At 42.5% G+C, this 57,671-nt stretch carries 51 protein-coding genes, 3 tRNA genes and 1 pseudogene (1 of these 55 running past the window's edge); 37 read left to right on the top strand and 18 right to left on the bottom strand.

Features of this window, described 5'->3' with window-relative positions:
- Positions 1–536, top strand: the 3' portion of a protein-coding gene (murI, locus tag P0108_RS00275; protein ID WP_102155360.1) for a glutamate racemase. The gene continues 238 nt to the left of window position 1, outside the view; 536 of the gene's 774 nt are visible here — the last part of the coding sequence; its start codon lies off the left edge, out of view; its stop codon occupies positions 534–536.
- A 26-nt stretch (positions 537–562) separates the two neighbouring features.
- Here the strand turns inward: murI and P0108_RS00270 are convergent, their stop codons facing one another.
- Positions 563–1,213, bottom strand: coding sequence for a vitamin K epoxide reductase family protein (locus P0108_RS00270; protein WP_012913942.1), 651 nt, complete (start codon positions 1,211–1,213; stop codon positions 563–565).
- Between the two features lie 175 nt (positions 1,214–1,388).
- On the opposite strand from P0108_RS00270, the gene P0108_RS00265 reads away from it, so the two are divergent.
- Entirely contained in the window at positions 1,389–2,246 is an 858-nt protein-coding gene (locus tag P0108_RS00265; protein ID WP_076003140.1) for a PHP domain-containing protein, read from the top strand.
- A 73-nt stretch (positions 2,247–2,319) separates the two neighbouring features.
- Here P0108_RS00265 and P0108_RS00260 read toward each other — a convergent pair whose 3' ends face one another.
- Both P0108_RS00260 and P0108_RS00255 read right to left on the bottom strand, forming a co-directional pair.
- Positions 2,320–2,538 (bottom strand): DUF3107 domain-containing protein, encoded by a 219-nt coding sequence (locus tag P0108_RS00260; RefSeq protein WP_004105154.1) that lies wholly within the window; start codon positions 2,536–2,538, stop codon positions 2,320–2,322.
- 63 nt (positions 2,539–2,601) lie between these two features.
- Positions 2,602–4,332: a phosphotransferase gene (locus P0108_RS00255; RefSeq protein WP_041160557.1), complete on the bottom strand. Its 1,731-nt coding sequence runs from the start codon at positions 4,330–4,332 to the stop codon at positions 2,602–2,604.
- Between the two features lie 155 nt (positions 4,333–4,487).
- On the opposite strand from P0108_RS00255, the gene P0108_RS00250 reads away from it, so the two are divergent.
- Positions 4,488–6,035 carry an ATP-dependent helicase gene (locus tag P0108_RS00250; protein ID WP_076002687.1) on the top strand — a complete coding sequence of 516 codons (1,548 nt, stop codon included), beginning with the start codon at positions 4,488–4,490 and terminating at the stop codon, positions 6,033–6,035.
- 154 nt (positions 6,036–6,189) lie between these two features.
- On the opposite strand, the gene P0108_RS00245 is transcribed toward P0108_RS00250, so the two are convergent.
- Positions 6,190–7,953 (bottom strand): zinc-dependent metalloprotease, encoded by a 1,764-nt coding sequence (locus P0108_RS00245; RefSeq protein WP_076002688.1) that lies wholly within the window; start codon positions 7,951–7,953, stop codon positions 6,190–6,192.
- A 260-nt stretch (positions 7,954–8,213) separates the two neighbouring features.
- Between P0108_RS00245 and P0108_RS00240 the strand changes: the two genes are divergently transcribed.
- A complete protein-coding gene (locus P0108_RS00240; protein WP_004110543.1) occupies positions 8,214–9,101 on the top strand; it encodes a YlbL family protein in 888 nt (295 codons plus the stop codon).
- A 44-nt stretch (positions 9,102–9,145) separates the two neighbouring features.
- Here P0108_RS00240 and P0108_RS00235 read toward each other — a convergent pair.
- Positions 9,146–9,219: transfer RNA gene (locus P0108_RS00235), tRNA-Val, on the bottom strand.
- Between the two features lie 118 nt (positions 9,220–9,337).
- Here P0108_RS00235 and P0108_RS00230 point away from each other — a divergent pair.
- From P0108_RS00230 to P0108_RS00220, 3 genes are read left to right on the top strand one after another with little or no spacing between them, the layout of a single operon-like run.
- Entirely contained in the window at positions 9,338–10,849 is a 1,512-nt protein-coding gene (locus tag P0108_RS00230; RefSeq protein WP_473730664.1) for a DivIVA domain-containing protein, read from the top strand.
- A gap of 30 nt (positions 10,850–10,879) precedes the next feature.
- The gene (gene recO, locus P0108_RS00225; protein WP_004110538.1) at positions 10,880–11,626 is read left to right on the top strand and encodes a DNA repair protein RecO; all 747 of its coding nucleotides are present in this window, start codon (positions 10,880–10,882) and stop codon (positions 11,624–11,626) included.
- A gap of 2 nt (positions 11,627–11,628) precedes the next feature.
- The gene (locus P0108_RS00220; protein ID WP_004110536.1) at positions 11,629–12,423 is read left to right on the top strand and encodes an isoprenyl transferase; all 795 of its coding nucleotides are present in this window, start codon (positions 11,629–11,631) and stop codon (positions 12,421–12,423) included.
- 17 nt (positions 12,424–12,440) lie between these two features.
- On the opposite strand, the gene P0108_RS00215 is transcribed toward P0108_RS00220, so the two are convergent.
- Together P0108_RS00215 and P0108_RS00210 are read right to left on the bottom strand one after the other, a co-directional pair.
- Positions 12,441–13,673 carry a M20 family metallopeptidase gene (locus P0108_RS00215; protein ID WP_033888600.1) on the bottom strand — a complete coding sequence of 411 codons (1,233 nt, stop codon included), beginning with the start codon at positions 13,671–13,673 and terminating at the stop codon, positions 12,441–12,443.
- 64 nt (positions 13,674–13,737) lie between these two features.
- Positions 13,738–14,103, bottom strand: coding sequence for an MTH1187 family thiamine-binding protein (locus P0108_RS00210; RefSeq protein WP_033888601.1), 366 nt, complete (start codon positions 14,101–14,103; stop codon positions 13,738–13,740).
- Positions 14,104–14,282: 179 nt separating this feature from the next.
- On the opposite strand from P0108_RS00210, the gene P0108_RS00205 reads away from it, so the two are divergent.
- The 8 genes from P0108_RS00205 (at position 14,283) to P0108_RS00170 (ending at position 21,413) form a co-directional block, all read left to right on the top strand.
- The gene (locus tag P0108_RS00205) at positions 14,283–15,803 is read left to right on the top strand and encodes a glycine--tRNA ligase (protein ID WP_473730663.1); all 1,521 of its coding nucleotides are present in this window, start codon (positions 14,283–14,285) and stop codon (positions 15,801–15,803) included.
- A 69-nt stretch (positions 15,804–15,872) separates the two neighbouring features.
- Positions 15,873–17,027 (top strand): tRNA dihydrouridine synthase DusB, encoded by a 1,155-nt coding sequence (gene dusB, locus P0108_RS00200; RefSeq protein ID WP_064621738.1) that lies wholly within the window; start codon positions 15,873–15,875, stop codon positions 17,025–17,027.
- A 202-nt stretch (positions 17,028–17,229) separates the two neighbouring features.
- Positions 17,230–18,441, top strand: coding sequence for a cell division protein FtsZ (gene ftsZ, locus P0108_RS00195; protein WP_116440542.1), 1,212 nt, complete (start codon positions 17,230–17,232; stop codon positions 18,439–18,441).
- 24 nt (positions 18,442–18,465) lie between these two features.
- The gene (locus tag P0108_RS00190; RefSeq protein ID WP_004105139.1) at positions 18,466–18,924 is read left to right on the top strand and encodes a cell division protein SepF; all 459 of its coding nucleotides are present in this window, start codon (positions 18,466–18,468) and stop codon (positions 18,922–18,924) included.
- Between the two features lie 159 nt (positions 18,925–19,083).
- The gene (gene trmB, locus P0108_RS00185; protein ID WP_415707455.1) at positions 19,084–19,896 is read left to right on the top strand and encodes a tRNA (guanosine(46)-N7)-methyltransferase TrmB; all 813 of its coding nucleotides are present in this window, start codon (positions 19,084–19,086) and stop codon (positions 19,894–19,896) included.
- Between the two features lie 107 nt (positions 19,897–20,003).
- Positions 20,004–20,075 (top strand) — tRNA-Glu (locus P0108_RS00180).
- A 296-nt stretch (positions 20,076–20,371) separates the two neighbouring features.
- The gene (locus tag P0108_RS00175; protein WP_174182620.1) at positions 20,372–21,052 is read left to right on the top strand and encodes an ECF transporter S component; all 681 of its coding nucleotides are present in this window, start codon (positions 20,372–20,374) and stop codon (positions 21,050–21,052) included.
- A 287-nt stretch (positions 21,053–21,339) separates the two neighbouring features.
- Positions 21,340–21,413: transfer RNA gene (locus tag P0108_RS00170), tRNA-Ile, on the top strand.
- Positions 21,414–21,493: 80 nt separating this feature from the next.
- On the opposite strand, the gene P0108_RS00165 is transcribed toward P0108_RS00170, so the two are convergent.
- Together P0108_RS00165 and P0108_RS00160 are read right to left on the bottom strand one after the other, a co-directional pair.
- Positions 21,494–22,396, bottom strand: coding sequence for a carbohydrate kinase family protein (locus P0108_RS00165; RefSeq protein ID WP_004110445.1), 903 nt, complete (start codon positions 22,394–22,396; stop codon positions 21,494–21,496).
- Between the two features lie 285 nt (positions 22,397–22,681).
- On the bottom strand, positions 22,682–24,277 hold the full coding sequence (locus tag P0108_RS00160) for an aminopeptidase P family protein (RefSeq protein ID WP_102703414.1): 1,596 nt from the start codon (positions 24,275–24,277) through the stop codon (positions 22,682–22,684).
- 282 nt (positions 24,278–24,559) lie between these two features.
- Between P0108_RS00160 and P0108_RS00155 the strand changes: the two genes are divergently transcribed.
- Positions 24,560–26,017, top strand: a complete 1,458-nt coding sequence (locus P0108_RS00155; RefSeq protein ID WP_064621380.1) for a bifunctional folylpolyglutamate synthase/dihydrofolate synthase — start codon at positions 24,560–24,562, stop codon at positions 26,015–26,017.
- A 17-nt stretch (positions 26,018–26,034) separates the two neighbouring features.
- Here the strand turns inward: P0108_RS00155 and P0108_RS00150 are convergent, their stop codons facing one another.
- From P0108_RS00150 to P0108_RS00135, 4 genes are all read right to left on the bottom strand, one after another.
- Entirely contained in the window at positions 26,035–26,763 is a 729-nt protein-coding gene (locus P0108_RS00150; protein ID WP_064621381.1) for an aspartate/glutamate racemase family protein, read from the bottom strand.
- Between the two features lie 35 nt (positions 26,764–26,798).
- Positions 26,799–28,040: a carboxylate--amine ligase gene (locus P0108_RS00145; protein ID WP_064621382.1), complete on the bottom strand. Its 1,242-nt coding sequence runs from the start codon at positions 28,038–28,040 to the stop codon at positions 26,799–26,801.
- Positions 28,041–28,146: 106 nt separating this feature from the next.
- The gene (locus tag P0108_RS00140) at positions 28,147–29,952 is read right to left on the bottom strand and encodes a UDP-N-acetylmuramoyl-L-alanyl-D-glutamate--2,6-diaminopimelate ligase (protein WP_064621383.1); all 1,806 of its coding nucleotides are present in this window, start codon (positions 29,950–29,952) and stop codon (positions 28,147–28,149) included.
- Between the two features lie 25 nt (positions 29,953–29,977).
- Positions 29,978–30,757, bottom strand: a complete 780-nt coding sequence (locus P0108_RS00135) for an exonuclease domain-containing protein (RefSeq protein ID WP_064621398.1) — start codon at positions 30,755–30,757, stop codon at positions 29,978–29,980.
- A 278-nt stretch (positions 30,758–31,035) separates the two neighbouring features.
- On the opposite strand from P0108_RS00135, the gene P0108_RS00130 reads away from it, so the two are divergent.
- A complete protein-coding gene (locus tag P0108_RS00130; protein WP_410311029.1) occupies positions 31,036–31,584 on the top strand; it encodes a sigma-70 family RNA polymerase sigma factor in 549 nt (182 codons plus the stop codon).
- 68 nt (positions 31,585–31,652) lie between these two features.
- Here the strand turns inward: P0108_RS00130 and P0108_RS00125 are convergent, their stop codons facing one another.
- From P0108_RS00125 to P0108_RS00110, 4 genes are all read right to left on the bottom strand, one after another.
- Positions 31,653–31,727, bottom strand: a complete 75-nt coding sequence (locus P0108_RS00125) for a 50S ribosomal protein bL37 (protein WP_369803150.1) — start codon at positions 31,725–31,727, stop codon at positions 31,653–31,655.
- Positions 31,728–31,864: 137 nt separating this feature from the next.
- Positions 31,865–32,365 (bottom strand): Cys-tRNA(Pro) deacylase, encoded by a 501-nt coding sequence (ybaK, locus tag P0108_RS00120; protein WP_473730662.1) that lies wholly within the window; start codon positions 32,363–32,365, stop codon positions 31,865–31,867.
- A 178-nt stretch (positions 32,366–32,543) separates the two neighbouring features.
- On the bottom strand, positions 32,544–33,599 hold the full coding sequence (gene gap, locus P0108_RS00115; protein ID WP_004573912.1) for a type I glyceraldehyde-3-phosphate dehydrogenase: 1,056 nt from the start codon (positions 33,597–33,599) through the stop codon (positions 32,544–32,546).
- Positions 33,600–33,969: 370 nt separating this feature from the next.
- Positions 33,970–34,767 carry a thiamine diphosphokinase gene (locus P0108_RS00110; protein ID WP_064621400.1) on the bottom strand — a complete coding sequence of 266 codons (798 nt, stop codon included), beginning with the start codon at positions 34,765–34,767 and terminating at the stop codon, positions 33,970–33,972.
- A gap of 299 nt (positions 34,768–35,066) precedes the next feature.
- On the opposite strand from P0108_RS00110, the gene asnB reads away from it, so the two are divergent.
- From asnB to P0108_RS00060, 10 genes are all read left to right on the top strand, one after another.
- Positions 35,067–36,953 carry an asparagine synthase (glutamine-hydrolyzing) gene (gene asnB, locus P0108_RS00105; RefSeq protein WP_064621386.1) on the top strand — a complete coding sequence of 629 codons (1,887 nt, stop codon included), beginning with the start codon at positions 35,067–35,069 and terminating at the stop codon, positions 36,951–36,953.
- 229 nt (positions 36,954–37,182) lie between these two features.
- The gene (gene infC, locus P0108_RS00100; protein WP_012913964.1) at positions 37,183–37,944 is read left to right on the top strand and encodes a translation initiation factor IF-3; all 762 of its coding nucleotides are present in this window, start codon (positions 37,183–37,185) and stop codon (positions 37,942–37,944) included.
- Complete coding sequence (rpmI, locus tag P0108_RS00095) at positions 37,925–38,119, top strand: 50S ribosomal protein L35 (protein ID WP_004128670.1); 195 nt, start codon at positions 37,925–37,927, stop codon at positions 38,117–38,119. The genes infC and rpmI overlap by 20 nt, the downstream gene beginning before the upstream one ends.
- Positions 38,120–38,187: 68 nt before the next feature.
- The gene (rplT, locus tag P0108_RS00090) at positions 38,188–38,571 is read left to right on the top strand and encodes a 50S ribosomal protein L20 (RefSeq protein ID WP_004105106.1); all 384 of its coding nucleotides are present in this window, start codon (positions 38,188–38,190) and stop codon (positions 38,569–38,571) included.
- A gap of 94 nt (positions 38,572–38,665) precedes the next feature.
- The gene (gene xerD, locus P0108_RS00085) at positions 38,666–39,625 is read left to right on the top strand and encodes a site-specific tyrosine recombinase XerD (protein WP_064621402.1); all 960 of its coding nucleotides are present in this window, start codon (positions 38,666–38,668) and stop codon (positions 39,623–39,625) included.
- 48 nt (positions 39,626–39,673) lie between these two features.
- Entirely contained in the window at positions 39,674–40,513 is an 840-nt protein-coding gene (locus tag P0108_RS00080; RefSeq protein ID WP_004110398.1) for a ParA family protein, read from the top strand.
- A gap of 191 nt (positions 40,514–40,704) precedes the next feature.
- On the top strand, positions 40,705–42,630 hold the full coding sequence (gene typA, locus P0108_RS00075; protein ID WP_064621387.1) for a translational GTPase TypA: 1,926 nt from the start codon (positions 40,705–40,707) through the stop codon (positions 42,628–42,630).
- A 43-nt stretch (positions 42,631–42,673) separates the two neighbouring features.
- The gene (locus P0108_RS00070; RefSeq protein ID WP_064621388.1) at positions 42,674–43,081 is read left to right on the top strand and encodes a hypothetical protein; all 408 of its coding nucleotides are present in this window, start codon (positions 42,674–42,676) and stop codon (positions 43,079–43,081) included.
- A gap of 137 nt (positions 43,082–43,218) precedes the next feature.
- The gene (locus P0108_RS00065) at positions 43,219–44,214 is read left to right on the top strand and encodes a prephenate dehydratase (protein ID WP_064621389.1); all 996 of its coding nucleotides are present in this window, start codon (positions 43,219–43,221) and stop codon (positions 44,212–44,214) included.
- On the top strand, positions 44,208–45,293 hold the full coding sequence (locus P0108_RS00060) for a prephenate dehydrogenase (RefSeq protein ID WP_064621390.1): 1,086 nt from the start codon (positions 44,208–44,210) through the stop codon (positions 45,291–45,293). The genes P0108_RS00065 and P0108_RS00060 overlap by 7 nt, the downstream gene beginning before the upstream one ends.
- Before the next feature lie 23 nt (positions 45,294–45,316).
- On the opposite strand, the gene P0108_RS00055 is transcribed toward P0108_RS00060, so the two are convergent.
- Positions 45,317–45,610, bottom strand: coding sequence for a DUF6725 family protein (locus P0108_RS00055; RefSeq protein WP_064621391.1), 294 nt, complete (start codon positions 45,608–45,610; stop codon positions 45,317–45,319).
- A 78-nt stretch (positions 45,611–45,688) separates the two neighbouring features.
- On the opposite strand from P0108_RS00055, the gene P0108_RS00050 reads away from it, so the two are divergent.
- The 10 genes and pseudogenes from P0108_RS00050 to P0108_RS00005 all read left to right on the top strand — a co-directional run.
- Positions 45,689–46,657, top strand: coding sequence for a tyrosine recombinase XerC (locus P0108_RS00050; RefSeq protein WP_064621392.1), 969 nt, complete (start codon positions 45,689–45,691; stop codon positions 46,655–46,657).
- 385 nt (positions 46,658–47,042) lie between these two features.
- The gene (locus P0108_RS00045; protein WP_064621765.1) at positions 47,043–48,671 is read left to right on the top strand and encodes a peptide ABC transporter substrate-binding protein; all 1,629 of its coding nucleotides are present in this window, start codon (positions 47,043–47,045) and stop codon (positions 48,669–48,671) included.
- Positions 48,672–48,872: 201 nt separating this feature from the next.
- Positions 48,873–49,799 (top strand): ABC transporter permease, encoded by a 927-nt coding sequence (locus P0108_RS00040; RefSeq protein WP_004105077.1) that lies wholly within the window; start codon positions 48,873–48,875, stop codon positions 49,797–49,799.
- 12 nt (positions 49,800–49,811) lie between these two features.
- Entirely contained in the window at positions 49,812–50,804 is a 993-nt protein-coding gene (locus P0108_RS00035) for an ABC transporter permease (RefSeq protein ID WP_064621766.1), read from the top strand.
- 24 nt (positions 50,805–50,828) lie between these two features.
- Entirely contained in the window at positions 50,829–52,853 is a 2,025-nt protein-coding gene (locus P0108_RS00030; RefSeq protein WP_004105069.1) for a dipeptide ABC transporter ATP-binding protein, read from the top strand.
- Between the two features lie 179 nt (positions 52,854–53,032).
- Positions 53,033–53,899: an exodeoxyribonuclease III gene (locus tag P0108_RS00025; RefSeq protein ID WP_064621767.1), complete on the top strand. Its 867-nt coding sequence runs from the start codon at positions 53,033–53,035 to the stop codon at positions 53,897–53,899.
- Positions 53,900–54,078: 179 nt separating this feature from the next.
- Positions 54,079–54,843: a DUF3710 domain-containing protein gene (locus tag P0108_RS00020; RefSeq protein WP_004105066.1), complete on the top strand. Its 765-nt coding sequence runs from the start codon at positions 54,079–54,081 to the stop codon at positions 54,841–54,843.
- A gap of 24 nt (positions 54,844–54,867) precedes the next feature.
- Positions 54,868–55,716, top strand: a complete 849-nt coding sequence (locus tag P0108_RS00015; protein WP_231875306.1) for a DUF3159 domain-containing protein — start codon at positions 54,868–54,870, stop codon at positions 55,714–55,716.
- 67 nt (positions 55,717–55,783) lie between these two features.
- Positions 55,784–57,202 carry a class I SAM-dependent RNA methyltransferase gene (locus tag P0108_RS00010; RefSeq protein WP_473730661.1) on the top strand — a complete coding sequence of 473 codons (1,419 nt, stop codon included), beginning with the start codon at positions 55,784–55,786 and terminating at the stop codon, positions 57,200–57,202.
- A 278-nt stretch (positions 57,203–57,480) separates the two neighbouring features.
- Positions 57,481–57,671 (top strand): annotated as a pseudogene (locus P0108_RS00005) (recombinase family protein); the annotation flags it as partial.

Here is a 57,671-nt window from a genome sequence, read left to right as displayed (position 1 = left end):
CAGCTGTGAACGATTTGCGCGCGCATTACAATATACCTATCGTAGGTATGGAGCCGGCGCTTAAATTAGCTTGTGATTTAGGTAAAGGTGAGCCTCAGCGCGTAATTGTGGCCGCAACTGAGCTTACTTTGCGCGAGCATAAGTTTGCGGATTTGCTGCAACGTTTTTCGCAAAATAACACGATTTTTTCGCAGCCTTGTCCTGATTTAGTGCGTATTGTTGAGCGTGGGGAGCTTAATAATCGTGATGTAGTTTTTGCTGCTTTTCACAAGTATTTCGACGAGTATGATTTAGACAGTATTGATTCGGTTGTGCTGGGCTGCACTCATTTTGTGTTTTATAGGGATTATTTCCGCGAGTTTTTGCCTGCGCGCACGAATATTGTTGACGGCAACGAAGGAACTATTAATCATTTGCGCAAAATATTGGAACTTAATAATGAGCTTGCAAGCGATTCTCAAGAAGGCAGCATAACTCTTACTAATTCGGATACAAGCTTGCGCATGCAGCAACTTGCGAAGAGCTTGTGCTGTTAAAATCTTGCGTTAAAAATCGCTCTTATTTAGCCAAAAAATACTTTAGAATATTGGCACAAAATCAAAGTAAGCAATGCCGCAATCCAAAGCACGTCTATGAGCAAGTCGTATCGCAAACGGTAGTAGCTTTCCAGCAAGCTAAAACGCTTAACAAGCAACTTTTGCGAACTTACGCTTGCGTGAGTCAATGATATAAATTGCATTGTTGTGGAGAACATAAGCACAATGCACCACGGGCACAACGCGTGAATTACGAACATAGATTGCGAAAACAGCCAGTAAGCGTAGGCAAGCGCGCATAATCCACCAAGCCAAGTGCAAATTGCGAACCATCGCGGCACGCGTACGCGAATCATTCCAATAACTGCGAGCGTTACGAATACGCTTTCTGCAGCAATTCCAAAGAATGCGTTTGGGAAGCTTAATTCGCCAAATTTCACAATTTCTGCCTGCCAAGTTTGCGCAACTCTAGAGCAGGATACTACGCTGTTGAAGTCGCAACTGAGCAGCTTATTAGGTTCGCGCGCTAAAGCAAGGGTTTCAGCAGAAAGTATAAGCGAAGTTATGAGTGCTACCGCAGAGAAAAATAGCATAATGCCATACGTCCATACTGCAGAGTGCCTCCATCCGCTAAGTGTTGTTTCATAGTCTTCTTTAGCGGCGTTAGTTTGCTTCATTGCTGCTCCTAAAAGTTACTAATTGCGAATGATGTGAATAATAATAAATAATAGCAAATAATTATGTGTGCATATTCATTTCTCGTTACATGGCACAGTTTACGATGATTATATGACCGCAATAAGCAACAACCAACGTGACGCATCAAATCATGCTAGCGATAGCAACTCCAGCATGATGAATTTTGCGCGCGAACGCTGGGATTTGCACTGTCATACTGTTTATTCAGACGGCACTGCAACTCCAGAAGATTTAATTACGCAAGCTAAAATCGTTGGTTTGCAAGGTGTTGCTATTACTGACCACGACACAACTGCAGGATGGCATGATTTTCAAGAGGCTGCTAAAGCTTCGAATGTGCCAGTATTATTTGGTTCGGAGATTACTGCGCAAGACTCAGGCGTGTTTGTGCACATGCTCGCATACCAGTACAATCCGAAAAATAGCATGATTGTGAGCATGTTTGAGCTTACTAGGAAGCGTCGTTTTGATCGCACAAAGCGTATGGTTGAATGTATGTCGCGCGATTTTCCAATTACTTGGGATGACGTTTTGGCTCAAGCGAAGCTCGGCGACTTAACTACAATCGGGCGGCCGCATATCGCTGATGCTTTAGTAAAAGCTGGCGTGTATAAAACGCGTTCTGAAGCTTTTGCTGGGCCTATTTCTCCGTGCAGCCCGTACTATATACCAACTCCTTCTCCAAATGTTCGTGAAGTTATTGAGGCTGTTAAAGATGCTGGAGGGGTTGTTGTTATTGCGCATCCTGCCGACCCTACGCGTAACCGCGTGCTTCTTTCGGATAATCAAATTATATCGTTTGCTAAAGCTGGTCTTGACGGTTTAGAAGTGTATCATCGCGGAAATTCTAAAGCACAGCGTGAAAGACTGCTTTCTTTAGCGAGTAAGTGCGATTTGCTTGTGACGGGCGGCTCGGATTGGCATGGCTACGGTAAGCCAAATCGTTTGGGCGAAGAAACAACAAGCCGCGAAGTAGTATCGGAAATACTCTTGCGCGGCTATAAGCTCTAAAACTATTTATTTATTTATTTATTTATTTATGTTGCTGTAAAGTTTCTGCCGCTCTTAGCGGAATTTCGTTATTTTAGTTGAGTGCTCCGAAGCCTACTGAATGCTTTGGCGTATCGCCGATGAGTGCGTAAGACAGCGACGAAGCTGAGACCATAATAGTGCGCCCATTTACGTCCGTAAACTCAAGCATATCCTTGGAATCGTTAATCACTTTGCGCACTTCTTCTGCGCTTTGGTTGGTTTCAAAATCGATGGAATCAGAAACGTTTTTTACTCCTAAAACAACTCGCATACATACTCCTTTTGCTTTTTACGCTATTTATCGTTTTAATTAGTATTTAGTATTTTATTTATCTTAGTCTAAGTCTGCTTGTGCGTCGCGCATTGCTCGTTCTTCACGCTCTAGCAGAGGGATGATTACGGTTTCTGGTTTATCGTCATTTTTTTGCGTATTTCTTTCTGTATCTTCAGAAAGTTTTGAGTCCGAAGAAGTCTCGTTTGCGCTATCAACCTTACTGTCACGCTCAACTATAACTTCATCCTTAACCTCAGAATCATTGTTGTTCTTGGCGTCCTTAGCTTCCTCATTGCTACCAGCGTTACTAACGTTTTCATGCTCAGCACTAGCATTGCTATCGGCAGATTTACTCATTGCAGTTTGCACAATAGTTTCTGCGGTTTCGTGTACTGTTTGAGTTTTTACATGAGTAATTACTTGAGTTGCTGTGTCGTCAGCGAGTTGTGCTGCTTTTTCAGCCTCCTCAGCGTTAGCTGCGTGTGTGCCAGCATATTGAACTTTGCGCTCATGAGTATCGTCGCTTATAGTTTTGTTGCTATCGTAAGTCTCGTCTTGAGTGTTATTTAATTCAGTATTTCTTTCTGAAGTAATGTCTCGCTCATGAGTTTCGTCGCTATTTCCAGTGTTTAGTTGGTTTTCAGTAGAATTATTCTTAGAAATTTGGCGACTTTGCGTATTGTCATTTTCAAGAAGCGTTCCAACTGTAATAGTCGAGACGGGATTTCCTGCAGCACGACCAGTTTTAGCAGTTTGTGCATTGCTAATACGACTAAGCTCGTGCGCTAAACGCTCAACTTGAGCCTTAAAACGCATAATACTAGTGTTATCTGCACGTTGCAAAGCTTGAACAAAATCGCCAACTTGTTCCATTTGCAGCCACAAGTTTGCGCGAAGCATAATCAAACTATCTAAACGAGAACCCATAATTCTACCGTATGCAGAAAGCACTGCGTTTCGGCGCTGCTCGTTAAGTTTTGCAAAAATCCAAGCCAAATCGCGCGCAGGATCGTTAATTTGCATTCTTTGCCAATTTGTCACAGCAGTAATTGTTGAGCCAGCAAACAAAATGTCGCCATCCATAAAACCGCCGTGTACTGGGCAAGTTTCAAATGACCACAATCCTTCAGTTTCCAACACTCTTGACCAACTGTCAGTAATTTCGGTTGGAATATGACCGGCTTGACGAAGTCTTTTAATCCAACCGGTTAACTGTGCGCGAATTTGACCAGTAGTAAAAGCAGAGTATTTTCCGCGCGTTACGAAAGTAGGGCGCAGGCGATGAATAGCGCCGATTGCAGTTCCAACATTTGCGCAATCGTCAGTAGTAAGAAGACGCAAGTCGCGAGCGCTACCTTCAAGATGTTCGCAAATAAGCACAGTGTCTTCATCGTTGTTGTTGGCAATAATGCTTGACATTCGTATAGATTGCTGTTGTGTAGATTGCTGTTGTACGTATTGCTGAGTGCCAGCAACTGTAGAATTTTCATCGGTTACATTATTTGCAACATTTCCAGCGTTATTATTAGCATCTTCGCGTTTTCCTGGCATAAACGTGAGCATAGTGTCGTAAGCGAATCCCAAAGCTGCCAAATCTTTACTGTGCTCAAGAGTCCATGCTGCACGAGCCCGGTCATGCAAACGCTTGCGACCTTTACTATCCGCACTGATAAAAACGTCGTAAAGCTTACCGGAAATATCTTGCACAACGGCGTGAGAAATTCCAGCCGCGGTATCAGTGGCATTAACTTGCTCACTTTGGCGTGTTCCTGCAAACTGTACTTCGGGCATGGCTGCAGATGCCAGTGCTGCCAACTTGAATCTACTGAGTTGTGTCACACTCCCACAGTAATACAAAGCACCGAAATTTTGCCAATTTTTTGTAAGTTATACACATATTTTTATTCTTGTTGCGTAAGCGTTGTTATTGCTGCAACAATAGAATTATGAATTCTTCACCAGAACCTTCGCAAGTGACTTCTAAAACTTCTCAAGTGACTTCTCCAGAAGCACTTTTAGACGGGTTGGATAATTCGCAACGCGAAGCTGCTACCGCACTAGAAGGGCCAGTGCGCATTATAGCTTGTGCAGGAGCTGGTAAAACGCGCACTATTACGCGCAGAATTGCGTATGCTTGCGCTACTGGTAAGTGGGATCCTGAAAGAGTTTTGGCAGTTACTTTTTCTGTAAAAGCAGCTGCGGAAATGAGATCGCGTATTGAGGCTCTTGGTGTAAGTAATGTTGGATGCGTCTCAACATTTCATTCTGCGGCTTTGCAACACATTCGCAGCGTGTGGAACGACGTCTGTTCAGCACAATTTCCATCAATTATGAATGATTCTCAGCAAATCATAGCTTCTGCGCTTAAGCGTTATCCGGATTTTGCGGATATGACTTTGTTGCAAACTCGCGATATTTTGGCAGAAATTAATTGGGCGAAAGTTTCGCTTATTGCGCCTGACGATTACTTGCGTGTGTGCGCTTCTACGCACCGTTTGCCTCCTGCAGGTTTAGAGCCGCAGCAATTTGTCGATATATATGAAGCTTACGAAACCGAAAAAAATGCGCATAATTGCATCGATTTTAACGATATTCTTCTACTTTGCTGCCATATTTTACGAAATTTTCCGGAAGCTGCAAACCGTATTAAGCAATCAATCGGATGGATCACAGTTGACGAATATCAGGATGTGTCTCCTTTACAGCACGAATTGTTGCGATTATGGATGGGGCAGAACCGCGATATTTGCGTAGTGGGCGATCCTGCGCAAACAATCTACTCGTTTGCAGGTGCGAATAGTTACTATTTGCTTTCATTTCCGCAAGAATTTGCTCCTCTTGGAGCAGATATTAGTTTGAATACCGACTACCGCTCCACAGAACGCATAGTAGGTCTTGCTAATAGAGTGCTTGTGGCTTCTGCGCATAAAAAGGATTACGTAAAAGTTAAGGCGGCAACAAAAGGCGGCGTTCGTGTTAGCCAGCAAGTTTTTGCAACCGATGTTGAAGAAGCTTTGGGCGTAGTTGAGCAAATTGCAAAACTTGTAAAAAGCGGCGTTGCACATCTTGGGGAGTGCGCAATACTAACGAGAACCAATGCTCAACAGCAAGTAGTTTGTAAAGCGTTAAAAGCAGCAAAACTTCCGTATCGCGTGAGAAAAGACGTGGGGTGGCAGCGAAATGTTTTAGAGGATGCGCAAAGCTACGGTTCTCAAGGTATTTCTGACGTTTTTGCATCTTCTAATATTTCAACTGTTACTGTTTCAACTATTCATGCTGTTAAAGGTTTAGAGTTTGCGCATGTTTACGTAATTGGCTGCTCTGAAGGGCTTATTCCTTTTGGCTCTACGGCTGATGACAGTGCTTTGGAAGAAGAGCGCAGACTTATGTACGTTGCAATAACTCGCGCAGAAAAGACTTTGCATCTTTCTTACGCTTCTAGAAAAGACAGTGGAACTGGCATGAATCGCGTGCCTAGTCGCTTTCTGGCTTAATCTCGCGGCATAAATTTTACGCTCGTGTAAAGTTTTGGTCGTTTTTGGTTGAGACCGACCTTTTCTTTACACAGTTGCACAGTTTATGCCGTTTTGAGCGTTGATGTCGATTATTCAGCTGGATTGTTATTGAATCAGGAGTTTTACAAGAGTTTTATTCGCCGTCAGCATCAGTTTCGTCGGAATTGCCGGATTCGTTGCCAGCTTCGTTACCGGATTCGTCGCCGGATTCGTCGTCAGTTTCGTTACCGGTTTCGCTGTTTTGCTTCTTTTGGCGTGCATCCTCTTCCAAAAGCTTGCTAAGTTCGGCATCCCAATCATTTGTGCCTAAATCGTCTTCTGTTAATTTTTCAAACGATTTTTCGATAGGCGCATTTTCGATAGCGTGAGCAATATTTTTGTTACTTTCGTAACTATCTGTACTTTCGTGACTTTCGCTAGTTTTTTCAGTTGCTTCATTAGTTTGATTAGACTGAGTTTCTGTTGCATTTTTTGCAGCAGTTTCCGTTGCATCCTCAGCATCGATTTCCTTCGTAACTACGTTACCTGCGTCACCAGCGTCGTTACCAGCTTTACTTTCATTACCAGCATCCTTCGTAACTTCGCTAGCTTCCGGCAAAGTTGGCAACAAATCTGGATGACTCCACAAGCTATCTCGCTCTTCAATACCGCGCTCGCGAGTCAACTTTTCCCACAATTGCGATGCCTCGCGCATACGGCGAGGGCGCAAATGCAAACCAAGTAACGATTCAAACGTCACTTCTGCAGGTCCTCCTGCAGCTCGTTCGCGACGCATCATCTCTCGCAACTGCTCAATGTGCACAATATGAGCCATTCCAGACTGCCATGTAACACAATCAACCCAACCTTCAACAAGTGCAAGCAAAGTTTCCAAACTGTGCAAAGCTTGACGCTGCTCCTCAGAATCATTGCTGCCAATATTTTGCAAATTAACAGCTCCTGAAATTGCTTCCGGATTCATTGTTTCCACGTCGCGAAGCTGTTCTTCCATAGCCTCTAAATCAATGCTTATTCCGTTTGCGTACTTAATAATCAGCGCTTCAAATCGTGGCATAAGCCATGGCACGGATGCAAATAATCTTGCGTGTGCAGCTTCTCGCAAAGCCAAATAATTCATGACTTCTGTAATATCCAACTCCCACACTTTTGCATACTCAATGCAGTTGTATGGAATTAATCCGCCTGCAGGATTTTGCAACAGCGCAAGACCTTGATCAAAACTACCGTGTACTTCGTGTGAAAGTGCTCCAGCTGCTTGACCCAGTTGCATAGCAAACGAAGTGTTTCCAAGCAGTTTCATGAGTTGCGCTGGATTATTCATTCCTTCAGGCAGCGGAATTGGCACAACTCCTGCAAATAATCCTTTTACTTCAGCATCATCCACATCTCGGAATCGCTCTTCAATAACAGAAGTGAGTGCTTCATTTACTGATTTTGCAACAGGATTAGCGAATTTAACCCAAGCTTCAAGCGTTTTTTCTACCCAATCAGCTCTAGACAATACTTCTGGCGTTCCAGGAGCAGGATTGAAATTGCACGTTATATCTAGCCATAAGTTCGCTTGGCTTAAAGCTCTTCGTGTGGCATCTGCTACGTCTGCATTTACATTTCCTTGATCGCCATTAGCGTGCTGTAAAGCAATAGATTGCGCTAACTTGCGATTAATTGGCCCTTCTTCAAGTGTTGCTTCCATTTCGTACGGATTATTAAGACCGCCTGCACTAAAAGCTTGCATCATTCCGCGAACTTCGTCTGGTTTAGGAAGCTTATCTGGATTCTGATTTAAGAGTTGTTCGCGTAGCTCAAACGGAAGCTGATCAAGTTGTTTCCATGCTTCTTCTCCTTGTATTGGCCCAAAGCATTCAATGAGCCATTGGTGAATTGCATCGTCATTCATGAGCGTATCCTTCTCGTGCCACGTGTTGCATAATTTACAGTTTTTATTTTTATACGTTTCGTATCTGCACGTATTTGTACGTATTTTATAAGTATTTATACGTATTTTACACGTCTTTATATGCGAGTTTAGCGCATCTTCTTAATAAAAATATTTTTTAATACAAATATTTTACTCGATAATATGGTTTTATGTGCTATAACTTGCGTGCAAATATATTTTAAAGCAAAACTATATAGGGCTTGTGTCATGATACAAGCATGTTTCGCTTTTCTACAGGTGCTAGTGTATTCCGTGCGTGTTTTAGATCCTTGCGCTCGCTGTCTCATGCTTTAGTTTTGTACATTACTTCGCATTCTTTGCGATATTTTGCAGGATTCTTTACAGTAATTGTTGCGATTTTTGCGTTGTCGCTTCCAAGTGCATACGTCGTAGAAGAGCCTGGTCCAACGCAGGATGTTTTAGGATCCCTATCAAATACTCCTGTGATTGATATGTCTGGTTCTCGAGTAAAAGAAAATCATGATACTGGTAAATTATTGTTGATTACTGTCAATGTTTCTGGTGTTCCTGGATATGAGGTTTCAACATTTTATTCATTGATTTCGTGGATGGATCCTCATAAAAGTTTGTTGCCTCGTGAAGCTATTGTGCCAGTAGGGCAGAGTGCTGACGAGTATGAGAAGGAATCCACAAACGAGATGAATGATTCGCAAAGCCTTGCTCAAAATGTTGCGTTACAGTACGCGTCTAAGCATCTTGGAATTAAAAAAGAAGATGTAAAAGTTCGTTTACATATTGAAGATATTGGTGGACCGTCTGCCGGAATGATGTACACTCTAGGAATTCTTGACAAGCTTACTCCTGAACAAGAAACTGGTGGTAAGACGATAGCCGGAACTGGAACTATTGAAAAATCGCAAAAAATTGGTGCAATTGGTGGTATTCGGTTAAAGATGATTGCAGCTAAAAGAGATGGGGCTACTTGGTTCTTAGCGCCTTACGATAATTGCAATGAAGTTGTTGGGCATGTGCCACAAGGTTTGCGCGTTGTAAGTGTAAAAACATTGGATGATGCTTACAAAGCGTTAAAAGCTATTGGTTCTGGTCGTGGTGCAAATAAATTGCCAAGCTGCAATGTGAAATAAAACAATAAACCAAATAAAGCAGAAACCAAATAAAGAGCAGAAAGTGGGCGATGAGGGACTCGAACCCCCGACATCCACCGTGTAAAGGTGGCGCTCTAGCCAGCTGAGCTAATCGCCCGTTTGCAACAAATTAAAAACATACATGATGGTGTGTACGAATGCAACGTGTGGCGCGCGTCGTAACAATCGCGTACAGTATACTGAATAAGAACATGTGCTCAGGAGGTCGATATTCGATGGCTCAGAAACCTGATACCGCTCGTAATGCTTCAGCAATGGAGCGTGTGGGTAAGCGTAAGTTAGGATATAACGTCGCACAGGTGAATGCTTTTCTAGAGCGTGCTCACACTTTGTACGAAAGCGATGAAGCTCGACTTACGCAGAAAGATATTCAAGAGGTTTCTTTTGACTTGGAGCGTAATGGTTACATTATTGGTCAAGTTGATGCTGCGTTATCGCGTTTGGAACGTGCGGTAGTAGATAAGTGCACTGAGCAAGAATTGGCGCAATGCGGACGAGTTGCATGGAAAGCTCGTGTAGAAGCGCTTTATCGTAAACTTTTGCAACATGCTCAAAGAGATTATCGCGATCGTTTTGATCGTGGTTCTTCGCATCACCCGTCTTATGCGCGTAAACAAGTGGATATTATGGTCGATCAAGCATTAGATAAGATTGCTCTTATGCTTGGTCATGAGCTTGAGTGGGAAACGGACAAAGAAACATTACAAGATATTGATTCTGCTTATGTTTCTAATGTGATTTTTACGCAAAAAAACGGTAAGCACGGTTATGATGAGCGTCAAGTTGATTATTATTTAAACGCTTGTGTGCGTTTGCTTAGCAGCTTGGAATCTTTTGAGCGTGTAGAACAGTATGTTGATGCGGATAATAGTAGTTCCTCATACTCTCGAGCAGCATCTGAATCTTATTCTGCTCCTGCTTCTGTTCCTGCTTCTGTTCCTCCTTCTGTTATTCCTGTAACTAAAGCTGAAGAGCCTGCTAAATCTTCAGAATCTACGGAATCTTATAACCATTCTGAAGAGTCTGTTCCATCATTTGCTCCTTCAATAAAGCCTGCATCTGATTTCAGTGCTGCTTCTGCAGCTTCTTCCGCTTCTGCCACTGCACCTTCTGCTTCTTCAATATTCAAACCTGTTGAGGATGCTGTGGATGATGAAGACACTGCGGATAGATTGTCTAAGATTGCACCTCGCTCAATACCTAGCGTGCCAAATCATGATAAACAAAGCATTTTTGCTCCTGTAGATTATGCTAATCAAGATTCTAATGATTCGTTTGAAGCGTTAAATAAGTCTGAGCGCGCAATATTTACACCTCATGCTGCTGCAAGTAAGCCTTCTAATGTTCTTAACGATACTGATAGCAATGACGAGCTTTTGCAAAGCGCTACAGTAATGCGAAACTCTTCTGAATCTTCTGTGCTACCTCCTTCTTTCACTCCTGCAGCTCGTAATCGCAATAATTCATCTGCGCCTAAGCCTGTTGCGGCTCCTGCTCCTGATGAATCAATTCCATCATTTGCTCCTCAAGATTCTGCACAGCATTCCTCGCAGCATTCTTCGCTTAATATTCCGGAGTTGCATGTTTCTAATTTGCAGCCGAGTAAGCCATTGAGTTTAGATATTCCAGATTTGTCATTCCCAATTATTGGTCATATTGATGAATCTACTAATTTCGGTAGCTCTTCTCAAGGCGACGATGATTCGGAAAATAACGATCGTAATTAATCTAACTATTAAAAAGATATAGTTTGATTTATGCCATTGTATCGCGATGAAGCTGTTGTGCTTCGTACTTTTCCTTTAGGTGAAGCGGATAGGATTGTTGTGCTTCTTACTAAGCGGCATGGCAAAGTTCGTGCTGTTGCAAAGGGAGTTCGTAGGCTTAAATCACGTTTTGGTGGTCGTCTTGAGCCGCTTATGCGTGTTGATTTGCTTCTTGCACAAGGTAAATCTTTGGATGTAGTCTCGCAGGCTGTTTCTATTGCTGCTTATGCTGGTGAAATTTGTGCAGATTATACGTCCTATGAGTATGCAAACGTCATGCTTGAAGTTGTGGATTTGCTTGTTTCTAACGAATATACAGATGAATACAGGCGTGAATATCAAGATACGCTAGGGCAGTATCGTCTACTTACTGCGGCTTTACTTTCATTGTCCAAGCATAAGCATTCTCCTGATGCTATTGGCGTGTCGTATATATTGCGAGCATTGTCATTAGCTGGGTGGTCTCCGCGACTACAAGCTTGTGTTGTATGTGGGAAAAATGAAGATTTATGCTATTTTTCGCCTTGCGCAGGTGGAATGATGTGTGCAAGTGATCACACTCCGGATTCAATAGTTTGTGCTAATTCGACGCGTTTGCAATTGTGTGCTCTTGCGCAAGGAAACTGGTCTGTTCTTGACGGAGTGTCGGTTGATTCTTCTACTATGCGATGCGTTCAGCAATGGGCTGAATATTATCTTGAGCGACCTATTCGTTCGATGGGGTTGTTACATTCGTAAGTATGGCTTTTGAAAACGTGGATTATAAGTCGCTCGATATTCCAGCGGCTCCTTTTAGTGACCCTTCTCACATACCAGATTTTCCTAAGGGCAAAGTGCCTCGTCATGTCGGTGTGATTATGGACGGAAACGGACGCTGGGCAAAAGAGCGCGGAATGATTCGAACCGAAGGTCACAAAGCTGCAGAACCGGTAGTTTTTGACGTTATTGCAGGAGCTATAGAAGCAGGAGTTCGTTACTTAAGCTTGTACACTTTTTCTACCGAAAATTGGAAGCGATCTCCACAAGAAGTGCGCTTTTTAATGGGATTTTCTAGGGATATTATTCACCGCAGAGTTGCGCAAATGAACGAATGGGGAGTGCGCGTTCGTTGGGCAGGAAGGCGCCCTAGATTGTGGAAGTCTGTTATTGACGAGTTGGAAAAAGCGCAAGAAATCACCAAAAATAATAAAACTATTGACGTTGTTTTTTGCATAAATTACGGCGGTCGTGCAGAAATTGCGGATGCTTGCGCGCAAATCGCGAAAGAAATTCAAAATGGCAAAATTAAAGGCGATCGTGTAAGTGAAAAAATGATTGCTGAGCACTTGTATAATCCGGATATTCCAGATTGCGATTTGGTGATTCGCACTTCCGGCGAGCAGCGCACTAGCAACTTTTTGCCTTGGCAAGCATCCTACGCGGAACTTGATTTTGTGCCGGAACTATTCCCGGATTACGGCCGCGAAGTGCTGTGGAGGTCGATTGACCGCTATGCGCATCGCGACCGCAGGTTTGGTGGCGTAAAAAACGCCTAGTATCTCACTAAGATTTGTTACTTTTCGCTAGTGAGCCAAGCGCAAGCTGCCACAACTGCAGCTTCTAATCCGCGATTAAGAGTGGGCTGCAAATCTGGGGCGAATGCCGGATTGTGATTTCCAGGAGCATTCTGCATATCCGCAAAACCACCTAAGCCCCAGTAAGCGTAAGGAGTTTTAAAAGCGTTCGCGACTATAGAAAAATCTTCCGAAGCAGAAGCGCGCGAAATATCTACAGAATCTTCTCCAAAGTATTCATCAAAAGCTTTACGCACGCGCAAAGATGCATTCTGATCATTATTTGTAAGCGGATAGCAATCATAATACGTAAACTCTGGTTCTTTAGGACATCTTGCAAGCTCGCACTCTCCACGCACAATTCGTTCAATAGCATTGTGCACAAATTTTTGAGTATCTTCGCTATAAGTTCTTGTGTTAATTAAAAGCTCGGCATCATCAGGAATAATATTCGACTTACTTCCTGCATTAAGCGCGCCAACTGTAACAATTGCGTAATCTTTAGCTGCAAGTTCGCGAGAAACAATCGTCTGCAATTTAAGCACAATTGACGAAGCAACAACCACCGGGTCAACGCTCAACTCAGGCATAGAACCATGCGAACCTTTACCAAAAATGTGCACGCGAATCGAAGCTGCAGTAGTTAAGAACGCGCCCGAACGAATACCGACTGTTCCTGCAGGAATAGTGCCCAACACATGCTGACCAAGGTAAACGTCAGGCTTTGCAATCATGCTCATAATGCCATTTTTCACCAAGTCTTTTGCGCCTTGAGCTGTTTCTTCTCCAGGCTGAAAAACGCCAATATACGTTCCTTTCCAAGCATCTTTATGCTCATTAAAAGCCTTCAAGGCACCAAGTAGGCTGGAAATATGAAAATCGTGACCGCAAGCGTGTGAAACTCCAACCGTTTTGCCATTTTCGTCTTGCGCACTAACTGTTGAAGTGTAATCTTTTCCTGAATTTTCTTTAATTGGAAGCGCATCGATATCCGCTCTCATAGCAACAACAGGACCTTCGCCGTTTTTAATCTCTGCCACAACGCCTATTTTTCCAACTCGCTTTGTTTCAATCCCAGCTTCGCTAAGAATATCAATAATTGTTTGAGCTGTATGATCTTCTTTCATTGACAGTTCAGGATGTTGATGAAAGTATTTGTATTGTTTTTCTCGTTCTCTTTGGGTTTCATCTAAATCGGATAATATTTTCTGAACTGCCGTAAGTTGCAGCATAAATTCCTGCTTTCTTTTGTTTTATTATAACTTTTTTGAGTTTTGAGATTATTTGATTTTAGTTTTATTCTTCTTTATTTCGTTTGTCGAGAATCTTATCTACAAGCGCACTTTTTGCGTCAATTTGATTGCTAAAACCAGGGCGAATATCTAATTTTAGTATTACTCCAGTACGGTATCCTTTACTAACTAAAGTCATCGTAGCATCTTTCACAACGCGCATAACGTCATCAAATTCGCCCTCAATATTCGTGAACATTGCGTTAGTTTCGTTCTTTAATCCAGAATCGCGAATTACTTGTACAGCATCCGCCACGTACTCGCTCAACTCGTCTCCGACTCCGCTTGGAGCAATGCACAACGCCGCGACCGTGTTAGTTCTGTGCTCGTTCGCGTGGTCGTTTGTATTCTCGTTATTATTTTCACTCATAGTAACAATCCCTTTAAAATCGTAATCTTATGCAAATCTAGCAAAACAAGACAACGCCAAATAATGCGTCAACAAACTTATAAATTTGCATTACTTTAACAATTTTACAAGCGTCACAGGGTTTTTCTATAATAGCAACGTTTTCACCCGAATTTTCTAGTTTTACGAAAAGGTGTATTGTGGCTGTTTCAAAGCTTGATGAAGTCGTCTCCTTGGCTAAGCGTCGAGGATTTGTGTTCCCAGCCGGCGAAATTTACGGTGGCACGCGTTCTGCGTGGGATTACGGCCCGCTCGGTGTTGCGTTAAAAGATAATATCAAGCGCGAATGGTGGCGCTACATGGTGACCACGCGTGGAGATGTTGTTGGAGTGGATACTTCCATTATTCTGCCTTCACAGGTGTGGGTTGCTTCCGGTCACGTTTCCGTGTTTAACGATCCTTTGATTGAGTGCTTGAATTGCCATAAGCGTCATCGTGCAGATAAGTTGGAAGAGTCTTATGCTGAAAAGCATGGCGACAAGATGCCAGAAAATGGATTAAAAGACATTGCTTGCCCAGATTGTGGTACTCGCGGAAACTGGACTGAGCCACGTGACTTCAACATGATGCTTCGCACTCATTTAGGACCGGTTGAAGACGAAAATAGCTTGCATTATTTGCGTCCAGAAACAGCTCAGGGCATTTTCGTTGATTTTAAGAACGTCATGACTTCTGCTCGTCAAAAGCCGCCTTTTGGCATTGCGAATATTGGTAAGTCTTTCCGCAACGAAATTACGCCTGGAAACTTCATCTTCCGCACTCGCGAGTTTGAGCAGATGGAAATGGAATTTTTCGTAGAGCCTGGAACCGACGAAGCTTGGCACCAGTATTGGATTGACACTCGTGTGCGTTGGTATGTGGATTTGGGTGTTAAGCCAGAAAACTTGCGCATGTATGAGCATCCTAAGGAGAAGCTCAGCCACTATTCCAAGCGCACTGTCGATATTGAATACAAATTTGGCTTCCAAGGTTCGGATTGGGGAGAGCTTGAGGGTATTGCAAACCGTACTGACTACGATTTGTCTGCTCATGCTAAGCATTCCGGCGAGGATTTGAGCTACTTCAACCAGGCTACTGGCGAAAAGTATGTGCCTTACGTTATTGAGCCTGCTGCTGGTCTTACGCGCTCGCTTATGGCATTTTTGGTTGATGCTTATGACGTGGACGAAGCTCCAAACACTAAGGGCGGAGTTGACAAGCGCACTGTTCTTCGACTTGATCCTCGTTTGGCTCCTGTTAAAGCTGCAGTTTTGCCTTTGAGTAAGAAGCCAGAATTACAAGCTGTTGCTCAAGATTTGGCTGCAGATTTGCGTCAGCATGATTGGGTTATCGATTACGACGAAGCTGGTGCTATTGGTCGCCGCTACCGTCGTGAGGACGAAATTGGTACTCCTTTGTGCGTAACAGTTGACTTCGATACTTTAGAAGATCATGCTGTTACAATTCGCGAGCGCGACACTATGCAACAAGAGCGTGTTTCCTTGGACAAGGTTGCAGATTACGTCGCTAGCCGAATTAACGAAAAACGTGTTAAGTATCCGCAAGGCCCTGTTGAAATCGTTGGTACTCGTGCAGCCGACGGTACTACGGATATTGCTAAAGAAGCTGGCGAAGACGAGTCTAAGCCTGTACAAATCGCTACTGCTGGCGGATTATACTAATACGCGTTTGAGTAGTGCTTAAGCATTAATAAGCAAAATTATTATTATAGTGAACGGAGTTAAAGCAATATGAATTTTTCTATAAAACCAGTGGATTTAGGGAAAGTTCATATTGCAACTCCTGTTGTTTTATCTCCAATGGCGGGGATCACTAACTGGCCATTTCGCGTAATCTGCCGCGAATTTGGTCCGGACGGGCTTTACGTAGCAGAAATGATTACAGCTCGAGCTTTAGTTGCACGAAATCCAAAAGCATTGCGTTTATGCCGTTTTGCGCCTAGCGAAAAAGTGCGCTCGCTGCAACTTTATGGTGTAAATCCTTCTATTGTAGAGCAAGCAGCTCGAATTGTTGTCGACGAAAACATGGCTGATCACGTTGACTTAAACTTCGGCTGCCCAGTTCCAAAAGTGACGCGACGCGGCGGTGGTTCTGCTCTTCCTTGGAAAACTGATTTGTTGCAAGAAATTTTGCATCGCGTTGTTTCTGTTTGCGAACCAGCAGGAATCCCTGTTACGGCTAAATTCCGCGTTGGAATTGACGAGAATCATGAAACTTTTATTCAAGCTGGTCATATTGCGCAAGAAGAAGGATGCGCTGCTGTAACTTTGCATGCTCGTACAACTGCAGAATATTATGGTGGTCATTCAGACTGGACGCGTATTGGCGAGCTTGTAGAAGCACTCGATATTCCAGTTTTTGGCAATGGTGATATTTGGGGTGCGGAAGATGCGCTCGCAATGTTTAAGGAAACTGGCTGCGCTGGCGTTGCTATCGGTCGAGGATGTCAAGGTCGCCCATGGTTGTTTGCTGATATTCGCAATGCTTGCGAAGGTAGCGATAATCGTGTGAATCCTACTTTGACAGAAGTTGGTTCCGTTATTTTGCGTCACTTGAAGCTTTTAGTTGAGTTTTATGATGGTGACGAGCGTATGGCTGTTCACGACTTGCGTAAGCATGTCGCTTGGTATTTAAAGGGCTTTCCTGTTGGTGGTGGCACTCGTAAAGCGTTTATGGAGTGCGAGTCGATTGAGGATGTTCAACGTAATCTCGATATGCTTGACGGTTCTCTTCGTTTGCCAGAAAAAGTGTTAGACACGCCGCGTGGGCGAGTTAGATTTGCTAAAAAAGTTCATTTGCCGTATGGGTGGTTAGATTCTCGTACAACTAGTCACGAAGAGCGAGAGGCGTTATTTGGTGATGATCCAATGGATGCAAGTTACTAGTGTTTTCTAGGGCTTTCGTCATTTTTTTGCACTGATTATTTCGATAATGTTCTATTAAAATCACCTTGTGCTCATATTTGCATATAGCACGGTGTATTATCAAAACAGTGACATTTTTTCAGTTTATTGTGAAAACGTCGTCAGTATCGAGCGTTTTGCGCTAAAATATTGTGTAAACGTGCGTGAGTGACAGGAGATAACGGTGAGCGAGATTGCCCAGACTGACAATTTCAACGACAAAACCATCATCAAGGTAGTCGGCGTCGGTGGTGCCGGCGGTAACGCCGTCAATCGGATGATCAGCGAGGGCCTACAGAATGTAGAGTTTGTGGCCATTAATACTGACGCTAAAGATTTACTGCGTTCTGATGCTGATGTAAAGATTTCATTATCTGATGCTTCGAGCCGAGGCTTGGGCGCTGGTGCTGACCCTGAAAAGGGTGCTAAGGCTGCGCAGGATCATCAATCAGACATTGAAGAGGCACTTAAGGGTGCTGACATGGTGTTTGTTACCTGCGGTGAAGGCGGTGGTACGGGTACTGGTGCAAGCCCGATTGTGGCTCGTGCAGCTCATCAGCAAGGTGCTTTGACTATTGCTGTTGTTACACGTCCATTCGGTTTTGAAGGACCGCAACGTGCTGCATCTGCAAAACTTGGTATCGAAAATCTTCGCAAAGAAGTTGACGCGTTGATTGTTATTCCAAACGATCGTCTTTTGGAAATTTCTGATCGTACTATTGGAATTATTGAAGCATTTAAGACGGCAGATACTGCGTTGCTCGCAGGTGTGCAAGGCATTACTGATTTAATTACCATGAATTCTTACATTCATGTTGATTTCTCTGATGTTACAGCTGTTCTTCGCGGAGCAGGTACCGCATTGTTCGGTATTGGTGCTGCAAAGGGCGAGGATCGTGCAACTCAGGCAGCTGAAATCGCTATTAGCTCCCCATTGCTGGAAGAAAGCATTGAGGGTGCTCACGGTGCTTTGATTAATATCGCAGGTCCAAGTGATTTGAAGCTTCAGGAAGCTTCTGCTGCAACTGAACTTGTTCGTAAAGCTATTCATCCAGAAGCTCAAATTATTTGGGGTCTTTCTTTGGATGATTCTTACGGCGATGAGGTTCGAGTTACGGTTATTGCTGCTGGATTTGATGCCCATCCTAAGGCGGAGGAGTCCTCAGCTAAAGCTGGTCAGTTTGTTGATATGCAAGCAGATGTTAAGCCTGTAGCTCCTGCACAGTCTACGTCATCTTTCAAAGAGGAAGCTCAAGCTGCTCCACAAGTAGAACAACCTGCTTCTATGCCTTCTATGTTTGAGCCTGCAATGAATCAGCAATATTCTCCTTCTGCAGCTCCTGTACAGCAGACTGCTGAACCTGACGAATTAGATATTCCTGATTTTCTGCGTTAAGCGTAACGAGAGGAGGGTTGCTTCATGGCTGGCTTTATGAAGAACGTGATGTCATACGTTGGTATGGCAGATGTGCCTGAGGATGATGATTATGCTGAATCTGATGTTCAAGAAACGTCATTCGATAATGATCGCTCGGTAACTCCTGCTGTGTCGCAACATGGTAATGATTTGCGTGGTGGTTCTGCTCGTGCGAATGCTAGTCGTATGAGTCGTATTACTACAATTCATCCTAAGTCTTACGATGATGCGCAAATGGTAGGTCGTGCTTTGCGTGACGGTGTTCCAGTGGTTTTAAACCTTACTGGTGTAACTGAATCAGTTGCGTATCGTATTGTTGATTTTTCTGCTGGAGTTGTATTTGGTGTTCGCGGTTCTATTGAGCGTGTGACTCCTAGGGTATTTTTGCTAAGCCCAGCACAAGTGAATATCAAAGTAGAGGATGCTCCGAACGACAATACTGCGCGTGACTTGTTCTCCTAAAAATTGTATTTGCTAAAGAATTAATTGAGCAGCGTTTGTTTAACAACTTTCGCTGCTTTTTTATACTTTTTGGTAGCATAAAAGCGATGCGTACGAGCATGACTAAAATCATGCGAATTTAAACTAAAGGCATATAGCCCAAATAACGAAAGTAATCTCATGAGCATTGAAAATGAAAACACTATGCAAGCCAAGCAACGCACTGTATTGTCGTTTGTGCGTCGTTCTGGGCGCTTAGATGCGCGTTTACAGCACGCTCAGGAGCGTTATGCAAGTCAGTACCTGCTAGACGTTACTGAAGCGCCTGGCTCATTTAGATTGCGCGAAAATTTGAACATTACGCATGATTGGATTAGTGATAAGTGGGGGAATGATAATCCGCTTATTGTTGAAATTGGTTCCGGGCAAGGCGAAAACATTGTTGCCGCAGCTGAACGTTTGCCGGAAACTAACTTTTTAGCGCTTGAAGTTTATGATCCAGGCGTTGCTCACACAATGCTTCTTGCTGGAAAGCAAGGTTTGACTAATCTTCGTATTGCGCAAATTAACGCTCCTGATTTCTTCGCTGCGTGCGACTGTGGAGTTTTAGAAGAAGTTTGGACTTTCTTCCCGGATCCATGGCCTAAAATGCGTCACCATAAGCGTCGTATTGTGCAACCAGAGCTTGCCTCTACAATCCATCAGGCGTTGCGTAAAGAGGGCGTTTGGCGCATTGCTACAGATATTGAGGACTATGCTTTGCATGTGCATGAGATTATGGATTCTCGCGAAGATTTTGCAAATATTGGCGAATTAAGCGTAAGTCTTCCAGTTGAGCACGTAGGAAAAGGTACAGCTGGCACCGCTGCAACTCTTCCACACGCAGATTTTAGCGAATCTGAGCGCTTTGCTGGTCGAGTTCTTACGAATTTTGAACGCAAAGGCTTGGAGGCTGGTCGCACGATTCACGACTTCACCTACATAACACAATAATGTTCTGCCGCCGCTGTTCTCGTAGCTTTGCAATTGTACTTAACCTCAACACGCCGTGAGTTGCGTACTGCTTTTTTGAGTGTTAATATCATATGGTTTGGTTCGAAGCCCCCTTCGTCTAACGGTTAGGACACCAGACTTTCAATCTGACAACAAGAGTTCGACTCTCTTAGGGGGTACAAATTACAACGCCGCTGGGTTTTCAGCGGCGTTTTTCGTTTTTTGTATTTCTGATGTTCGTATTTCTATTTTTGCTGCTTACCCTATTTTTCGTATTTTGCGCAGCAATTAGTTTTTCATATATTTTTTCTATAAATCGATATAAGATCTGACAATGTATTAAATATCACAAAAGGTATGTTGTGCTTTTTAGAGGTGATACACTTTCTCATTGGTACTTCTGCCCGGGCTGCGTAGGTCAGGAAGTATTCAATTCAGTAATTTACAATGCGCAGCAGCTTAAAAAGGATTTCCTATGAGCGATATTTTCAATACAAATAATAATGGGTTAGAATCATCTAATTGTGTAACGGATCAAGTGGATAGTAATGCTGCTTCTAGTATTAATAGGGTTATAAGCATGCGTTGGCGTGTTGCAGATATCGCATTAGGTGCTGCTCTTGCTGCTGTTTTTGGCGTTATCTTGTATGGCTATGGCTTGGTGTTTATTCCTTTGATTCGTACTTTGAATGCAGCTGTTCTTCCTGGTTTTGCAAGCATCACGCATGGTGTTTGGTATTTGTCTGGAACTCTTGCAGTTTTGCTTATTCGTAAGCCAGGTTCTGCAGTGTATGTAAATGTTGTTGCAGCATTTGTACAGGTGCTTCTTGGAACTCCGTTTAATATGCGAGATACGCTTATTTCCGCACTTTTGCAGGGTGTGTTTGCGGAGATTCCGTTCTTAATTTTCCGTTTGCGAAAGTTTAATTTGACTTTGAGCGCTCTTTCTGGTTTGCTTGTGGCTTTTGAGTATGGTGTGTTCTTAAGCTTCACTAAGTATCAGGCTAAGGCTCCAACTTATATTACTATTCACATGCTTAATGAGCTTATTAGTGGATTATTGCTTTCTGGAGTGCTTGTGTGGTTTGTGTATTTGGCTTTGCGCAAAACTGGTGCTCTTGATAACTTCGCATCTGGACGTTCTGACCGAGCTTGAAATCATCGGGATTTCAAGCTCCTTCAGAGCGTCGAGCTTGCTCAGGTTGAAAGCACGGTGTGTTTTCAACGCAAGCGAGGTCTGCCTTCGTTGTTATTAACGGAGGCAGATTTTGGTTGGTGTGGTTTTGTGTTGGGTTTTGTTTTTGTTTGTTTGGGTTTTGACCGAGCTTGAAATCATCGGGATTTCAAGCTCGGTAATCCTAAGCAAGGTCAAAAATTCGACTCACTGAGTTGGCGACGTTTATGGGTATGTGCTAATCTAGTCGTTGCTAACTTTGTTAGCGTGGGGCTTTAGCTCAGTCGGTTAGAGCAGCGGACTCATAATCCGTCGGTCCAGGGTTCAAGCCCCTGAGGCCCCACAAGATATTAATAATGCCACTTCATTATGATTTATGAAGTGGCATTTTTGCATCTTATAATTTAAATTTTATTTTTTGTTTTATTTGTTATTTTCTGCCATTGACAAGTAATCTGGTATTTGTTTTGGATACTTAGGCCATGCTCCTTCTTGAGTGCACACAAATGCTGCAGTATTAACAGCTGCGCGATGCGCCTCTTGCAAGCTTTCTCCCTTAAGAATATGCGCTGCAAATGTTCCTGAGAACGAGTCTCCAGCACCAACTGTGTCAAGAACTTCAACGTGTGGAGTTGGGATAGTTGAGCTTTCTCCAGTGCTAGTAGTAATCGTGCTAAAAGTAGAGCCGCCTGTAAGAATCACATAATCTAGTCCGTAACGAGCTTGGAACCACTTGCAAGCTTCCTCGTCTGAAGTGTCGCGAATATTGAACATATCGCGTAATAAGAATAGTTCCGAATCGTTAAGCTTAAATACTGTTGCTTCTTGAAGTAATGTGTCAATAAGATCCTTAGAGTAGTGATCGCTTCTAATGTTAATATCGAAGAACTTCATTGCTCCAGGCTTAGTATGCTTTAACAATTGCAAAATTGTGTCGTGAGTTTCTTGAGAACGTAAGCTTAGAGTGCCAAAGCATACTGCATCTGCTCGTTCTACTAAATCAATGAGTTCTCGAGTGTAAAGAATATGATCCCATGCTATATTTCGCAGAATAGTGTACTCTGGTATTCCATTTTTTAGTGTTACTTCTACAGTGCTTGTTGGCCAAGCGTTGCGTTGAATAATTGAAGCGATGCCAGCTTTGTTCACTTTGTCAATCAGCTCATCGCCGAGTTGGTCTTGACCAACAGCGCTAATCATGCAACTTTGCGCTCCGTGACACTGTGCATGATATGCAAAATTTGCTGGTGCTCCGCCAACACGTTTTCCGTGTGGAAGCAAATCCCATAAAAGTTCGCCGAGTGAAAGAACAATTGGCTTAGTCATAATATTCCTTTCGCACGCGTCAGTGCAGCAAGTTTGTAGAGCTATACTTTTTACTAAATATCTTCTCGCTTCTTCAAAAGCATTTTGATGCAAATTTTGCTTGTAAAAATGCTATACGAACAATTATGGTGCGCCCTTTCGATAAGTAATATGCGCAATGCGTGTTACGTTTCTATAGAGCGCACCATAAGTGCTATATTGTGTACGTTTAACTTAGCTTATGCTGGCGTACTATATTATTATTATTCTTTTTTATTATATTTTTCTATTATTTTGATTTATTGCTTAATGCTGAAAAATATCACTTTTGTGAGCTTGTTCAGCCATCCATGCTTCTACATCATCGATTTGCTTTGGAATGTCAATAGAAAGCCACTCTGGACCGTTTTCAGTCATTAGTACATCATCTTCAATACGAATTCCAATTCCGCGCATTTCTTCCGGTAGCATCAAATCGTTAGCTGCAAAGTATAATCCTGGCTCAATAGTGAATATCATTCCTGGAGTAATTTTTGCGCTCTGATAAGACTCGTAGCGTGCTTGTGCGCAATCGTGCACATCCAAACCAAGATGATGAGCAACGCCGCAAGCGTGCCAACGACGATGTTGTTGACCTTCTGGCGAAAGTGATTCTTCAACGCTTACTTTCAAAATTCCCCATTCGTGCAAGTGTTCAGCTAGAACGCGCATGCAAGCATGGTGAATATCGGAGTAGGTTGCACCTGGCTTAGCAGCCTCAAAACCGGCTTGCTGAGCGTCAAGAACGCACTGGTAAAGCTTCTTTTGTAAGTCAGTGAATTTGCCGTTCGTTGGGAAAGTTCGTGTAATGTCAGCAGTGTAGAGGCTGTTAACTTCAACGCCGGCATCAATAAGTAGCAATTCTCCGCTGGAAACAACGCCAGTGTTGCGCATCCAGTGCAAAATTGGCGCGTGCTTGCCTGAAGCAACAATAGTGTCGTAGCCTACTTCGTTGCCTTCTTCGCGAGCAACAGAATTAAAAGCACCCTCAATCATGCGCTCGGAATGCTCATGACCCAAAGCATTAGGCAAACGCGTAAGCATGCGGTCAAAACCAAGTTTTGTGGCGGCAATAGCTTTGCGCATTTCGCGAATTTCGTAGTCGTCCTTAAGCATTCGTGCTTCTGCAGCGAATTCGTGCAATTTATCGTCTGCGCAAGTGTTTGCATCTTCATCAGTAAATCCACTTGCTTCTCGCATTGTTTCAACTTTTGCAGTAAGCTCAGGATCGGTTTCTCGAACAATTCGCACGCGAATGCCTTCGCCATTAGCGTCGTCGCTTACGTTCTTTGCAATAGCGTCGTCAAGTTCTGCAATATCGCGCGTTTCAATGCCGGTCATTGCTTTAAGTTCTTTTAAGCCTGCGCGAGGACCAACCCAATATTCTCCGTAGTGAGGATCCTTGTAAAATGCTGAAGTGCTGTTATCTGCGCGTGGAGCTACAAAAAGTTCTGGCGTATGATTTTTACCGGCTTTTGCTTCTTCGCTATCTTTTTCAACCGGTTCCATAACAAGCACAGCACCAGCCTCATAGTCTTGACCTAAGCCAGTGTAGTAAGCAAATGTAGTGTCTGGACGGAAAGCATAATCGCAGTCGTTATTACGCACCTTTGGTTGTCCTGCAGGGATAACTAAACGTTCGCCTGGGAAACGCTTTGAAAGAGCCTCTAAACGAGCTGGAATGTACTTGCTAGATTCAAGAGCCTTAACTTCTGGCTCCTGGTTATCCCAGTTATTCGTCATAAAATCTTTAAAAGAATCACTGTTTGGACGAAGTGAACGGTTATTTACGCGATCTTCTGCCTTTTGTGTGCCGTCAGCTTTTAGCTCTTCGCCGTGCTCAGTTGGCGTATATTCTGCCATTATGAGACTCCTTAATTTTTGCTTGTTAATTTTTGCTTGCGCAAATTATACAAATAGTAAATAAACAGTCAATAAACTAACATAGTCTTATTTAGTGTTTTATGCGAGTTTTTTTTTTAGTGCAAAATAGCAAGATTTTATACGCAATTTACAAAGTGCGTTTAAAACGCTTTTGCTATGTGAATATTGTCACAACATATTTATATGCGTGTGTTGTTGGTATCAACTAATCTAGATAGTTGGAAAATGAGTAAGCGAGCGTAAAAATTAGGGGGAGTAGTTATGTCTATTGAAAATCCAAATCGCAATAATGAGCGAATTGTTGATATCGAACGCAATATTATGAGTCGAGCTCCAGAACACAATAAAACTAATCTCGACTTGGATCGCATGCGTCTTATTCTCGATATTTTAGGTCATCCAGAGCAGTCTATGCGTGTTATTCACATAACTGGTACGAACGGCAAAGGTTCTACTGCTCGAATGGCTGAGTCGATTTGTCGAGCATACGGTTTGCGAACCGGATTATATACTTCTCCACATTTGGAGCGCGTAAATGAGCGCATTATGATTGATGGACAGGAAATTAGTGACGATCAGTTCGTCGATGTGTGGGATCAAATGAAAGACATTATCGACATGGTTGATGCTCGCATGGAAGCTGACGGTAAGCCAAAAATGAGCTTTTTTGAAGTGCTTACAGCCATGGCAATTTGGGCTTTTGCGGACGCTCCTGTTGATGTTGCTGTTATGGAAGTTGGCATGGGGGGCGAATGGGATGCCACTAATGTTATGAATGCTGATGCTGCAATTATTGGGCCGGTTGATATGGATCACATGCAATGGCTTGGAAACACTGTTGAAGAGATTGCGCGTACGAAGGCTGGTATTATTAAGCCAAATTGCACTGTTATTTTGGGTCCTCAGCCGCATGAAGCTAAGGTTTTGCCAATTATTAAGGAAGTTGCGGAGCGCAACCATGCTACATTATTGCGCGATTCTTCTTATGGCGATGGCGAACTTGAAGTTGTGTCTCGTACTCCTGCAGTTGGTGGACAGGTTGTTACTTTGCGTACGCCTCTTGGCACTTATGAGGATGTTCCGGTTGACAAGTTTGGCAAGCATCAGGCTCATAATGCTTTGGCAGCTCTTGCTGCTGCGGAGGTTGTGCTGCCTGTAAGTGGTGCTTTGGATGGCGATTTAGTTGCAGAGGCTTTAAGTCAGGTTAAGGTTCCTGGGCGTATTGAGCAGGTTCGTACTTCGCCGACAATCATTATTGACGGTGGACATAACGTGAATGCTGCCGAGTCTCTTCGTGAAACTATTGAAGAAAACTATCATTTTGAGCAGCTTATTGGCGTTGTGGCAATGATGGCAGATAAGCAAGTTGAAGAATACTTGGGTGTTCTTGAACCTATTTTGACGAAGATTATTGTTACGCGTAATTCTTGGCGTGACCGTGTAATGGATCCAGAAGAGCTCGAAAAGATTGCTGAAGGCGTATTTGGCGAGGATCGCGTAATTCGTGTTGACGAGTTGCCGGATGCTATTCAAACTGCTGTTGATTTAGTTGATGAAGACGATGAGCTTGGTGTGGGCTATGGTCACGGAGTGCTTATTTGCGGTAGTTTCGTCACTGCAGGAGACGCGCGCACAATGCTTGTTGAGCACGTGAATCCGGATTTAAAAAAGCCTAAAGATCAGCGCGTAGCAATCCACCCAAATATTGACGAATCTTGAAAATTAAGCTATTTGTGCTACTTAATTCGCAAAGATTTAGCTTTTTCTACAGTATTTTTTACAAGTACTGCTTGAGCGTCAACTAACGGTATTTGCGGAAGAGGAAAAGCTTCATTAAGTACGCTTAATTCTGTGCAACCCAAAATAAGTGCGTCGCAACGGCACGTTCCTGCAGGGTCGAGCATGTCGCTTAAAACGGACTCGTAACGGCGTAAATTAAGATTGCCTGTGCCTTTTACATCATCATAAATAAGTGATGTAATGCGTTTTTGCAAATCGTCGTCGGGTGCTACGAATGTGTATCCTGCTTCTTCTATAGCGCGCTGATACACTCCAGCTTTACGCGATCCTGCAGTACCTAAGAATCCAATACGGTTACATTTAGACTTTGGGTAACGTTTAGAAACTTCAGCTACAGCACCACGCGGCATATGTATAATTGGCACGTCGGTGAGTGCTTGGAACTTATCGTAAAAGTAATGCGCAGTATTGCACGTGAGCACAATAAATGAAGCACCTATTGCAGTTGCTTTAGCTATGTCGTCTGCAAGAGTAGGGAATGGGCTTTCGGATGATTCGCCAACAATATATGCTGTTCTATCTGGCACAGAAGCATCATTGAATACCACATAATCTAAAAACTCTTGATCGTTATGTGCATGCGTTTCTTTATTAAGTAAACGAATATAGCTTTCTGTTGCAAGTGTGCCCATGCCGCCAAGTACAGCAAAAAACGGACGTTTCATTGTCTCATATTCCCTTCAAAGTTACGTAATAATTTTCACGCTTTATTGCGGAAAAATTCTGCGTAACGCCTTGTGTAAATTGAAAACATATGACGAATCATCAACCAGCGTAGCAGATTCATATCTTTTTTATATTCTAGCGTAGTGCCCCAATCGCTGCGACGAATCATATTAAGACCGCGCTTCTTTTCATCGCCTTCTGCTACATAATTGCAAAATATCGATCGCGGAATCTCCATCCACAACTTTTCTCCACGACCGAACACAGTATTTCCGTCAAAAGGCTTATGGTCAATTAAATCTTCAACAAAATATTTAGCAATATTAAATCCGTTTAAAGTGACGAAATAGCTTGAACGGCCTTGGCGTAAATTGATTTCAAAAAGCTTATATTTTCCGTCTCTCTCATCGTATTTCATATCAAAATTAGCTACGCCAACGTAATGTATATCTTCCAAAAATGCTTTAATATTTTGGAAAACTTCTTCATTGTAGTCTGGAATAATAGCTGCATAATTTCCGATTGCTTCTGGAGTTGGATCCTCTAGTAGAGGGTGTCCTAGAAACATCATGCGCACATGATGATCGCTATCAACGTAAGCATTTAGCACACGCATGCGGCTGTCGTCTCCAGGAATAAAGTCTTGCAAAATCATTTCGTCATCGTAGCCAGCTTTGTACGACCGTTGAATAAGAGTATCAAGTTCTTGCGGAGTATTGATAATAAAAGCTTTTTTACGTCCCTCAAAATCAATATCAAGCCATTTAGTGCTATTCGCTGGTTTCATAGCAATAGGGAAGCTGAATGGCAAATCTTCATAAGCGTGCGCTGCTACTTCTTGAGCGTTTACAACTTTAGTTTTTGGATGAGGAAGATTGTATTTTTCACAAGTTTTATAGAATGAGCTTTTAAGGCTAAGCTGGCGATTGAGCGAATTTGGCAATGTGTGGAAAGCAAAATATTCGTGCAATTCATCACCGCATTGGCTTAGAAGGTTCGCATATACGTCGCCGCAAGGAATAAGCAGAAGTTTGGTATTAGGATGCTCTTGATGCCATGATTTAGCAAAATTAAGCATTGTATTGCGGAATGTAGGAAGTTCTCCAAAGCCTGGAACAATTCTCACATCGACAATTTTGCTAAATTTCGTAGGTGAAAGTTGGAAGTGCGCAAAAGCAATTGAAGTAATGCCATATTCTTCATGGAATGCTCGAGCCATGCCATATGCGTTTATATCGCTACCGAGTAACACAGGTTGGAATCGTTGATTATTCATTTGTATCTTCTTCATTTGTTTTAGTTTGTTAGCTAGCTTGTTATTTAGTTTATGTAGTAATTGCGTTTATTTTATTCGTATATTTTCATACTTTCGCATAAGCGTATTACAGACCAAAAAGACGCTTTATTACGAATGAATCACCCTCATACGGTACATGCTTTCGTTTGTTTTTAATCCAACGTTCATCGCCCTTACCAATAGCAAGAAGAATGTTTAATCTTCCATTTTCTTGTTCGCTGTTTGCAGCATCGTTGTAAGCGTATTCTATTGCTTCAGCTCTGTCGATAATAATGCGTGAAGAAACATTTGGGTTAGTAACATAACTTTGCATATCCTCGCAAATATGCATTACGTCTTCAGTATCAGTATCTTCAGTAGTGAAAATAAACTGTTCTATGCGGTTTTGCGCGGCTTCAACAATTTCTTTACGGCGGTCGACAGCTTTATCTCCTGTGGAACCAGTTATTAGCGTAATTCGAGGATTAAATTTGCCGTAGCGTTCTTCTACAAAGTCAAGAACTGATTTTGTAGAAATGTAGTTATGCGCATAGTCGACAACTGCAATCATGTTTGAGTGCGTGTCTTTGAAAACTTCCATGCGTCCAGAAATTTTCACGTTCTCAATAGCGTGTAGTGCGTGTAAATCAGTATCCTGATTAATTCCCAATTCTCCTGCAATAGCGATCGCAGCTAAAGCATTTTCGTAGTTAAAATCTCCTGCAATAGACAATGCGAATTCGTCAATAGGGCAGTAGTGCACGTCTTCTTCGTAGTTGTTATCTTCATAGTCGTCGTCTTCGCTTGAGTCTCGCATAGCGATGCAATGTGATTCACTATTTTCTACTGGCATTGCAATGTAGTCAGGAGTAAGTAATTCCGTGTAATCGTCATCGTTAGCAGGCGCGCAATAATTTATGCGATCGTCGTCAAGATCATCGAAATTGTCATTTTCGCAAGCATCGCCTTCTATTTCATCTTTTTTAATGCGAGCAAAAGTTGTTACGAGCACATTGTTGCGTTCCGCATCTTGTAAAAGAAGATCTGCATGATCTGTATCAGAATTTAGTACTAAACGCTTAGTATTTGCAATAATTTGTCGTTTGCAATACAAGTAATCTTCAAAAGTTGGGTGCTCAATAGGGCTAATGTGGTCTGGGCTAATGTTCAAGAATGCTGCAACATCGAATTTAAGACCGTATACGCGATTCACCTTATATGCTTGCGAAGAAACTTCCATAACAAGATACTTCATGCCGTTATCTACAGCTTCGCGCATCATTTTGAAAGCATCAAAACTTTCAGGAGTAGTTAAATTAGATTCAACGTAATTTTTTCCGTCTACGCAATTATCTACTGAAGAAAACAGTGCTGCTTTACCGTGCGAATGGGAGTTTAGAATAGCGTGAGTAAAGTAGGCTGTAGTTGTTTTGCCTTTAGTTCCAGTAATTCCAACAATAGTGAGTTTTTCTTGTGGATTTCCAAAGAATGCTGCTGCAAGCACGCTCATTGCTTTTTTAGCATCCGTAACAATTAAACCAACAGCTTTTGTGTATTGTGCGTAGCTTTGTTCAGCAACATATGCAGCAAGTCCTTTGTTGTCTGCATCTAAAAGATATTCCGACTGAAAATTGCCTTTAATAAACAGAAGTGTTCCAGGTGTAATATCGCGAGTATCGTAAGTTGCGTTAGTGAAGCACTCGTCTGCATCAATATTTGGGAAATAATACGGATTTAAAGACCATATTTCATTGCGAGAATGAGTAGAGTCTACAGTTTTTTCTTTAGTATTAGCAGTATTAGCACTATTAGTATCTTCTGCTTTACCATATTGAATCATTTCGCGCAACAAACCATAGTGTTGCAAAATTTCACTTGCGCTTGCTAATGACAACGTGTTATGCATGATCATAATTTACTTCTTTTCACCAAATGTTTTATAGCCATGTTCCAGTAATAGGCTCACGTCCGTGAGATTGCAGCCATTGATTGAAGCTATCTCGCCAATTAATATAAGCTTCGCGCTGCCAATCCATCATAGTATTCAGTCTCATGCAACTTACTGACTCATATAGTTTGCTCATTGGAGCAATCAAATCAAGAGCTGCAACTGTGTCTGCTGTAGCATCGTGGAAATCTCCGATTGGTTCAACTCCATAAAATTGAGATGTAATAGTGAGAGTACGCTTGCCGGATCTTCTAGAAACAGCTCTATCGATAACAAGAGGGTCAACAGTAAGAATGTCATTAGCGTTTAGTGCATGTATTGAACAAGTTGCGCGTTCTTCTAGCGCAGTAAGATGCCAACGCTTCAAGTCGTGACGTAACATTGCAATATCAAATGGAGCGTTATAAGCAAGTAGTGGAATATTCTTAGCTTGAGCCATGCTTACTGCGCGTGCAAGGAATTCAAGTTCTTCTTCAGGCTCTCCGCCGTGTTCTTGAAGGTATTCGTCTGTGAAACCATTTACTTCGCTTGCCTTAGGATTCATAGGCTGATGAGGGTTAATTAACCAAGTTGATACCACATCTCCAGCGTGAGCTAGTTCAGGATTGCGTAATACTAGAGTTGCAGAAACAATGGCATCTTTACCAATATTTGCACCTGTAGTTTCAGTGTCGAAACCAAGTAACCATGATTCAGCAAGTAATGTATTTTCATCTTGCTTAGGTGCTAAATCTAAAGCATTTAACAATTCTTGAATATGAGTTGGCATAGTCACAATACTACCGCAATGTCACGCAATGTCACACTATGCCGCGCTGCGTTATTGTGCTGCGATGTGTTATCATCTTGCGCTGCGCTACAGTATGCAACACGACAAATTAGTAGCTATATGTGCAAAATGAAAGTATTATTGACTATATGAGTGAGCAAATCGAGAAGACAAATGTTATGTGCTCTAAAAGCGTAAGAGCTAAAAAACAAAGTGCAAAAAATTGTAATGCTCGCTTATTTAGTGATCGTTTAGTAAATACTAAGCAAAGTTCTGCAATGGAAAGTCGACGCAAAAGATTTGAACAACTTGTATCTACTTGCGTTGATCCTTTATACACCCAAGCTATGCGTCTTACGCAAAATGCGCAGGATGCGCAAGATTTAGTGCAAGATACTTTTGAGCGCGCTCTTAAATCTTTTGAAACTTTTCAGCCTGACACAAATTTTGCTGCTTGGATTAACAGGATTGAACGAAATTTGTATTTTAATCAGTACGCGAAAGCAAAACGAAGCCCTAAACGTGCTAACGATGAAACTGGTGACTACAATGATTGGGATATTTATGAGGCTTCTAATCATTGCGCAAAAGGAATGCTTTCTGCTGAACAAGAATATTTAGAAGGGTTTGCTCCACAAGAGATTATTGCGGCGCTTAGTAAGTTGCCACCTGAGCGTAGAAAAGTTTTTATTGAAGTTGCTATTCGAGGTAAATCTTATAAACAAATTGCGCAAGAAGAAGGCGTAAAAATAGGAACTGTTATGAGTAGACTTAACCGCGCTCGCATGCAACTTAAACGTGAGCTTTCTGATTATTCTAGTGAATAAAAGTATGTTAAAACGAAAAAGCCCACGATTGACGTGGGCTTTACAGTATGTATAAGCGAATTTATAGCTTAAGCATTTGGTCTTTTGCCATGATTCGCTGCTTTTTTACGACGCGCCTTGCGCTTGCGGCCACGCATACCCATAATGCACTCCTTAACGATTAATGAACAACCTTAGGGATTATCGCACGTTGCCAAGACGTTATATTTGTCAACGTACTAATCTCGTGCGAGCAATCACTTGTTGGTAGCAATATTTGCAGTGATAAAGCTTATGTTGCTTATGCTGCTATATCAGCTACAGTTGCGTTTAATAATGTTACGATATCTTGAGGATCAAGAACTACGTCCAATCCTCGTTTTCCTCCAGAAACAAGAATCTCATCAAATTGCATTACGCTACTATCTAGTACTGTTTCATGATGCGTTTTTTGTCCGAATGGTGAAATTCCGCCAACTACGTAGCCGCTTTCTCGTTGCGCGACTTCTGGGCTTGTCATACTTGCTTTCTTTGCGTGTACGGCTCCTGCAATTGCTTTCATATTGAGACGTCCGTTTACTGGAACAATTCCAACTACTCGCTTTTCACCAGTGTCAACCATGAGAGTTTTGCAAACTTGAGCTGCGCTTACGCCTAGCTTCTCAGCAGCCTCAATTCCGTAGCCGTCGTCCATGTGATTAGCGTCATGCTCGTATTGCGCTATGCGGAAGGTGATGCCTGCGTTTTCGAGTTGCGCAATAGCAGGAGTTGCTTTTCCGGTTTCTGCATGTTTTTTACTCATTTGTTACCGTGCCTTATACTCAGCCATCAAATTGTGTTACATGATATGCTATACCGACTGTTGACTTAATGTATATTAAACATATAAACCCCTTGTGGAGCTTAGAAAGCAGCACAAGGGGTTTTTGATATATTAAATATTCGCACAAGCAACTATTGCTAATCGATGCTTAGCGAAATCACTCGGAGATTTCAGCGAAGTAAAGAAGGGTGCGAATCATGTTGGAAGTGAAGCCGTACTCGTTGTCGTAGAAGGTAACGGTACGAGCCAAAGTTACACCGTCAACAGTGTTCACATCGGTCTGAGTTGGATCGAAAACGCCACCGTGGGTGTCGCCGATGATGTCAGAAGACACGATGCTGTCTGCATTGTAACCGAAGTACTCGCAGTTTTCGAAAGCCTTCTTGAAAGCATCGTTAATTTCTTCAGTGGTTGCTGGCTTCTCAAGAACAGTAGTTAACTCGGTAACAGAGCCGTCTGGAACTTGAATGCGCTGTGCGTGACCCTGGAGCTTGCCGTTAACTTCTGGCACAACCTTGCCGATTGCCTTAGCAGCGCCGGTGGAGTGCTCAATGGTGTTGCAAGCTGCGGAACGGTTGTTGCGTGGCTTGGAGCCGCGTGGGCCGTCGAGAATCATCTGAGTGCCGGTGTATGCGTGAATTGTGGTCATGAAGCCGGACTTGATTCCCCAGTTATCTTGAAGCAACTTCACCATTGCGGCCATGGAGTTGGTGGTGCAAGAACCAGCGGAAACAATGTTGTCAGAAGCCTTCAAGATTTCGTGGTTAACACCGAACACAACTGTTGGAGTGGTTTCGTCCTTAGCAGGAGCAGAAATAAGAACCTTCTTAGCGCCTGCGTTCAAGTGAGCCTGGGACTTTTCTGCAGAAGTGTAGAAACCGGTGCATTCGAGAACGAATTCAACGCCATCGTTCTTAACCCATGGAATGTTATTTGCGTCTTTTTCGGCGTAAACCTTATAAGTCTTGCCATCTACAACGATTGCGTCTTCGGTGGAGGTTACCTCAACTGGGGTGCCGTCATCGTGGCGGAATGTGCCGTGGGTGCTGTCATACTTGAGCAAGTAGGCGAGCATCGAAGGGGTGGTCAGATCGTTGATGGCTGCGACTTCGATGTCACCTGCTTGACCGCCGCGAGCTTGAAGCTCAAAAATACGACGGAATGCGAGACGACCGATACGACCGAAACCATTAATACCAATCTTGACTGTCATGTGGTTCTCCCTTGAGTGAGACCTCGTGCGCAACGTTTTAAGCCGCGCTATTTTCGCGATGAAAACTCACGCATTTAGGTCATCGTTATTTGAATTAACGGTGTTCATTTTAGTGTGCGGTATGTACGAAGAGTTGTAATATAGCTCACTTTTATTGCAATAATGCATTGTGAGAACAGTGAGCGTTAACATGCTGTGTTTTATGAGTGTTTTTGTGAATTTTTTGATAGTTTCCAGTTGCGTTTTTGCATAACATTTTACGAATCAATATTGTTCAATTGAACAACGCATGTAATGTTAAAAAGAAAAAGGCTGACGAGTTTTCAAGTAAAAGAACCTCGTCAGCCATTTGTGCAAACTAAAGTTTGCGCTATTCGTTATACGTCATTGCTTCAGCAGCTGCAGTAGTCGAATATGTTGGAGTAGTTTCGCTTTCAAGAGGAACTGCTAATGCCTCAGATATAGAAGTATCGACTTCGCCTAAATCTCCAATTGGTCTTTTAAACCAGCTCACCTGTGGTAATGGAGCATTAATAGGGAAGGTTACAATAAGTGTTCCTTCATGAACGTCAATATGAGCAGGCGTATCATTTAATAATTCGTTACTTAAACCTTGTACTGCATCTCCATGCATGGTTGCGTGTTTAAGCTGATACTTTAATCCAACTTCATTTACATCATTAGAAACTGGAGTATGAGAAAAAACGGAAACTATGCGCAAATCATTTCCAGATGATGCTGGAAAATCAAGAGATCCATCATGTATTGCTGTAACAATTTGACCGTCGCCGTACAAGAATCCAATTCCACCGCGACGCGCTAAACGAACCATAAGTTGAATATTAGAAATAGTATGGTCAACTCGACCACCTAATCCTCCGAAAATATGAAATTCTCGAGAGCCTTTAGCCCAACCGACTTTCAACGCAGAAAGTAAGTCCGGATCATCTTTTTCTGCAGGCAATCTAGTAATAACTGCATCAGTAGGGAGCTTTAATCTAACAGAGTCAAAATCGCCGATGAGCGCATCCACATGCAAACCTAATTTACATGCATGATCCCAGCCTCCATCAGCTGCAATTGTTAAAGCGCGATCTGGCACATGCTCACGCGTATGGTCGTAATAATCTCCTGCTGCTAATACTACGCAGCGTTGCAAAGGTTCCATAGCAACATAATAACGCTGCATTTGTACTGATACCATACATTTACAACAAGAGTTTATAAGCGTAGTTGTTAACCAACATTTGACTATGTTTTATGCCATTTTTGGATTTGATATTAACGTATTTTATTGCTTTTATTCCGGCAAATACAGGAATTTTTAGACTAATACTCGCTTAACATAAAGTGCTTGGTGTAATATTGCATGGCAAGTTAGATTTTCCAAGTTATTATGGATTTTCGTTAATTATTTGCTAGTAGACTAACGTAATGCTGTGTTGTATATTCTACGAGGAGAAATAAATGTGCGGAATTGCAGGGTTCATTAATGACACCCCAATTAACGTCAAAAGCCAAATTGTAAAAGATATGACAGATGTGATTGCGCATCGTGGTCCTGACGAGTATGGAACTATGATTGACGAACACGCAGCACTTGGTTTTCGTCGACTTAGCATTATAGATCTTCACGGTGGATCCCAACCTATGTACAACGAGGATGGGAATCTTGCAGTTACTTTTAATGGCGAGATTTATAACTACAAGCCACTTCGCGAAGAACTTATTAAAGCTGGTCACACTTTCCATACTGATTGCGATACAGAAGTATTAGTGCACGGATACGAAGAGTGGGGTAAAGGCTTACTTAATCGTTTACGCGGAATGTTTGCATTTGTTATTTGGAACAAGAGTACTCAAGAATTGTTTGGCGCCCGCGACCATTTCGGTATTAAGCCTTTTTATTATGCGCAAATGAACGGTACTTTTATGTACGGATCCGAAATTAAATCTTTACTGCGCCATCCAGATTTTAAGAAGGAACTTAACGAAAATGCGCTTAAGCCGTTTATGACATTCCAATATCCTGCAATTAACGAAACTTTCTTCAAAGGCGTTTTTAAGCTTCGTGAAGGTAATTGCTTTACGTATAAGAATGGCGAAATGAAGATTGAGCAATATTATGATCCTAATTTCAAAGAAACAAAGCAACGCTTGAATGAATTAGTTGATTCTATTGATAAAACAGTTTGTGATTCTGTTCAAGCTCACCAAATTGCGGATGTTGAAGTTGGTTCGTTCCTTTCTTCTGGAGTTGATTCAAGTTATGTTGCCGCTGTTGCACGCCCTGAACACACATATTCTATTGGTTTTGCCGGTGGAAGATACAATGAATCCAAACAAGCAAGCGAATTGGCAAAAATTATTGGCTTAAACAATAAATCTGAAATTATTGACGCCGCTGACGCATTCCGTTATTTCCCACAAATTCAGTGGTATTTGGACGAACCTGATTCTAACTTCTCTTGCGTCCCATTATTCTTCCTTGCAAAATTAGCTTCGCAAGATTTACGCGTTGTGCTAAGCGGTGAGGGAGCAGATGAATTATTTGCAGGATACATTGATTATGGTGTTCACACGCGTTCTAAACTTATTAAAGTTGTGACTCGCATGCTTGCAAAGTTGCCAAAAAAGTTGCGTTACGCGATTGGTCGAGCTGCAAAAGGAAAGCATTTCCACGGAGCATGGCATTTGTACGCTAATTTGGCTCCAGCTGAGGAGCATTTTATCGGTCAGTCAAAGGTTTTCAATGAGGAAGATGCTGTAAAACTTTTGAAACCTGAGTATCGCAAAGGTCCTAGCGTTCGCAGCATCGTCGATGCTATTTACAATAGAATTGCTGGTAAGGGACTTTCTGAAGTCAAGAAAAAGCAATATCTTGATATGCATCAATGGATGCCAGGAGATATTTTGCTTAAGGCAGATAAAATGACTATGGCACATTCTTTGGAGCTTCGCGTGCCTTTGCTTGATCGCGTTCTTATGGATGTTGCAGAAAAAGTTCCTACTAAATATTTAATTACTGACGAAAATACGAAGTTTGCTTTCCGACAAGCTGCGTCCCGTCATTTGCCAAAAGCTTGGTATGACAGAGAAAAGCTTGGTTTCCCTGTGCCAGTTAAGGATTGGTTGCGCGAGGAACGTTTTTATAAGATTGTGCGTAAGACGTTTGAAAGTGACGATGCTGCTAAATTCTTCGATAGAGATGCTTTACTTCGTATGATTGACGATAATTATGCAAAGAGAAATGACGATCGTCGTAAGATTTGGACAGTTTACACATTCCTGACTTGGTATGATGTGTACTTTAATCATGATGGATTGAAGCCTGAGCCGATGCAGTTAGCGTAGAAATCGCATAGTTCTAGCTTTGATTTGCGGCAGTCAAAACACATTTCGTGTGTTGGCTGCCTTTTTGTCAAGGCTTCTAGTAAAATAGATATTCGGCTTGAGTAATCAAGAAAGTGGGATGTCCCCACCTGGAAGCCTACTGTGGTTTCGGGTTCATGACTTCGGTCACGCAAGTTAGCTCTTGTGCTGCTTGCTGCGCTGTTATATAGCGTTTTATTGATATGAAGTGGTGAATCTTAAGCTCTTGGACTTCTTGGTGTATTACATCTTACAAGTATTTAGAAGGATTGGAGTCATCATTAGCGACGAACCACGCATTAACGAGGAAATTCGAGTCCCTCAGGTGCGCCTTATTGGTCCAAAGGGCGAGCAAGTGGGAGTTATCGCAACCTCTGTCGCGTTAAACCTTGCAAGGGAAGCTAACCTCGATCTTGTCGAAGTTGCACCTACTGCTAAGCCTCCAGTAGCCAAGCTTATTGACTACGGTAAGTACAAGTACAACGAAAAGATTAAGGCTCGTGAAGCACGTCGTAATCAGACCGTCGCAGAAGTTAAGGAAATTCGTTTCCGTCTCAAGATCGACGATCACGATTTCGATGTGAAGAAAGGTCATGTGCTTCGTTTCTTGAACGGCGGAGACAAGGTAAAAGTAACTATTATGTTGCGTGGCCGTGAGCAATCTCGTCCGGTTGGTGGCGTTGAATTGTTGCGCCGACTTGCAGATGAGGTCTCTGAAAGTGGCACAGTAGAGTTTGCGCCAAAGCAAGAAGGTCGAAATATTATTATGACTCTTGCTCCAAAAGGCAAGAAAATTCATACACAGTCTGAGCAGCGTCGTCGTGGCGCTGAATCTCGCGCTGAGCGTCAAGCTCGTCAGGCTGCTCGTCTTGCAGCTAAGCAAGAGGTTCAGTCACAAGCTGCAGCTGCAGTAAATGCTATGCAATCCGATCAACATCATAAGGAGGGCAGCAATGCCGAAGATGAAAACTAATTCCGCAGCGTCCAAGCGCGTTCGTCTTACCGGTACCGGTAAGGTGATGCACGATGGTAGCGCCATGCGCCACAACTTGGAGCACAAGTCGGCTCGTAAGCGTCGTGCTCTTTCTGAAGATAAAGTATTGGCTACTGCGCAGAGCAAGAAGCTTAAGGGCTTGCTCGTTAAGTAAGTAACAAGTAAGAATTGCTCGTAAACGAATACGCAATCGAAAATTTTTAAGAAAGCTGAGGAATACTTATGGCACGAGTAAAGCGCGCAGTAAACGCTCACAAGAAGCGTCGCGTTGTTCTTGAGAGGGCTTCTGGTTACCGCGGTCAGCGCTCCCGTCTTTATCGCAAGGCAAAGGAACAGCTGCTCCACTCATTTACTTATAACTTCCGCGACCGCAAGGCTCGCAAGGGTGATTTCCGCAAGTTGTGGATTCAGCGCATTAACGCAGCAGTTCGCGCTGAAGGCATCACTTACAATCGCTTCATTCAGGGATTGCACTTGGCAGGCATCGAATTGGATCGTCGCGCTCTTGCTGAGCTCGCAGTTTCCGATATTGAAGCTTTCAAGGCTGTTGTCGAAGCTGCTAAGGCTGCATTGCCAGCTGATGTAAACGCTCCAGTTGAAGCCTGATTTTGCTTTAATAGAGTTCTATTTTAAGCCCACCAATTTAGGTGGGCTTTTTCTTTTAAATCAACAAATTTACTTATTAGCTATAATTGTTTATATGCGCTCAAATCTTGATTCTGACAATAGGAAAAATAATATTCCTGAAGAGTTTGCACTTCATATTCAACGCTTTATTGCGCATATTGATATTGAGCGTGGTCTTTCTAAAAAAACAGTATCTGCATACGCTTCAGATTTGCAAGATTACACATGCTGGCTTTACAACGAACGAAAAATAAAAGATATTACTACTATTTCTCAATTAGATATTGAATCATACATTCGAACTTTGAATGAATTAGGGTTGGGAACTAGAACAGTTGCGCGTCGACTTGCAAGTATTCACGAGTGGCATCGCTTTATGCTTGCGCATGGCGACATACAAGCTGACGTTTCAGCGCAAGTAAAAGCTCCAAAACAAGCCGAGTATTTGCCAGATGTTTTAAGTATTGAAGAAGTAAATAGAGTTATTGAAGCTGCAGGGAATTTTGGAAGTTCCGATGCTATTTCGATTAGAGATACCGCGCTTCTCGAGTTTTTATACGCTACTGGAGCGCGAATTTCGGAAGCAGTTGGCGTAAAATTCGAAGATATTGATTTAAATGAGTCTGTTGTAAAACTTACTGGTAAAGGCTCTAAGCAGCGTTTAGTCCCGATTGGTGGGTGTGCTGTTCGTGCTCTTCGTAACTATATGGAGAAATCTCGCCCAGAATTAGCGTTAAAGGGTAAACGTGAATTGCACACAATTTTCTTAAATAAGAGAGGTAATGCACTTTCTCGCCAATCAGCATGGGAAATAGTAACGCAAGCTGGCGAGCGCGCAAAACTTGACAAACCATTGTATCCGCATACGTTGCGGCATTCTCTCGCTACGCATCTTATTGCAGGTGGTGCTGATGTGCGCACAGTTCAAGAGTTGCTTGGACATGCTTCAGTTACAACAACTCAAATTTATACGCATATTAGCCCTGACGCATTAGTTGAAGCTTACGTAATGAGCCATCCTCGAGCTAAATAATTTTATGCTCAGAGTTTCGTGAGTATACCTGTTGATAAAGTGGGGAACATGCCTACTGATTTACTTGGACGCGAATACGAGACTTTTCATGCACCAGAGCCGTTAACTTCACACGGTCCTGCTCGCATTATTGCAATGTGCAACCAGAAAGGTGGAGTTGGTAAAACTACAAGCTCCATTAATATTGCTGGCGCACTAAGTCAGTATGGTCGTCGCGTTTTGATTGTTGATTTCGATCCGCAAGGTGCAGCAACAGTTGGACTTGGAATTAACGCAAATGCGCTTGATAATACAGTTTATACGGCATTATTTGATTCGTCTGTAGACGTTCACGACGTAATTCGTCATACTGAAACAGAAAATATTGATATTATTCCTGCAAATATTGATTTATCCGCAGCTGAAGTTCAGTTAGTAACTGAAGTAGGACGAGAGCAAATATTAGCAGGTGTATTACGCAAAGTGCGCGACGAATACGATGTTATTATAGTCGATTGTCAGCCTTCTCTTGGCTTGCTTACTGTAAACGCGTTAACGGCAGCTGATGGTGTGATTATTCCACTTGCTGCAGAGTTCTTTGCTCTTCGAGGCGTGGCTCTTCTTATGCAATCAATTGAGAAGGTACAATCTCGTATTAATCCAAATCTTAAAGTATTTGGAGTTCTTGTCACTATGTACACTCGCACACTTCATAGTGAGGAAGTGTTGCAGCGCATTTATGAAGCTTTCCAAGATCGCGTTTTGCACTCTGTGATTTCGCGATCTATTAAGCTGCCAGATTCTACAGTTGCTGCAGTTCCTATCACTATTTTTGCTCCTGAACACAAGACTGCAAAAGAGTACCGCGAAGTTGCGCGTGAGCTTATTGCTAAAGGTGTTGTTGCTTAAGTTCTTGTTGTTCTGCGTTAGTGTGTATTAAAAGCTGTCTGCGCTCGCTAGTAAAATCGGTGCGGTTTGGCAGTTTACCTATTTGGGTGCTTGTCAATAATGTATATAGCTACTGTTTCAGCCGATATTTATAGCTTAAGCGGTTGCATGTTAATAATTACTTAAACGCGAAGAAATGGAAGAGGTTTGTGATGACTGTTCGCGGTGATATTCGAAATGTGGCAATTGTGGCGCACGTAGACCACGGTAAGACCACTCTGGTAAACGCCATGCTTCAGCAGTCGCACGTATTTTCTGAGCGCGAAGAAGTTCCAGATCGCGTTATGGATTCCAATGATTTGGAACGCGAAAAGGGCATTACTATTCTTGCTAAGAACACTGCTGTGCAGTACACAGGTCCATTAGCTGAAAAGTATGGCCATCCAGAAGGTATCACTATTAACGTTATTGATACTCCAGGTCACGCTGATTTCGGTGGTGAGGTCGAGCGTGGTATCTCTATGGTTGACGGCGTTGTTTTGTTGGTTGACGCTTCTGAAGGTCCTCTTCCACAGACTCGCTTTGTGCTTCGTAAAGCTTTGGAAGCTAAGCTTCCTGTTATTTTGTGCGTAAATAAGGTAGATCGTCCAGATGCTCGTATTGAAGAAGTTGTTGGCGAATCTACAGATTTGCTTCTTGGCTTGGCTCAGGATGTTGTTGAGGAAGGTATTGACCTCGATCTCGACGCTTTGCTTGATTTGCCAGTGATTTATTGCGCTGCTAAAGCTGGTTATGCTTCTGTTAATCAGCCTGAAAATGGTGGTTTGCCAGATAACGATAATTTGGAGCCATTGTTTGATTCTATTATTTCGAACATTCCAGCTCCTGAATACGAAGAAGGTGCTCCTCTTCAAGCTCATGTTGCAAACATTGATTCCTCTGACTTCTTGGGGCGTCTCGGTTTAGTGCGAATTTACAACGGAACTTTGGAAAAGGGCAAGACTTACGGTCTTTCTCGCGTCGACGGTTCCATTGAAAACTTCCGTGTTTCTGAGCTTCTTCGCACTCAAGGTTTGGAGCGCACTCCTGTAGCTTCTGCAGGTCCTGGCGACATTGTTGCTGTTGCTGGCGTAAACGACATTATGATTGGCGAAACTATCGTTGACCAAAACGATCCAAAGCCGCTTCCATTAATTCATGTCGACGATCCTGCAATTTCTATGACTTTCGGAGTAAACGATTCTCCTCTTGCTGGAACTGAAGGCAAGGATCATAAGCTTACTGCTCGTATGATTAAGGATCGTTTGGATCGCGAGCTTATTGGTAACGTTTCTATTAAGGTTATTCCAACTGAGCGTCCAGATGCTTGGGAAGTTCAAGGTCGTGGCGAGCTTGCTTTGGCTGTGCTAGCTGAGCAGATGCGTCGCGAAGGCTACGAGCTTACAGTTGGTCGTCCTCAGGTTGTTACCAAGACTATTGATGGTCAAATTAATGAGCCTATGGAAAGCACTACGATTGACGTCCCAGAAGAGTACATGGGTACCGTCACTCAGCTTATGGCTGATCGCAAGGGTCGCATGGATTCTATGAGCAACCACGGTTCTGGTTGGGTTCGTTTGCAATTTACTGTTCCTTCGCGTGGTCTTATCGGTTTCCGCACTGCTTTGCTTTCTGCTACTCGCGGAACTGGTATTGCAAGCTCTATTTCCGCCGGTTATGCTCCATGGGCTGGTCAGATTGTGACTCGTCAGAATGGTTCCATGGTTTGCGACCGTAAGGGTGTTGCAACTCCTTATGCTATGCAGCGTTTGCAAGCTCGTGGCGTCTTCTTCGTTGACCCACAAAGCCCGGTTTACGAGGGACAAATCGTTGGTATTAACAACAAGCCAGACGAGTTGGATGTAAACATTACGCTTGCTAAGCACATGACTAACATGCGTTCTTCAACCGCTGATGTTCTCGAGACCTTAACTCCGCCAATCAAGATGAGCTTGGAAGAGTCTCTTGACTTTGCTAACGAAGACGAATGCGTGGAAGTTACACCTGAAGCAATTCGCGTGCGCAAGATTATTTTGAGCCGTGACGAATGGTATAAGTGGCGTGCTAAGCAGCGTCGTCAAAACAACAACGCTGCATGATAATCGCAATATACCAATTAGTAATGGAACGTTAGGTTTTATTATGTCGTCGAAACCGTGGTCGCATCGCTTGCCTTCGTGGGGCAGGTATGCGACCACGTGTGTTTCTGCGCTAATATGCGCGTTGATTGGTACTTTTGCTCATCACTGCGGTGCAGTGGATAATATTCCTTACGGATTCGTATTGTCTATGCTTTTGCTGTTTTTGTCTGCTTGGTGTGCAAGATCTCGTAGTGGTTGGAGTGGATTACTTATTCACGCAATAGTTTTCTCCGCGTTTGCTTGGATTCTCGCATTAGATTTTATTGGCAGTGCAATTCTAGTACCTGTTGGTTTCACAATACCGTTGCCATGGTGTTCGCAATATGTGGGATATTTGTGGCTTTACGGTGTTCTTGTTGCTCACTTAATTTTGCTTTGTATACCTCAGCGTTGGTTTGTTATTGAATAGTGAAATGAGCAAAGAATTTGCAATAATTTAAGCGTGACTTCGCTGTGAATTTTGCATACAAAGAAGTATTAAGCAGTATTTTTTACAATAGTCTTGCTTACAATATTCTTAACTGCAACAGTTTTTAAGGAATACTCATGAATAGTAGTAACAGTAAGTGCTCACGTAAATTATGCTATTTAGGGCCGGAAGGTTCTTTTACTCATCAAGCAGCTTTAAAAGTTCAGCAGCAGTTACAATCATTTGAGAATTTGCAACTTATTCCAACTGCTTGCGAGAATGTTCTTAGTATTGCTAGTGAAATCGAAGAGCATCACCATTGGGGTGTTATTGCGTGGGAAAACAATATTGAAGGCGTTGTAATACCTAATTTAGATTTACTCATTGAGGCAAAAAATATGGTTGGTATTACTCGAATAGGCGTCGATATTAGTTTTGATGCTGTTGTTTGCAAATCAGATTCAATCGATAACTGTTCTACTATTGTTGCTCACCCTCACGCGTTGGCGCAATGTCGTAAGTTTGCTCAAGAGCGCGGTTTACAAGAAAAAACTGCGTCTTCAAACGCTGCCGCTTGTAGGGATTTAGTTCCTGGCGAAGTTGCTTTATGTCCTAAAATTTGTGCTGATTTATACAATAGGCAGATTGTGAGTGAAGCAGTTGAAGATTTTTCTGGCGCGCGCACTGAGTTTTTAGTGCTAGCTCCTCGAGATCAGGCTTTAAATTTTGTTAATACGCAGCGAGAAAACTTTTCATCATTTTCCTCAATTATTGCGTTTATTCCTCGTTACACAGGTGCTGGAGTGTTAGCAAATTTGCTTGACGTTGTGCGCGATCATGGTCTTAATATGACTTCCTTTATGTCTAGACCGATTAAAGGGCAAGGCGGTTTATACAGTTTTATTGCAACTGTTGATGCTGCTCCTTGGGATTCTACGTGTAAAGCTATGATTCAAGAGGTTGTTGAACATGGTGATTGGGTTCGAGTTTTAGCAGTGTATTCTTCTGATAAACGCAAGAATCCGGTGATGGATGATTGGATGCTACCTCATGGTGGAGTGTGTGTTGAGCCTTCAGTTGATGCTTTGCGTAATTTGAACGTATTGCGTGCAGAAAGAGAATTATTATGGTAGAAGATGCTGAATTTTCGCAAAAATTTTCTGTTGGCATTGTAGGTCTTGGTCTTATTGGTGGATCTCTTGCAAAACGACTTGCTAAACTGGCAAATTGCAACGTATATGCATGGAATCGTCATAATGAGCCTTATGACGAAGCTAAAAGTTTAGGAATTACTTGCGTAGAAAAAGTGCAAGATTTAGCAAAACTTCGTCCAAATGTTTTGATTTTATGCAATGCTTTAGCCGCTATGCCAAGTATTTTGCATGAAGTTGCACCTTATATTGACAAATCTTGCACAACTATTAGCGATGTTGGCAGCGTAAAAACTTTAGTTCGAGAGCAAGTAAAAGATGCAGGTTTGCAAGATTGTTACGTTGGTGCGCATCCGATGGCTGGTAGTGAATTTACTGGTTGGAAAGCTTCTAGTGATGAGCTTTTAAATGGTGCTTTGTGGGCTTTAACTGTTGATGATTCTACTGAGTTTTGGCGAGTTTGCAATATTTTGCAAATGATTGTTTCGCTATGCAAGAATCGCGCAATAGTTTTGGATGATGCAACGCACGATAATTCTGCAGCTCTTATTTCTCACATGCCTCATGTTGTTGCAACAGCTCTTGCAAACGTATTATGTGAACAATCTAATCGTGCTATTGCTTTACAACTATCTGCAGGTTCCTGGCGAGATATGACACGAGTTGCTCTTACTGATCCTCAACGCACTCGTGCTATGGTAAGTGAAAATCGGCATAATACTGCGAAATTATTGCGTTCCGTAATTTCTGAGCTAACTTTTGCTGCAAATATGTTAGATAATGATGTTGAAACCGCGGATGCTTTAGAGCAAGAGTTTTTTGCTAAAGCTCAATCTTGGAGAGAATATAAATACTTGCAGCGCAACTCGTCTAAAACTAGTATGCAACAAAGCGATGCTGCAAATAGCAGATTGTGGAAGTATGATTCTCAAATCAATTGGCAGCAGGAATTATTAGAATCCGCGCGCTTAGGAGAATCCATTGTTGAACTTTCCGGATTTAACACCAACGAATCTTCGCAACTGCTGTTGCGTTCAGATAGTTCCTTGAGAAATGTGTAAAACTTGCTCCTTATCAGACAATTCTACAGACTAAGCGGCTTTTGGAATTTGCGCTCTGGCATTGGCTTTAAACGGTAAATAGTTTTGGCATCAATGAACATTTCTTCGGCAGCTCTAGTGCCGTTTGCTGCAGGATCTCGAAGCAAATGAAGCATTGCCCCATCCCACTCGAGCACGTGCCCAATTACATCGTGATACTCTATTTTTTGCGTTCCATCGTTATTTTCTTCTATAATTTTGTATGTTCTTACTACTATGCGCGTGCCTGCAGGTATTCGCTGTGGTAGTGTAGTCAAGTTTTTTATACGTGTTTCCATAACATGCTCCTTGTTGTATTATGCATGTGACTGACGCGTATGGCAAACGTTTATAAAGTTACGCAAGGGTGATTAAGCATGGAAAATAAGCGAGTGGCTTCCAATAGTTTCGTAAATTTTCCTGCCAAATATGCGAGTTTAGTAGATGATTATATTGAGTACGCTAAGGCAAATAAAGGCTTAGGGGAGCGCACGAATCGGGCTTACGCAAGTGATATTAAACAGTGTTTAGCATGGTGTAATCGCCACGGTTTTAAAAATATTTCAGATCTTACTACAGATGATTTGCGCTCTTGGATGGCAGACGCTTCTAGAAATCATGCTCGTTCAAGCTTGGCTAGAAAAGTTGTTGCTGTGCGCGGATTTTTCGCATGGTGTCAGCATGTTGAATACATAAGCGGTAATCCTGCAGAAATTTTAATGACGCCAAAAATTAAAAATATGCTACCATCTGTTTTGGATGAATATCAAGCAGAATCATTAATGAATAATGTTGATTCTAAAGCTAATGTTTCAACTTCGTGTCCCAAAAATCAGAAAGCTGTAGGACTTCGCAATGCTGCAATTCTGGAGCTTTTATATGCGACTGGTATTCGTGTTGGTGAGCTTACTAGTTTAAATATTCAGGATATTAATTTTTCCTCGCACACTATAAAAGTTACTGGTAAGGGAAATAAGCAGCGTGTTGTGCCTTTTGGGGTTCCTGCTTATAAAGCTTTATCTGCTTGGATTTCTAAAGATGGACGAGAAATTTTATTGCGAAATTCTGTTGAAGAGGCAGTATTTCTTGGTACTCGCGGAAAGCGTATTGATCAGCGTTTGGTAAGGCAGATTGTGCATGACGAGGCTAAAAGTGCGCATGTTCCGGATATTTCTCCTCATGCTTTGCGGCATAGTGCTGCTACGCATATGTTGAATGGTGGAGCAGATCTACGCGAAGTGCAGGAATTATTGGGTCATTCATCGCTTAATACTACTCAGCGTTACACTCATGTTTCTATTGAATCTTTAAAACGTAAGTATTCTCAAGCTTTTCCGCGTGCATGATAGTAAATGTTTTAAGTATTCAATTATTCATATTTAACATGTTTTTTACATAATAAATATGTTAATTTACATTTTTGTAATATACATATACCTGTAAAAAACAATAAATTTTACTATATAAATAATAAAATTTTCGGTATTTATAATTAAATCTAGACTTAAATAATTAATTATTACTAATATATAATATTTTTTTCAATTTTCTTTTACTATTGCATTGCTTGTAAAAATACGTATCATTGAATTTTAATCAACGAAGAGGCCTCGTCATTGGCTTGCGAGAATCCATCTGGCAATAAAAACCGGATGGATTTTTATGTTTTAGCTGATGTTTGGCTTTTTTGTGATATGACAATCCTGCCTACCAGACGTTAGGAGAAAATATATGAAGAATAAGGCTTTGGCTTTTGCTGCTGCTGCCTGCTCGCTGGCAATGTTACTTGGTGGCTGTGGCTCTTCCGCTAAGAATGCACAAACAAACGGTGGCAAGGTTATTATTACCGTTTCAAACTCTGAGCCACAAAACGAATTAGTCCCTGGAAACATTAACGAAAATGCTGGCGCTCGTCCTGCCATGTTGGTTAATTCCACGTTGGTAACTTTCGATGAAAAAGGTAATCCTGTGAATGAGGATGCTGAAAGCATCACTCCAAATGCTGATGCTACCCAGTACACCGTGAAGGTTAAGAAAGGAAAGAAGTTCAGCGATGGCACTCCTATTACAGCCGAAAGCTTTGTGAAAGCTTGGAGCTTCGTCGCTAACGCTAAGAATGCTCAGAAGTGTGCTTCCTTCTTCCAAACCATTAAGGGTTATGCTGATTTGCAGAAGGATGGTACTAAGGGTGACGAACAGCTTTCTGGTTTGAAGGTTGTTGATGAAAATACTTTTACCGTTGATTTGGAACAGCCAGATTCTGTATTCCCAATTAAGGTTGGCTACTTGGCATTTGCTCCACTTCCGGAATCCTTCTACAAGGATCCAAAGGCTTATGGCGAAAAGCCTGTTTCTTCTGGTCCATACTTGTTCAAGTCTTGGGATCACAACAAGCAGATCGAAGTTGTAAAGAATCCTGATTACAATGGTCCGCGCAAAGCTCAGAATGATGGCGTAACTTTCAAGGTTTATACAGATGGTAACGCTGCATACCGCGATGTGCAGGCTGGAAATCTCGATATGACTGATAATATTCCAGATACCCAAACTAAGACTTTCCAGAAGGATACAACTGTTAGGGCTTACAACCGTCCAGGTTCTGTAATCCAACAGTTCACTATTCCTTCAAGCCTCCCACACTTCGATGTAAAGACTGAAGAAGGTAAGCTTCGTCGTCAAGCTATTTCTATGGCTATAGACCGTAAGGTGATTATCAACAAGATTCTCAATGGCACTGCTTCTCCTGCAAACGAATTTACTTCTCCATTGACTCCAGGCTATAAGGCTGATCTTAAGGGTCATGAGAACGTAGAATTTAATGCAAAGAAAGCTAAGGAACTTTGGGCTAAGGCAGATAAGATTTCTAAGTATGACGGATCTCTTACTTTCTCCTACAATGCCGATGGAAATGCAAAGTCTGTGTTTGATGCTGTTGTGAATTCCCTCAAGAATAATCTCGGGATCAAGGCTGAAACCACTCCAATTCCTACATTCCAGGAATTCCGTAATGCTTGCGCTAAGCGTCAGATTAAGGGTGCATGGCGTGCAGGTTGGATGCCAGATTATCCAAGTGCAGAAAATTACTTGACTCAGGAATTTGCTTCCGTTGCAGCTGATGGCAATGGCTCCAACGAAGGTGATTATAAGAATCCAAAGTTCGACGATTTACTTAAGAAAGCTGCATCTGCTAAGCCAGAAGAGGCTATTAAGCTCTATCAGCAAGCAAACGAAATCCTTCTTGAGGATCTTCCATCTGTCCCATTGTTCTACTCGAACGCTAAGGCTGTGATGGTTCCAACTTTGAAGGGCTTCACAATGGATTGGCAGAATATGCCGCTGTACTATCAGCTTCACAAATAAGCTGGTAGCTAATTAAGAAAACAGCATAGTGTTACATACTTTTTAGAAAGTTAGTAGGTAACACTAGTTGGTTCCTCTTAATAATTTAATATCGCTTATTGCGAAATTGCTGCTCCAGCTAAACTAGTTAAATAAAACTATTGAGCTGGAGCGGCACTTTGTTGTTTTTTGAGTAAGTTTTAACAATTCAAGGAGAATTCGATGGGTAAGTACATTCTGCGTCGTATTTTGCAGATGATTCCTGTTGTTCTCGGCACAACATTATTAGTTTATGCTTTAGTATTTGCTTTGCCTGGAGACCCAGTAAAAGCAATGTTTGGAGAAAAACCTGTTAATCCTGCAGTGGCTGCACAAATACGAGCCGAGTATAACTTAGATAAACCATTTATTATTCAATATTTACTTTTCTTAAAGAATGCTCTTACCCTCGATTTTGGTCATACTTTTGCAGGTCAACCAGTTATCGATGAAATTGGTCGTGCATTCCCGGTTACTGTTCAACTAGCAATTATGGCATTCGCTTTCGAAGCAATATTTGGTGTCATATTTGGCATAATTTCAGGTTTGAAGAAAGGCAAGTGGTATGACAGTGTGATTCTGGTTGTATCTCTTCTTCTTATTTCTGTTCCAACATTTGTGACAGGTTTCGTAGGACAATACTTATTTGGTGTTAAATGGCGCATATTACCAGTTACAGCTAGTAACGATCCTGGATTCTTCGATTTGCTTCTTCCTGCAATGGTTCTTGGTTCTGTGTCTATGGCGTATATCATTCGACTTACAAGATCTGAAATTTCTTCAAATATTTCGCTCGATTACGTGCGTACAGCTCGTGCAAAGGGCTTAAAAGAAGGCTCTGTTATTGTTCGTCACGTTTTGCGCAACTCGCTTATACCTGTCGTCACCTTCTTAGGTCAGGATTTGGGTGCTCTTATGGGCGGTGCAATGATTTCGGAAACGATCTTCAACATTCATGGCGTTGGATTCCTCACATATCAAGGGATTCTAAAAGGAGAAGGAAACCTTGTTGTTTCCATTGTCACGCTTTTGACATTGATATTTGTATTTAGCAATTTTCTTGTTGATATGTTGTACGCGGCTCTTGATCCGCGCATTCGTTACGCGTGAGGGGAGTACACTATGGAAGATAATTTGATGAAAAATGATTTGATTGCAAATAATGCTTCAAATTGCGATATATTACCGGGGCAAGAACGCTACGTTGCACCATTAGACGATACGCCTATTCAAGAAGTGGATTCCGTAGACGAATCCGCTGCTGCAACGAGTATGTGGGCAGATACTTGGAGAACTTTGCGCAGGAATCCATTGTTTATTGTTTCTGCAATTTTGATTATTGCAATTATTTTTGTTGCGTTCTTCCCAAGCATTCTTACAAAGCACAATCCTAATTATTGCGTTTTGGAACACTCTCTTGAGCCAGCTTCAGCCGCGCATCCATTTGGTTTTGATATGCAAGGTTGCGATATTTATGCTCGAGTTGTTTATGGTACTCGTACATCGCTAAGTGTTGGTTTGCTTGCAACCATTTTGGTTGTACTTGTTGGTTCTTTAATTGGTGCATTAGCAGGATTCTTCGGAGGCTGGGTTGATACTATTCTCAGCCGAATAACTGATATCTTCTTGGCTTTACCAATGCTTCTTGGTGCAATCGTAGTTTTACAAATGTTCCGTACATCTAAATCAATTTGGAAAATTGTGCTTGTTATGGTGCTTTTTGGATGGGTTAGCGTTGCTCGTATTGCACGAAGCGCTGTTATGGAATCAAAAAATCTTGAATTCAATACCGCATCTACTGCTTTAGGATCTACTCCAATACGTAATCTTTTCAAACACATTATCCCGAACTCTTTGGCTCCAATAATTGTTGTTGGAACAACTTCGCTTGGAACTTATATTGTGTTGGAAGCAACATTAAGCTTCCTTGGAATTGGTTTACCAAGTACTACTGTCAGCTGGGGTGGAGATATTTCTACCGCTAGAAATGTTCTTACTACGAACCCAGAAGTCTTGTTCTATCCGTCTATTGCACTCGCAATTACTGTGCTCGCCTTTATTATGATGGGTGATGCTGTAAAGGATGCATTAGATCCGAAGAGCCGTAAGGCGTGAATTTAGCGTGGAGGAATAAAACTTATGAATACAACACGTAAAGATATAGACATTCGCGCCATGCAGCTAGAGCAAGGGCCATTGTTGGAAGTAAAAAATCTCCAGGTTGATTTCACAACAGACTCAAAAAAAGCTGTTCATGCTGTTAGAGATGCTAGCTTCTGTGTTTATCCTGGTCAGTGGGTTGCAATTGTAGGTGAATCTGGTTCAGGAAAGTCCACTTCTGCAATGGCTGTTCTTGGTCTTCTTCCTGGAACTGGTCATGTTACAGGTGGATCTATTAAGCTCAAGGGTAAAGAAATTAGCAGTTTGAAGCCAAAAGAGATTGCTGCTTTGCGTGGTACTGCAATGGGTCTAGTTCCGCAGGATCCTATGAGCAACTTGAACCCTGTGTGGCGTATTGGCGAACAAGTTAAAGAAGCATTAATCGCAAATGGTGTTGACGTTGATCACGAGAAGCGTTCTTCATTAGCTGAGGCTCTTGCAGGCGATTCTGTTCAAGTCAAAAGCAATGAGGATGAAACATTCCTTGGCTCTAAAGAATTACCAGATTTGATTGAAGTCGCTAAGAAAGCTTTGAAAGAAGTTGGACTTGATGAGCATAACGATGCTGAAAAGTTCAATGAAGCTATTGATTACTACAAGAAAGAGTGGGTTCCAGGCTCTGAAACTCGTTGGCGCGTAGCAGACGATTTAATCAAATATGGTGTGAATGACGACAAAGCTTGGGAAATCGCCAAAAAGTATGTTGTAGGTGCAAGCGTTGAAGATCGTATTGCTGGTTTGCTCGATGAAGCTGGTTTGCCAGATGCTGCAACTCGTGCACGTCAGTTCCCACATGAGTTTTCCGGTGGTATGCGTCAGCGCGCTTTGATTGCTATTGGTTTGGCTTGCCGACCGGACTTGCTTATTGCAGATGAGCCAACTTCCGCTTTGGATGTTACTGTGCAAAAGCGTATTCTTGACCATTTGCATACACTAACTGATTCGCTCGGAACTTCTGTTCTCTTCATTACACACGATTTAGGTTTGGCTGCCTCTCGCGCGCAGCATGTTGTTGTTATGTATAAGGGTCGTGTTGTTGAGTCTGGCCCATCGTTGGAAGTTTTGCAGCATCCTCAGCATCCGTATACAAAGAGACTTGTTGCTGCCGCTCCAAGCTTAGCTTCTCAGCGCATTATTTCTGTTAAAGAACACGGTGGTAACGCTGATAACTTGCTTGAGCATCACGTAGTAGGTGAGCAAACTCTCGAAAAAAGTGAGCATATTATTACTGTGGATCACTTAACTCGTGAGTTTAAGCTTCCTCGCAAGAAAGAGCTTTTTAAGGCTGTTGACGACGTTTCATTCTCTATTAAGCGTGGTACGACGTTAGCTATCGTTGGTGAATCTGGTTCAGGTAAATCTACCGTTGCGAATATGGTTTTGCGACTTCTTAAGCCAACAAGTGGAACTGTTACTTACGAAGGTAAGAATATTTCCGATTTAAAGGGTGCGGATTTGCTTGACTTCCGTCGCCATGTGCAGCCAGTTTTCCAGAATCCGTATGGTTCTTTGGATCCTATGTACTCAATTTATCGTTCAATTGAAGAACCTCTACGTATTCATAAGATTGGTGATAAAAAGAGTCGTAAAAACCGTGTGGTAGAGCTTCTAGACATGGTTCGTATGCCTGCTTCAGTTATGACTCGATTCCCGAACGAACTTTCTGGAGGACAGCGTCAACGAATTGCAATTGCTCGTGCTATGGCTTTGGACCCAGATGTTATAGTTTGCGATGAAGCTGTATCTGCTTTGGATGTGCTTGTGCAAGATCAGGTTTTGCACTTGCTTAACGATTTGCAGGCAGAGCGTGGTTTGAGCTATTTGTTCATCACACACGATTTGGCTGTCGTTCGTCAGATTGCAGACGAAGTTGTTGTTATGCAGCATGGAAAGCTTGTTGAGCATGCAACTACAGATGAGGTATTCGATCATCCACAGATGGAATACACTCGCGATTTGCTTGATGCAATTCCAGGAGGAAATTTGGAACTTGGTTTAGACTAAATAGTACAAGCTGATAAAAAGGTGCAGGTTTTATAGAATCTGCACCTTTTTATTTTTCTATTAATTCCGTGTTTATTGGTTGAGTAATCCATAACTTGTAATCTGTGTTGGTTGCGTGATTTATGTCTGTTGCTTAGTGGTGGAGCTGTTTGTGTTGTGTACATATTAGAGTTGATTACATGATTACAATTACGACTTCGAATTTAAACGGTATTCGTGCAGCTGAGCGCAAAGGTATGCTTAACTGGTCTGACGCGCATACTCCAGACGTGTGGTGTATGCAGGAAGTGCGCGCTCCGCAGGATGCAATCGACCCAATTATGACAAAAATTGAAATGGGATATCGTACGTCTGAAAATATCGTAAATTCTATAAAAAACGATAATTTTACTTATACGAATGAAGTTTGCCGTGTAAAAGGTCGAGCTGGAGTAGCTCTAGTTACGTCTCTTCCTGTAGTTGAAAAACGCTACGGTTTGCCAGGTTTAAGTGAAGACGTTGATTCTGGGCGATGGGTTGAAACTGACGTGCGTACCCCTGAAGGGTATGAAATTACTATTGCTTCTGTGTATGTTCATGCTGGAAATGTGGACGATCCGCAAAAAATGCAACAAAAATTCCGCTTTTTAGACACAATGCTTATACGTTTGGGGGAGCTTCGAAATATTGCGGCAAATGGTGGAAATCAAGCGATTTTGTGCGGTGACTTTAATATTGCGCATACTTCACTTGATATTAAAAACGCTAAGGCTAATGAAAAAAGTGCAGGATTCTTGCCAGAGGAACGCGCTTATATTGATCGCTGGATTAACGAATATGAATTTGTGGACGTTATGCGCATGCTTGCAGGAGATATTCAAGGACCATACACTTGGTGGAGTCAGCGCGGTAAAGCTTTCGACAATAACGTTGGCTGGAGATTAGACTACCAGTTCGCAACTCCTGAAATTGCGGAAAGCGCTCGCGGATTTGTGATCGATCGTGCTGAAAGTTATGATGCGCGATGGTCTGATCACGCGCCGTTAAGTATAAAGTATGACGTGTGATGCGTAAGTATTAATTTGCATAATGTGAAATAACTAAATAATCGCACGTGTATATGAATGTACTATATACGCAAATTTTTCAGTGCTTTGCTTGTGCTATTCTGGTGAAGTTAGGCAATTTACAATAATAAGTAATAAATATATTTTTGTAGATTTGTTGTTTTAAGAAATGAGGAATAATGGGTTGGTTATTTGGCCGACATGAAGAAGAAAAATCTTCAAAAGTTGAAGACAAAATCGTAGAGGTAAAAACTGGTCCATGGGATTTCAATGATGAAGATGCTCCTGATTTTAGCGATTATCTAGATTTTGGTTCAATCTATATTCCATATTTTCAAGGCATTGAGTTGCGAGTAAAAAAGCAGCATGAAACATCGCAAGTTCTTGGTATGACAGTAACTTATGGTTCTTCAAGCGTAGAAGTTGAAGCTTTTGCTGCGCCTAAAACATCTGGTATTTGGCTAGAAGTATGCAAAGATTTGCTTGATGGTAATAGTCAAGCGTGTACAGTACAAGGCGAATTCGGTACTGAGCTACTGTTGCCTGTAAAAGTTGGAGAAAAAACCATTACAACGCGTATTGTTGGCGTTGATGGTCCTAGGTGGATGCTTCGCGGAGTATTCTCTGGACCTGCAGCAACAGAGCTTGCAGATAATAATAACGAAACAAAACAATTAGACGAATGGTTTAAGGGGATTGTTGTAAATCGTGGTGAAGAGCCGCTTGCGCCTCGCGATTTTATTCCTATGCATGATCCAATAACTAGAGAAGAAAAAGAAGCTGCTTTAAATGCAGAAAATAGCGGTAAAGATGGGGAAAATAATACGTCTGATGAAGATGCTAATAATGCACTAAAAAAAGACGATAAACCATTAGGTTACGACCAACAAGTAGAAGTAAAAACTACGCTTACACGCGGTCCAATGTTTGCTGAAATTAGATAATGCAAGTAGTAGAAAGTTAATTGAATGGATTCACAGGAATCTTTACAGAAGGTCGAAGAAGAGTTTTCTTCGCAAGAGTTTTCAAATGAAGTAAAACTCGACGATTATGCGCAAACCAACAATTTTGTGCAGACTAAAAAACGCTCAGGATTAGCGACATTGGCTTCAATCGGAGCAGAAGGGTCTACATTTTCTGTAATTGATTCATTGGGTGGCATTCGAGGCGTAATTGAATCCATGCTTCCAGGCTTGCTGTTTGTTATTTGCTTTGTTGTAACGCGTAACGTACAAACAACGGTTATTGTGGCAGCTGTGATTGCTGTTTTGCAAGTTGTGGTTCGTCTTATTCAGAGGCAATCGCTTATGGGAGCAATTAGTGGACTTGTTTCCATTGCAATTTGCCTTATTTGGGTGTGGACGAGTCATCAAGCACGCGACTACTACATGATGGGTTTTATTACGAACGCTGTTTATGGTGCGCTTCTTGCTATTTCGCTGATTGTGCGCGTGCCTGCTTTAGGGCTTGTGATTGAGTCAATTCGCAAAATGCCTACGGAAAATTTTGGCGCGTGGCTGCACGAATGGCTTGATTATAAGCCACTTAAGCGCGCGTACATGTATGTTACTGGATTATGGATTGGCGTTTTTGCGCTGCGACTCGTTTTGCAAGTGCCATTATATTTGACAAATCACGTTGTGTGGCTTGGCACTGTTCGATTGCTTATGGGATTGCCGTTCTGGGCGCTCGCGATTTGGGTTTCTTACTTGATTATTGCAACGCCGTTTATGCGGCTTCATCATAAAAATCACGAAGAGAAGCAGAACGGAGAAAAGCAGAGCGAAGTAAATTCTAGCGAAGAAAAATCAGCTTAATTAAAAGCAACTTTAAAATTGGCATTAGAAAATCAGCTTAACAAAACGCAAAACTAGGGGGTAGTTTATGCAAGTGACGATGCGAATCGAGCGATATGCGGATCAAGGAAGATGCGTAGGTCATCTTGACGGACGCGTTGTATTCGTGCGATTTGCGTTGCCTGGTGAGCTGGTTGTTGTGCGCATGGATGAGCCGATGCGTGCAAAAGCGCACTTTTTTACTGGCGAAGTTGTAGAAGTTTTGGAGCCTAGTGCGGATCGTGTGGAGCCGCAATGGAAGCTCGCTGGTCCTTTGGCTCAGGGCGGCGGAGTTGGCGGCGCGGATTTAATTCACGTTTCTTTGCCTGGTCAGATTCGTTGGAAGGCTTCCGTAATTGCCAATCAATTCCAGCGTTTAGCGCATATGGATGTTGCGGAAAGCGATGTTAGTGTTGAGCGCATGCCAGGGGACGAGGAGCTTAACGGGTTTAATTGGCGTACGCGCATGGAGTTGGTTGCGGATGATGAAGGGCGATTGTCTATGCGTAAGCGCGAGTCGCATGATCGCATTGCGATTGATACTATGCCGCTTGCGTCGCGCGCAGTTTTAGCTGTTGCGGATTCTTTGGACTTGTGGAATCGTTCTTTTTCGCCAAATGCGCAAATTCGTCTTGCTGTTCCAGAGCCTAGGGTTGATGGTTTGGATTTTGGTGTTTCTGGCGATAAGGCTGCGCTTCTTAGTGCGATTGGCGAAAATTATGCGCTTATAGTAAATGATGAGTTGGTTGCAGGATCGGCATTGTTGCGCGAGCGCGTGCGAGTTGCTGTTAATGAAGATTTATCTCGTGCGCGTACTTTTGATTACGATGTTGATGGGCGCGGTTTTTGGCAGATTCATCGCGCAGCTCCAGAGCATTTGGTGAACTACGTTTTGGGATTAGTTCGTTCTGCACTTGGTGGGCGCACTAAGAATACTGTTTTGTGGGATTTGTATTCTGGTTCGGGTTTGTTTACGATTCCTCTTGCGACTTTGGCTAATGTTGGCGGAGATTCTGCTGGTGATGCAGGTTCCGTTGGTTCTGCAGAGCCAGCTCGCGTGCTTAGCATTGAGGGTGCGCCGATTGCTGTAAAGAACGCAAGGCGAAATATTGGACGCGCTGGTCTTAGCAGGGATGTTGTTGAAGCGCTTGAAGGGGATGTTGCGCAAACTCTTGAATCGCAGGTGTTTAAGGCGAGTAAGTCATCTAAGATTGTGCGCCGATTTGCGCATCCAGATGTTGTTGTGTTAGATCCTCCGCGCGCTGGTGCTAAAGCTCAAGTTTGTAAGCAGATTGCGAAGTCTGGAGCAAGAAGCGTTGTGTATGTTGCTTGCGATCCGACCAGTCTTGCTCGCGATGTTGGCACGTTTAAGGAGCTTGGCTACAGCGTTCAGTCTTTGCGTGCGTTCGATATATATCCCAACACTCACCACGTTGAGAGTGTCGTATTGATGTCAAAGGCTGATTAGGTGGGTGCATTTTTGCCCTTGTGTATCAGGGGTTTGCGAGGGCTATCGTTAAAAGGTTTAGCGTGTGGTGGCTTTAAGCTGGGTTCTTGCGATTTTTGAGCGCAGTTTGGCTGTATGAGGGAAGATATCAACGCTCTGGGGTCGAGTGCACAGGATGTTAACGTTAAAAAGTGCACCCGCTTTGCACCCACCTTGTGGAGTGGGAAAATAAGGTTTAGGCTAATTATCATGGAGAAGAAATCTAAGTTTCGTTAGTCTAATAATAAGGAGAGATGGCTATGGATAAGATAGATGAGCTAAATAAAGATGTGATAGTCATCCATCCTCAGCGTGTAATTAAGGATTATGCGGTTGGGGTTTATGCTCGTGTGAGCACAAATCGTAAAGAGCAGTTGGATAGTCTTGCTGTTCAAGTGTCTGGTCTTACTCGTCTTGCTGCTTCTCACATGACTTGGTTTGTTGCTGATAT

This window comes from Gardnerella sp. c10Ua_244 (assembly GCF_055818055.1).
The sequence above is the reverse complement of the archived record's forward strand: the minus strand, read 5'-3'. Positions and strand labels throughout refer to the sequence as shown.

Excerpts from the sequence above, each read along its gene's own strand:
- gap (WP_004573912.1), bottom strand. The coding sequence starts at position 33,599 with ATGACAGTCAAGATTGGTATTAATGGTTTCGGTCGTATCGGTCGTCTC.
- P0108_RS00190 (WP_004105139.1), top strand. The coding sequence starts at position 18,466 with ATGGCTGGCTTTATGAAGAACGTGATGTCATACGTTGGTATGGCAGAT.
- P0108_RS00135 (WP_064621398.1), bottom strand. The coding sequence starts at position 30,757 with ATGCCAACTCATATTCAAGAATTGTTAAATGCTTTAGATTTAGCACCT.
- asnB (WP_064621386.1), top strand. The coding sequence starts at position 35,067 with ATGTGCGGAATTGCAGGGTTCATTAATGACACCCCAATTAACGTCAAA.
- P0108_RS00245 (WP_076002688.1), bottom strand. The coding sequence starts at position 7,953 with ATGAATGACGATGCAATTCACCAATGGCTCATTGAATGCTTTGGGCCA.
- recO (WP_004110538.1), top strand. The coding sequence starts at position 10,880 with ATGCCATTGTATCGCGATGAAGCTGTTGTGCTTCGTACTTTTCCTTTA.
- P0108_RS00220 (WP_004110536.1), top strand. The coding sequence starts at position 11,629 with ATGGCTTTTGAAAACGTGGATTATAAGTCGCTCGATATTCCAGCGGCT.
- P0108_RS00025 (WP_064621767.1), top strand. The coding sequence starts at position 53,033 with ATGATTACAATTACGACTTCGAATTTAAACGGTATTCGTGCAGCTGAG.
- P0108_RS00050 (WP_064621392.1), top strand. The coding sequence starts at position 45,689 with ATGGAAAATAAGCGAGTGGCTTCCAATAGTTTCGTAAATTTTCCTGCC.
- P0108_RS00255 (WP_041160557.1), bottom strand. The coding sequence starts at position 4,332 with ATGCCCGAAGTACAGTTTGCAGGAACACGCCAAAGTGAGCAAGTTAAT.
- P0108_RS00270 (WP_012913942.1), bottom strand. The coding sequence starts at position 1,213 with ATGAAGCAAACTAACGCCGCTAAAGAAGACTATGAAACAACACTTAGC.
- P0108_RS00215 (WP_033888600.1), bottom strand. The coding sequence starts at position 13,673 with ATGCTGCAACTTACGGCAGTTCAGAAAATATTATCCGATTTAGATGAA.
- P0108_RS00240 (WP_004110543.1), top strand. The coding sequence starts at position 8,214 with ATGTTTCGCTTTTCTACAGGTGCTAGTGTATTCCGTGCGTGTTTTAGA.
- P0108_RS00210 (WP_033888601.1), bottom strand. The coding sequence starts at position 14,103 with ATGAGTGAAAATAATAACGAGAATACAAACGACCACGCGAACGAGCAC.
- P0108_RS00110 (WP_064621400.1), bottom strand. The coding sequence starts at position 34,767 with ATGGAACCTTTGCAACGCTGCGTAGTATTAGCAGCAGGAGATTATTAC.
- P0108_RS00140 (WP_064621383.1), bottom strand. The coding sequence starts at position 29,952 with ATGATCATGCATAACACGTTGTCATTAGCAAGCGCAAGTGAAATTTTG.
- P0108_RS00145 (WP_064621382.1), bottom strand. The coding sequence starts at position 28,040 with ATGAATAATCAACGATTCCAACCTGTGTTACTCGGTAGCGATATAAAC.
- P0108_RS00155 (WP_064621380.1), top strand. The coding sequence starts at position 24,560 with ATGTCTATTGAAAATCCAAATCGCAATAATGAGCGAATTGTTGATATC.
- P0108_RS00080 (WP_004110398.1), top strand. The coding sequence starts at position 39,674 with ATGCCTACTGATTTACTTGGACGCGAATACGAGACTTTTCATGCACCA.
- P0108_RS00165 (WP_004110445.1), bottom strand. The coding sequence starts at position 22,396 with ATGACTAAGCCAATTGTTCTTTCACTCGGCGAACTTTTATGGGATTTG.
- P0108_RS00060 (WP_064621390.1), top strand. The coding sequence starts at position 44,208 with ATGGTAGAAGATGCTGAATTTTCGCAAAAATTTTCTGTTGGCATTGTA.
- rpmI (WP_004128670.1), top strand. The coding sequence starts at position 37,925 with ATGCCGAAGATGAAAACTAATTCCGCAGCGTCCAAGCGCGTTCGTCTT.
- typA (WP_064621387.1), top strand. The coding sequence starts at position 40,705 with ATGACTGTTCGCGGTGATATTCGAAATGTGGCAATTGTGGCGCACGTA.
- P0108_RS00260 (WP_004105154.1), bottom strand. The coding sequence starts at position 2,538 with ATGCGAGTTGTTTTAGGAGTAAAAAACGTTTCTGATTCCATCGATTTT.
- rplT (WP_004105106.1), top strand. The coding sequence starts at position 38,188 with ATGGCACGAGTAAAGCGCGCAGTAAACGCTCACAAGAAGCGTCGCGTT.
- P0108_RS00015 (WP_231875306.1), top strand. The coding sequence starts at position 54,868 with ATGGATTCACAGGAATCTTTACAGAAGGTCGAAGAAGAGTTTTCTTCG.
- xerD (WP_064621402.1), top strand. The coding sequence starts at position 38,666 with ATGCGCTCAAATCTTGATTCTGACAATAGGAAAAATAATATTCCTGAA.
- P0108_RS00035 (WP_064621766.1), top strand. The coding sequence starts at position 49,812 with ATGGAAGATAATTTGATGAAAAATGATTTGATTGCAAATAATGCTTCA.
- dusB (WP_064621738.1), top strand. The coding sequence starts at position 15,873 with ATGAATTTTTCTATAAAACCAGTGGATTTAGGGAAAGTTCATATTGCA.
- ybaK (WP_473730662.1), bottom strand. The coding sequence starts at position 32,365 with ATGAGTAAAAAACATGCAGAAACCGGAAAAGCAACTCCTGCTATTGCG.
- P0108_RS00070 (WP_064621388.1), top strand. The coding sequence starts at position 42,674 with ATGTCGTCGAAACCGTGGTCGCATCGCTTGCCTTCGTGGGGCAGGTAT.
- P0108_RS00130 (WP_410311029.1), top strand. The coding sequence starts at position 31,036 with ATGGAAAGTCGACGCAAAAGATTTGAACAACTTGTATCTACTTGCGTT.
- P0108_RS00010 (WP_473730661.1), top strand. The coding sequence starts at position 55,784 with ATGCAAGTGACGATGCGAATCGAGCGATATGCGGATCAAGGAAGATGC.
- P0108_RS00150 (WP_064621381.1), bottom strand. The coding sequence starts at position 26,763 with ATGAAACGTCCGTTTTTTGCTGTACTTGGCGGCATGGGCACACTTGCA.
- P0108_RS00065 (WP_064621389.1), top strand. The coding sequence starts at position 43,219 with ATGAATAGTAGTAACAGTAAGTGCTCACGTAAATTATGCTATTTAGGG.
- P0108_RS00265 (WP_076003140.1), top strand. The coding sequence starts at position 1,389 with ATGATGAATTTTGCGCGCGAACGCTGGGATTTGCACTGTCATACTGTT.
- P0108_RS00055 (WP_064621391.1), bottom strand. The coding sequence starts at position 45,610 with ATGGAAACACGTATAAAAAACTTGACTACACTACCACAGCGAATACCT.
- P0108_RS00030 (WP_004105069.1), top strand. The coding sequence starts at position 50,829 with ATGAATACAACACGTAAAGATATAGACATTCGCGCCATGCAGCTAGAG.
- P0108_RS00045 (WP_064621765.1), top strand. The coding sequence starts at position 47,043 with ATGAAGAATAAGGCTTTGGCTTTTGCTGCTGCTGCCTGCTCGCTGGCA.
- P0108_RS00020 (WP_004105066.1), top strand. The coding sequence starts at position 54,079 with ATGGGTTGGTTATTTGGCCGACATGAAGAAGAAAAATCTTCAAAAGTT.
- P0108_RS00250 (WP_076002687.1), top strand. The coding sequence starts at position 4,488 with ATGAATTCTTCACCAGAACCTTCGCAAGTGACTTCTAAAACTTCTCAA.
- P0108_RS00160 (WP_102703414.1), bottom strand. The coding sequence starts at position 24,277 with ATGGCAGAATATACGCCAACTGAGCACGGCGAAGAGCTAAAAGCTGAC.
- P0108_RS00230 (WP_473730664.1), top strand. The coding sequence starts at position 9,338 with ATGGCTCAGAAACCTGATACCGCTCGTAATGCTTCAGCAATGGAGCGT.
- P0108_RS00040 (WP_004105077.1), top strand. The coding sequence starts at position 48,873 with ATGGGTAAGTACATTCTGCGTCGTATTTTGCAGATGATTCCTGTTGTT.
- trmB (WP_415707455.1), top strand. The coding sequence starts at position 19,084 with ATGAGCATTGAAAATGAAAACACTATGCAAGCCAAGCAACGCACTGTA.
- P0108_RS00175 (WP_174182620.1), top strand. The coding sequence starts at position 20,372 with ATGAGCGATATTTTCAATACAAATAATAATGGGTTAGAATCATCTAAT.